The sequence below is a fragment of the Burkholderiales bacterium genome, assembly GCA_015075645.1.
Classification (GTDB): domain Bacteria; phylum Pseudomonadota; class Gammaproteobacteria; order Burkholderiales; family Casimicrobiaceae; genus VBCG01.
In genome coordinates this window covers 224,419-280,854 of the sequence record JABTUF010000007.1, presented here as the reverse complement: position 1 = coordinate 280,854, position 56,436 = coordinate 224,419, and the positions used below count along the sequence as shown (strand labels likewise).

Annotated in this window: 54 protein-coding genes and 7 pseudogenes (2 of these 61 cut by a window edge); 24 read left to right on the top strand and 37 right to left on the bottom strand. The window is 66.3% G+C overall.

Annotated elements, in window-relative coordinates:
• From HS109_19175 to HS109_19105, 15 genes and pseudogenes are all read right to left on the bottom strand, one after another.
• Window positions 1–483: the 5' portion of a hypothetical protein gene (locus HS109_19175; protein MBE7524482.1), read on the bottom strand. 48 nt of this gene lie to the left of the window's left edge; only the first 483 of its 531 coding nucleotides appear in the window; the start codon lies at window positions 481–483; the stop codon falls past the left edge of the window.
• Window positions 393–1,334 (bottom strand): hypothetical protein, encoded by a 942-nt coding sequence (locus tag HS109_19170; GenBank protein MBE7524481.1) that lies wholly within the window; start codon window positions 1,332–1,334, stop codon window positions 393–395. Before HS109_19170 ends, HS109_19175 begins: the two co-directional genes overlap by 91 nt.
• A gap of 299 nt (window positions 1,335–1,633) precedes the next feature.
• Window positions 1,634–2,543 (bottom strand): annotated as a pseudogene (locus HS109_19165) (TraU family protein).
• 118 nt (window positions 2,544–2,661) lie between these two features.
• Window positions 2,662–3,276: a type-F conjugative transfer system protein TraW gene (gene traW / locus HS109_19160; protein MBE7524480.1), complete on the bottom strand. Its 615-nt coding sequence runs from the start codon at window positions 3,274–3,276 to the stop codon at window positions 2,662–2,664.
• Window positions 3,277–3,313: 37 nt separating this feature from the next.
• Entirely contained in the window at window positions 3,314–3,868 is a 555-nt protein-coding gene (locus tag HS109_19155; protein ID MBE7524479.1) for a S26 family signal peptidase, read from the bottom strand.
• 17 nt (window positions 3,869–3,885) lie between these two features.
• Window positions 3,886–4,251, bottom strand: a complete 366-nt coding sequence (locus tag HS109_19150) for a hypothetical protein (GenBank protein MBE7524478.1) — start codon at window positions 4,249–4,251, stop codon at window positions 3,886–3,888.
• A complete protein-coding gene (traC, locus tag HS109_19145) occupies window positions 4,248–6,821 on the bottom strand; it encodes a type IV secretion system protein TraC (GenBank protein MBE7524477.1) in 2,574 nt (857 codons plus the stop codon). The genes HS109_19150 and traC overlap by 4 nt, the downstream gene beginning before the upstream one ends.
• 3 nt (window positions 6,822–6,824) lie before the next feature.
• Entirely contained in the window at window positions 6,825–7,415 is a 591-nt protein-coding gene (gene traV, locus HS109_19140; GenBank protein ID MBE7524476.1) for a type IV conjugative transfer system lipoprotein TraV, read from the bottom strand.
• The gene (locus tag HS109_19135) at window positions 7,412–8,242 is read right to left on the bottom strand and encodes a DsbC family protein (protein MBE7524475.1); all 831 of its coding nucleotides are present in this window, start codon (window positions 8,240–8,242) and stop codon (window positions 7,412–7,414) included. The genes traV and HS109_19135 overlap by 4 nt, the downstream gene beginning before the upstream one ends.
• Entirely contained in the window at window positions 8,229–9,605 is a 1,377-nt protein-coding gene (locus HS109_19130) for a conjugal transfer protein TraB (protein MBE7524474.1), read from the bottom strand. The genes HS109_19135 and HS109_19130 overlap by 14 nt, the downstream gene beginning before the upstream one ends.
• A gap of 19 nt (window positions 9,606–9,624) precedes the next feature.
• On the bottom strand, window positions 9,625–10,353 hold the full coding sequence (locus tag HS109_19125) for a type-F conjugative transfer system secretin TraK (GenBank protein MBE7524473.1): 729 nt from the start codon (window positions 10,351–10,353) through the stop codon (window positions 9,625–9,627).
• A complete protein-coding gene (gene traE / locus HS109_19120; protein MBE7524472.1) occupies window positions 10,286–10,909 on the bottom strand; it encodes a type IV conjugative transfer system protein TraE in 624 nt (207 codons plus the stop codon). Before traE ends, HS109_19125 begins: the two co-directional genes overlap by 68 nt.
• Window positions 10,906–11,145, bottom strand: coding sequence for a type IV conjugative transfer system protein TraL (gene traL / locus HS109_19115; protein ID MBE7524471.1), 240 nt, complete (start codon window positions 11,143–11,145; stop codon window positions 10,906–10,908). The genes traE and traL overlap by 4 nt, the downstream gene beginning before the upstream one ends.
• A gap of 63 nt (window positions 11,146–11,208) precedes the next feature.
• Window positions 11,209–11,505 carry a hypothetical protein gene (locus tag HS109_19110; protein ID MBE7524470.1) on the bottom strand — a complete coding sequence of 99 codons (297 nt, stop codon included), beginning with the start codon at window positions 11,503–11,505 and terminating at the stop codon, window positions 11,209–11,211.
• Between the two features lie 48 nt (window positions 11,506–11,553).
• Complete coding sequence (locus HS109_19105; GenBank protein MBE7524469.1) at window positions 11,554–12,057, bottom strand: lytic transglycosylase domain-containing protein; 504 nt, start codon at window positions 12,055–12,057, stop codon at window positions 11,554–11,556.
• A 322-nt stretch (window positions 12,058–12,379) separates the two neighbouring features.
• Here HS109_19105 and HS109_19100 point away from each other — a divergent pair, with 322 nt between their 5' ends.
• The 3 genes from HS109_19100 to HS109_19090 are packed head-to-tail and all read left to right on the top strand — an operon-like array spanning window position 12,380 to window position 16,204.
• The gene (locus HS109_19100) at window positions 12,380–13,504 is read left to right on the top strand and encodes a TraI domain-containing protein (protein ID MBE7524468.1); all 1,125 of its coding nucleotides are present in this window, start codon (window positions 12,380–12,382) and stop codon (window positions 13,502–13,504) included.
• Window positions 13,504–15,501, top strand: a complete 1,998-nt coding sequence (gene traD, locus HS109_19095; GenBank protein MBE7524467.1) for a type IV conjugative transfer system coupling protein TraD — start codon at window positions 13,504–13,506, stop codon at window positions 15,499–15,501. Before HS109_19100 ends, traD begins: the two co-directional genes overlap by 1 nt.
• On the top strand, window positions 15,491–16,204 hold the full coding sequence (locus HS109_19090) for a DUF4400 domain-containing protein (GenBank protein ID MBE7524466.1): 714 nt from the start codon (window positions 15,491–15,493) through the stop codon (window positions 16,202–16,204). Before traD ends, HS109_19090 begins: the two co-directional genes overlap by 11 nt.
• Window positions 16,205–16,323: 119 nt before the next feature.
• Here HS109_19090 and HS109_19085 read toward each other — a convergent pair whose 3' ends face one another.
• The 5 genes from HS109_19085 to HS109_19065 form a co-directional block, all read right to left on the bottom strand.
• Window positions 16,324–16,800 (bottom strand): hypothetical protein, encoded by a 477-nt coding sequence (locus tag HS109_19085; protein ID MBE7524465.1) that lies wholly within the window; start codon window positions 16,798–16,800, stop codon window positions 16,324–16,326.
• Window positions 16,797–17,978, bottom strand: a complete 1,182-nt coding sequence (locus HS109_19080) for a ThiF family adenylyltransferase (GenBank protein MBE7524464.1) — start codon at window positions 17,976–17,978, stop codon at window positions 16,797–16,799. Before HS109_19080 ends, HS109_19085 begins: the two co-directional genes overlap by 4 nt.
• Complete coding sequence (locus HS109_19075; protein MBE7524463.1) at window positions 17,953–18,234, bottom strand: multiubiquitin domain-containing protein; 282 nt, start codon at window positions 18,232–18,234, stop codon at window positions 17,953–17,955. Before HS109_19075 ends, HS109_19080 begins: the two co-directional genes overlap by 26 nt.
• A 286-nt stretch (window positions 18,235–18,520) precedes the next feature.
• The gene (locus tag HS109_19070; protein MBE7524462.1) at window positions 18,521–19,240 is read right to left on the bottom strand and encodes an ImmA/IrrE family metallo-endopeptidase; all 720 of its coding nucleotides are present in this window, start codon (window positions 19,238–19,240) and stop codon (window positions 18,521–18,523) included.
• Window positions 19,241–19,243: 3 nt separating this feature from the next.
• Window positions 19,244–19,573, bottom strand: coding sequence for a helix-turn-helix transcriptional regulator (locus tag HS109_19065; GenBank protein ID MBE7524461.1), 330 nt, complete (start codon window positions 19,571–19,573; stop codon window positions 19,244–19,246).
• A gap of 237 nt (window positions 19,574–19,810) precedes the next feature.
• On the opposite strand from HS109_19065, the gene HS109_19060 reads away from it, so the two are divergent.
• Both HS109_19060 and HS109_19055 read left to right on the top strand, forming a co-directional pair.
• The gene (locus HS109_19060) at window positions 19,811–20,815 is read left to right on the top strand and encodes a hypothetical protein (GenBank protein ID MBE7524460.1); all 1,005 of its coding nucleotides are present in this window, start codon (window positions 19,811–19,813) and stop codon (window positions 20,813–20,815) included.
• A complete protein-coding gene (locus HS109_19055) occupies window positions 20,809–21,585 on the top strand; it encodes a hypothetical protein (protein MBE7524459.1) in 777 nt (258 codons plus the stop codon). Before HS109_19060 ends, HS109_19055 begins: the two co-directional genes overlap by 7 nt.
• A gap of 25 nt (window positions 21,586–21,610) precedes the next feature.
• Here HS109_19055 and HS109_19050 read toward each other — a convergent pair whose 3' ends face one another.
• Window positions 21,611–22,432 (bottom strand): WYL domain-containing protein, encoded by an 822-nt coding sequence (locus tag HS109_19050; protein MBE7524458.1) that lies wholly within the window; start codon window positions 22,430–22,432, stop codon window positions 21,611–21,613.
• Window positions 22,433–22,509: 77 nt separating this feature from the next.
• Between HS109_19050 and HS109_19045 the strand changes: the two genes are divergently transcribed.
• The 4 genes from HS109_19045 to HS109_19030 are packed head-to-tail and all read left to right on the top strand — an operon-like array spanning window position 22,510 to window position 29,194.
• Complete coding sequence (locus HS109_19045) at window positions 22,510–23,946, top strand: hypothetical protein (GenBank protein ID MBE7524457.1); 1,437 nt, start codon at window positions 22,510–22,512, stop codon at window positions 23,944–23,946.
• Window positions 23,936–24,595, top strand: a complete 660-nt coding sequence (locus HS109_19040) for a DUF4194 domain-containing protein (protein ID MBE7524456.1) — start codon at window positions 23,936–23,938, stop codon at window positions 24,593–24,595. Before HS109_19045 ends, HS109_19040 begins: the two co-directional genes overlap by 11 nt.
• A complete protein-coding gene (locus tag HS109_19035) occupies window positions 24,582–27,995 on the top strand; it encodes an AAA family ATPase (protein ID MBE7524455.1) in 3,414 nt (1,137 codons plus the stop codon). Before HS109_19040 ends, HS109_19035 begins: the two co-directional genes overlap by 14 nt.
• A complete protein-coding gene (locus tag HS109_19030; protein MBE7524454.1) occupies window positions 27,992–29,194 on the top strand; it encodes a hypothetical protein in 1,203 nt (400 codons plus the stop codon). Before HS109_19035 ends, HS109_19030 begins: the two co-directional genes overlap by 4 nt.
• Before the next feature lie 43 nt (window positions 29,195–29,237).
• Here the strand turns inward: HS109_19030 and HS109_19025 are convergent, their stop codons facing one another.
• Window positions 29,238–30,407: a hypothetical protein gene (locus HS109_19025; GenBank protein MBE7524453.1), complete on the bottom strand. Its 1,170-nt coding sequence runs from the start codon at window positions 30,405–30,407 to the stop codon at window positions 29,238–29,240.
• 242 nt (window positions 30,408–30,649) lie between these two features.
• Here HS109_19025 and HS109_19020 point away from each other — a divergent pair, with 242 nt between their 5' ends.
• Complete coding sequence (locus HS109_19020) at window positions 30,650–32,956, top strand: hypothetical protein (protein MBE7524452.1); 2,307 nt, start codon at window positions 30,650–30,652, stop codon at window positions 32,954–32,956.
• Between the two features lie 300 nt (window positions 32,957–33,256).
• Here the strand turns inward: HS109_19020 and HS109_19015 are convergent, their stop codons facing one another.
• From HS109_19015 to HS109_18975, 9 genes and pseudogenes are all read right to left on the bottom strand, one after another.
• Entirely contained in the window at window positions 33,257–33,580 is a 324-nt protein-coding gene (locus HS109_19015) for a DUF2255 family protein (protein ID MBE7524451.1), read from the bottom strand.
• Between the two features lie 27 nt (window positions 33,581–33,607).
• Window positions 33,608–34,743, bottom strand: a protein-coding gene (locus HS109_19010) for an IS3 family transposase (GenBank protein ID MBE7524450.1) whose coding sequence is annotated in 2 segments (ribosomal slippage) — window positions 33,608–34,488 and window positions 34,488–34,743 — 1,137 coding nt in all. Because the reading frame shifts where the segments join, the coding sequence is not laid out codon by codon here.
• A 68-nt stretch (window positions 34,744–34,811) separates the two neighbouring features.
• Window positions 34,812–34,898, bottom strand: a pseudogene (locus HS109_19005) (DUF2255 domain-containing protein).
• A 10-nt stretch (window positions 34,899–34,908) separates the two neighbouring features.
• Window positions 34,909–35,262, bottom strand: a complete 354-nt coding sequence (locus tag HS109_19000) for a hypothetical protein (protein ID MBE7524449.1) — start codon at window positions 35,260–35,262, stop codon at window positions 34,909–34,911.
• A gap of 148 nt (window positions 35,263–35,410) precedes the next feature.
• Window positions 35,411–36,565 carry an MBL fold metallo-hydrolase gene (locus HS109_18995; GenBank protein MBE7524448.1) on the bottom strand — a complete coding sequence of 385 codons (1,155 nt, stop codon included), beginning with the start codon at window positions 36,563–36,565 and terminating at the stop codon, window positions 35,411–35,413.
• Between the two features lie 5 nt (window positions 36,566–36,570).
• Window positions 36,571–37,572, bottom strand: coding sequence for an alpha/beta hydrolase (locus HS109_18990; protein ID MBE7524447.1), 1,002 nt, complete (start codon window positions 37,570–37,572; stop codon window positions 36,571–36,573).
• A gap of 5 nt (window positions 37,573–37,577) precedes the next feature.
• Window positions 37,578–38,216, bottom strand: coding sequence for an NADPH-dependent F420 reductase (locus HS109_18985; GenBank protein MBE7524446.1), 639 nt, complete (start codon window positions 38,214–38,216; stop codon window positions 37,578–37,580).
• Between the two features lie 44 nt (window positions 38,217–38,260).
• Complete coding sequence (locus HS109_18980) at window positions 38,261–39,247, bottom strand: aldo/keto reductase (protein MBE7524445.1); 987 nt, start codon at window positions 39,245–39,247, stop codon at window positions 38,261–38,263.
• 15 nt (window positions 39,248–39,262) lie between these two features.
• Window positions 39,263–40,297, bottom strand: coding sequence for an alcohol dehydrogenase catalytic domain-containing protein (locus tag HS109_18975; protein ID MBE7524444.1), 1,035 nt, complete (start codon window positions 40,295–40,297; stop codon window positions 39,263–39,265).
• A 134-nt stretch (window positions 40,298–40,431) separates the two neighbouring features.
• Between HS109_18975 and HS109_18970 the strand changes: the two genes are divergently transcribed.
• The 11 genes and pseudogenes from HS109_18970 to HS109_18920 all read left to right on the top strand — a co-directional run bounded on the left by HS109_18970 (window position 40,432) and on the right by HS109_18920 (window position 50,051).
• On the top strand, window positions 40,432–41,385 hold the full coding sequence (locus HS109_18970) for a LysR family transcriptional regulator (GenBank protein MBE7524443.1): 954 nt from the start codon (window positions 40,432–40,434) through the stop codon (window positions 41,383–41,385).
• Between the two features lie 150 nt (window positions 41,386–41,535).
• Window positions 41,536–41,853, top strand: coding sequence for a type II toxin-antitoxin system RelE/ParE family toxin (locus HS109_18965; GenBank protein ID MBE7524442.1), 318 nt, complete (start codon window positions 41,536–41,538; stop codon window positions 41,851–41,853).
• An 11-nt stretch (window positions 41,854–41,864) separates the two neighbouring features.
• Window positions 41,865–42,185, top strand: coding sequence for a HigA family addiction module antidote protein (locus HS109_18960; protein ID MBE7524441.1), 321 nt, complete (start codon window positions 41,865–41,867; stop codon window positions 42,183–42,185).
• 668 nt (window positions 42,186–42,853) lie between these two features.
• On the top strand, window positions 42,854–43,429 hold the full coding sequence (locus HS109_18955; protein MBE7524440.1) for a hypothetical protein: 576 nt from the start codon (window positions 42,854–42,856) through the stop codon (window positions 43,427–43,429).
• 69 nt (window positions 43,430–43,498) lie between these two features.
• Entirely contained in the window at window positions 43,499–43,921 is a 423-nt protein-coding gene (locus HS109_18950) for a transposase (protein MBE7524439.1), read from the top strand.
• Window positions 43,918–44,265: an IS66 family insertion sequence element accessory protein TnpB gene (gene tnpB / locus HS109_18945; protein MBE7524438.1), complete on the top strand. Its 348-nt coding sequence runs from the start codon at window positions 43,918–43,920 to the stop codon at window positions 44,263–44,265. Before HS109_18950 ends, tnpB begins: the two co-directional genes overlap by 4 nt.
• Before the next feature lie 78 nt (window positions 44,266–44,343).
• Window positions 44,344–45,922, top strand: a pseudogene (locus tag HS109_18940) (IS66 family transposase).
• Window positions 45,903–46,304: a hypothetical protein gene (locus tag HS109_18935; protein ID MBE7524437.1), complete on the top strand. Its 402-nt coding sequence runs from the start codon at window positions 45,903–45,905 to the stop codon at window positions 46,302–46,304. Before HS109_18940 ends, HS109_18935 begins: the two are co-directional and overlap by 20 nt.
• Window positions 46,289–46,878: pseudogene (locus HS109_18930) on the top strand (TraM recognition domain-containing protein). Before HS109_18935 ends, HS109_18930 begins: the two are co-directional and overlap by 16 nt.
• 4 nt (window positions 46,879–46,882) lie before the next feature.
• Window positions 46,883–47,596 carry a DUF4400 domain-containing protein gene (locus HS109_18925; GenBank protein ID MBE7524436.1) on the top strand — a complete coding sequence of 238 codons (714 nt, stop codon included), beginning with the start codon at window positions 46,883–46,885 and terminating at the stop codon, window positions 47,594–47,596.
• 191 nt (window positions 47,597–47,787) lie between these two features.
• Window positions 47,788–50,051: pseudogene (locus tag HS109_18920) on the top strand (hypothetical protein).
• A gap of 283 nt (window positions 50,052–50,334) precedes the next feature.
• Here HS109_18920 and HS109_18915 read toward each other — a convergent pair.
• The 4 genes and pseudogenes from HS109_18915 to HS109_18900 form a co-directional block, all read right to left on the bottom strand.
• Window positions 50,335–50,580 carry a transposase gene (locus HS109_18915; GenBank protein MBE7524435.1) on the bottom strand — a complete coding sequence of 82 codons (246 nt, stop codon included), beginning with the start codon at window positions 50,578–50,580 and terminating at the stop codon, window positions 50,335–50,337.
• Window positions 50,581–50,867: 287 nt separating this feature from the next.
• Window positions 50,868–51,071 carry a hypothetical protein gene (locus HS109_18910; protein ID MBE7524434.1) on the bottom strand — a complete coding sequence of 68 codons (204 nt, stop codon included), beginning with the start codon at window positions 51,069–51,071 and terminating at the stop codon, window positions 50,868–50,870.
• Window positions 51,072–51,111: 40 nt separating this feature from the next.
• Window positions 51,112–51,849, bottom strand: a pseudogene (locus tag HS109_18905) (ATP-binding protein).
• A pseudogene (locus HS109_18900) lies at window positions 51,818–53,328 on the bottom strand (IS21 family transposase). The pseudogenes HS109_18905 and HS109_18900 overlap by 32 nt, the downstream one beginning before the upstream one ends.
• Before the next feature lie 731 nt (window positions 53,329–54,059).
• Between HS109_18900 and HS109_18895 the strand changes: the two are divergent.
• On the top strand, window positions 54,060–54,233 hold the full coding sequence (locus HS109_18895; protein MBE7524433.1) for a hypothetical protein: 174 nt from the start codon (window positions 54,060–54,062) through the stop codon (window positions 54,231–54,233).
• Between the two features lie 88 nt (window positions 54,234–54,321).
• On the opposite strand, the gene HS109_18890 is transcribed toward HS109_18895, so the two are convergent.
• The gene (locus tag HS109_18890; protein ID MBE7524432.1) at window positions 54,322–54,972 is read right to left on the bottom strand and encodes an IS630 family transposase; all 651 of its coding nucleotides are present in this window, start codon (window positions 54,970–54,972) and stop codon (window positions 54,322–54,324) included.
• 58 nt (window positions 54,973–55,030) lie between these two features.
• A complete protein-coding gene (locus HS109_18885) occupies window positions 55,031–55,408 on the bottom strand; it encodes an MFS transporter (GenBank protein MBE7524431.1) in 378 nt (125 codons plus the stop codon).
• A 499-nt stretch (window positions 55,409–55,907) separates the two neighbouring features.
• Here HS109_18885 and HS109_18880 point away from each other — a divergent pair, with 499 nt between their 5' ends.
• Complete coding sequence (locus HS109_18880) at window positions 55,908–56,273, top strand: hypothetical protein (protein MBE7524430.1); 366 nt, start codon at window positions 55,908–55,910, stop codon at window positions 56,271–56,273.
• On the top strand, window positions 56,270–56,436 hold the 5' end (the start) of the coding sequence (locus HS109_18875) for a transcriptional regulator (protein ID MBE7524429.1). The gene runs 187 nt beyond the window's last position; only the first 167 of its 354 coding nucleotides appear in the window; it begins with the start codon at window positions 56,270–56,272; the stop codon falls past the right edge of the window. The genes HS109_18880 and HS109_18875 overlap by 4 nt, the downstream gene beginning before the upstream one ends.

Here is a 56,436-nt window from a genome sequence, read left to right as displayed (position 1 = left end):
GCTGAAGCTGACCGTGGTCGGCATCGCGAAGGTGTTGGCGCCGTAGTAGCTCGTGCCCTGGCAGGGGTTGTAGAACCACGCGCCGATCGTGCAGTTGGGCCCGCTGCAGCTCTGGCTGTAGTAGGTCTGGTAGCAGAAGAAGCCGTCGATCCGCGTGGGTCCCGGGGTCTGCGGGATCTGCGTGTTCAGGCTGCCGGGGACGTTCTGCGAGCCGAGGTCCATGTAGATCGCGCCGGTGCCCTTGTCGATCGTGAAGACGTGCATCAGGTAGCTGTTGGCCGCGCAGCTGAAGTCGAAGGCCAGGTAGTCGATGCAGGCGGGGCAGGGGTCGGCGGTGACGCGCGTGAGGAACTGACCTTCAGTGCAACCGGGCGTCTGGATCGGGGTGACGATCAGCACCTTGTCGCAGGTGGCGGTCTCCAGCGTGCGGTACTGGTGGCAGATCGCGGTCTCGAAGCGGTCGGCAGTGGTGACCGTCTGCACGCTGCAGCCGCTATAGGTGCCGGCGATGTTGCCGGCGATCGCCTGGGGATCGGCCGTGATCGCCCGGCCGCGGGTGAGCAGCGGGTCGTTCGTGCCGATGCTGAAGTCGGGTCGCCGCGTGGGGTTGGTCTGCGAGAACTGCACCGCCATGCAGGACGGGTCGGTGGCCGCAGGGCCGCTCGCGCAGGCGCTCGTTCCGAGCTCGACGCCTGGGTGCCGAGCCCCGGGCTGCCGAAGTAGCTGGCCTCGGGTGGGCTGGTGGTGTAGCCGGGAACGGTCGATTGCGCGGTGCCGCCGTTGATGTTGCTGCGGGCGGCGGCATTGCCGCTGCGGCCCAGCGCCTTGCCCTGCTCGAAGGCCTCGCCGAGCGAGGGCGGCGACTGGGCGAAGGCGGCCGGCAGCGTTGCGAACAGCATCGCCGCGAATGCGGCGCGCTTGGCGGTGCGGCGGGGTGCGCTGCGCATGCTCAGAGACCCCGCAGCCGCTTGAGCAGGGGCGCGACCCGCGGCCCCGCGTCGGGACGCTGGCGGGCGAGCGTGTCCAGCGCGTGGTCGAGGCTCACGTCGCCCGACACGCTGACGAAGGCCGCGGGCGTGCGGCAGTCGCTGCCGCAGCTCGTCGCCGGGTTCGGCGCGATCGTCGAGACTCAGCACGAAGGTCGGCGCGCGCTCGATGCGGTAGCGCGCAAAGGCTTCGGGGTCGATCACCCACGCCACCTGGCGCTCGCCGATCAGGCTGGAGACCGCCGCGAGCGTCTCGCGCATCGAGTTGGCCTTCAGGCCGCGCAGCACCAGGACCGCGCCGCTGCGCGCCGCCTGATCGGTGAGCAGCTGCAGGCTCGCGCGGGGCATCTCCAGCGTGATGAAGATGCGCAGCGGAGCCGGTGCGTTGCCGGCCGCCGCGGGCTGCCGAGGCGCGCGCCGGCGCGGGCGAGTGCTTCGATGTCGGTCGGTGCCGGCGCGGCGGGCAGCTTCACGCTCGGCGGCGCGGGTGCGGGCTGGGCGCCGAGACGATCGGCTTCCGGGAAGGGGTGGGCTTTGAGCGCCCGCTCGATGTCGTCGGCGTCGGGCCATCGCGGCGTCTGGGCGTGTGCGATGCCCGGCAACCAGCAGCCCGAGCCACGCAGGCGGCCGCGGCGAGCGCGCGCGGTTCAGTACGCGCCGGCACAGCAGTTCCTCTTGCGGAAGATCTGGTACGCGAAGTCCTCGCCCGAGACCGGGTAGGACTTGCCCGCGCCCCAGATCATCGTGGTGCGCCCGTAGGGCTGGCAGCACTGACCGGCGTCCTTGGCGGTGGCCGGCACCGGATAGACCATCTGCAGCTTGTAGTGGGTCTTGTCCATGATCGGCAGCGGGTAGTAGCCGCACAGCCCGGCCGACCCGGCGCCGGTGAACGTCACCAGCTGCCGGTGCATCTTCGCGGTCATGCGCTGCGTGATCAGCGTCGAGGCCTGCACGCCGCCGATGTGGGTGGCGACGTGCCCGTTCATCGGGTAGATCGAGCCCTGGCAGCCGGCGCACCAGAACAGGCTCGCGATCGGCATGCCGGCGGTTGCGGCCACGCAGTCGGCGGCGCACGCTGCCTTCGCGGGCGCGTTGGCGAACAGCACCGCCTCCGGGTTCAGGATCGCGGTGAGCTCGTCGTCGGCCCACAGCGGATCGACCTCGGTGAGATAGGCGAGGTCGAGCGAGCCCTTCTCCAGGCAGGGAAGTCGAGCAGCACCTCGAGCCAGGTGAGGATCGGGTTGGCGTACCAGTGCGCGTGATAGAAGCTGTTGCGCGTCTGGCTGTCGTGACCGACCTGCGCGCCGCGCGGCACGTCGATGCCGGGGTCCAGCGAGATGCCGCCCAGGCCCACCATGCAGAAGGGCGTGCGCGTCACGTCGACCATGCGCACCGGCTCCCAGAAGCCGATCGACACGCCGATGCGGGGCGGGTTGCTGCAAAGCAGACGGGCGAGGACGGGTTGCCGATGTCGGGCTGGCCGTCGGAGAGGATCGACGCCGAGCCGATGGTCAGCGGGAACAGGCAGCTCCAGCAGATGTCGGTGATCGGGTTCATGAAGCGGCCGTGGCAGGTGGGGCCGGCCGCGGCGGGGCCGGGCAGCAGCGCGAGCAGCCACAGGGCGAGCGCGAGCCACAGCGCCGCGCGCGGGCGATCGTGGAGCTTGCGGACGGCGCTACGGCAGCTCGTCGATGCGCAGCCGCCGTCCGTCCTGCGTGACGAGCGCGGGGACCTGGCGGATGCCGAGCTTCGTCGTGAGAACGCCCTGCTGGTCGTAGAACACGGGCCGCTGCCACCGGCGCATCAGGTCCAGGTAGGAACCGCCGGTGAGGATCGCCCTGACCTGGCCGTGGCGCGCGTCGATGAGCTTGCGTGCCTCGGCGACCTGGTCGCGATCGCGGGCGTCGAAGAAGAGCAGGGCCTGGCTGAGCGGCACAGTGTCGAGCGGGTTCACCACCGTGCCGGGCGGCACGACGACGCGCCCCTCGGCGTCGCGAATGGCCTCCTCCACGACGATGCTCGGGTCGTGGTGGAAGTGACGCGGATGACGGGTGCGGACCAGCCCCGCCACCGGTGCGGGGTCGTCGATTCCTTGTCGGATCCGGGCCAGGGCTTCGCGCTGGAGGCGGGCGAGCGTGCCGTCGTCGCTGGCCGCGCGCAGCTTCGCGAGGATCACGTCCAGCAGGCTCGGTTCGGCGATCGGGTAGACCGGGCCGATCACGCCGAGGTCCTGGGCTTGCACGGACGTCGTCGCGACCGTCGCCGCGAGCGCGGCTGCGGCGAATCGCAGGTGCCAGCGCGAGGCCGAGCGGCCCGCGACCGCTCGATCAGAAGAGCGCACGGGCCCTCCCGATGATCTGCGACGCGTGGATCCAGCCGGTGAGCCGATACCGCGAGTCCAGGCTATCCGGGTGCCCGGCCTGCACGTAGTAGCGGCCCTCCGGAATGCGGCCGGTGGGGCCGGGTTCGAGCGCCTGGCCTTGCCGGCTCACCGGCTTGGGCACACCGACCGCGACGCCGTTGACGTGAAAGCCCTGCGCGTCGCGCGTGACCTCGTCGCCGGGGATGCCGGCGAGCACCTTGATGAAGGTGACGCCGGCCGGGTACGGCCCGCCACCGGCCCAGCGGAAGGCGACGAAGTCGCCGCGGCCGGGCATCTCGCCCTTGTGGATGAGGAAGAGCCGGTGCGGCAGGCTGGGCGAGGCGTTCAGCCCGAAGGCGTAGTGGGCGTGAAACCAGAGCGCCAGCGCTGCGAGGGCGACGTAGACGAGGGCCCAGCGCTTCAGGTGGGCGGCCGAGCGTTCGGCAAAGAGGCGCAGCTTGAGGCGCGCGCTCGGAGCCAGGGCGTCGTGCCGGTGTCGATGCAGGAAGAGGGTGCGCATGCGGTCTCCCGATGTCGCTAGAGGCCGAGCCGGCGACGCACGTCCGGCGTGAGGTCGCGCAGCAGCGGCGCGGCGCCCACTACCGCGCCGCGGGCCAGCACAACGCAGCGGCATTCGTCGGGCAGCTTTTCCAGCAGCGTGCTCACCTCCGCGCCGAAGCCGGCGGCGCCGCGCAGCGCGCCGGTGCGCTCCTCGTCGCTGGCGTCGCGCTTGACGAGCACCGCGGCGACCTGCAGCTCCTTCAGGCGATAGAGCTCGGCCACGTCCAGCACGGCCAGGGCCGGCGCGCGGGGCGGAGCGAGCCACAGGTGGGCGAGTGCGATGAGCACCGCGCTCACCAGCGCATTGAGGCCCACGAGCAGGACGGTGGCCCTGGCGTTCACGCGAGCCCCCGGTCGCGCAGCACCGCGTCGATCGCCTCGGAGACGTCCATGCCCGCGGCACGCTTGGCGTTGATGGCGTTGAAGTCCTCGGCGCGGCTGCTGAAGAGCAGCAGGCTGTACGGATCGACGATCAGCCGTCCGATGCCGTTGCCCGCCGGCGAGTGGATGAAGACCTCGGAGTACGCGCCGTGCTCGGTGCGCAGCGACAGCAGCAGCCGCTTCATCGCGTCGTCCATCGTGAGCTGACCGAGCTTGTCCATCATCTCGATCGACTCGGGCTTCTGGCGCAGCAGGAACATCCAGTCGGAGTTGTCCAGCGCCGCCTTGGCCGCCGGGTTGCGGTAGTAGTCGTCCACGCCCTGCGTGGCCGACATGAAGGCGCCGCGGTACTTGCGCGCGCGCCGGTAGCCGGCTTCGATGAACTCGGCGGTGGCGCCGCCGGAGAGCAGGTCCCAGGCCTCGTCGATGATCACGATCTTCTTGCGGTCGCGCGAGAAGTACATCTCGCGCGTGATGCGGTACATGACGATCAGCAGCACCACCGTCTGCAGGTCCTTCTTGGACTTGAGCTCCTCGAGCTCGAGCACGATGAGGTCGGCGCTGAAGTCGATCGTGGACTCGGCGTGGAAGTACTTGCCGTAGGCACCGTCGCGCGTGTACGGATGCAGCATCGCGGCGAGGTCCTTCAGGCGGCGGTCGCCTTCGCCGGTGGGCGGGACGCCGGCCTCGTCCTCGTCGAGTCGTCCGGTCGCGAGCAGGTCGTGGATGTCGGTGACGGTCATCGCGCGCCCGAGCGCCTTCCAGACCTTCTTGATCGCCGCACCCAGCGTCGAGTAGCGGAAGCCGTCGAGCGTCTCGCGCGGGGACACCATCTGCGCGAGCAGCGGCTGCAATAGCTCCATGTCCTCGTCGATGTCCTCGACCAGGGTGAACGGGTTGAGCGACAGCGCGGCGTTCTCGGTGAACTCGATGAAGCTGCCGCCGAAGTTGCGGCACGCCTTCTCGTACGAGCGGCCGACGTCGATGATCCAGACGCGCGCGCCGGTGCCGAGATAGGCGGCGGCGATCTCGTTGAGCAACAGCGACTTGCCCGAGCCCGAGGTGCCGGCGATCGCGACGTTGTAGTTGCCGGCCGGGTTGTCGTACACGTCGATCTGCATGATCTGGCCCCGCCGCCCACCGAACAGGAGCACCGGCGTGCCCGTGCCCTGCCACTCGGCGACGAGCGGCGCCAGGTGCACCGCGTTCGCCGAGGTCTTGGTGGTGACGCGCTTCATGCGCTGCAGATCGGCGTGGAACGGCGCCGAGAGCGTCATCGGCAGCGAGCCGATGAGGGCCTGCGTCATCATCATCGTGTCGCTGGAGAGTTCAAAGCCGCGCGCACGGAAGATGGCGCGCGCCGCCTGTTCGGCCCGAGTCACCGCGTTCGGCTCGGCGAAGAGCGCGAGCTGCAGGTTGAGGTCGACGAGCTGCTGGCCGTCGTCCATCGCCTTCAGCACGATGTCCCAGTCGGCCTTGCGCTCCTGCAGATCGGGCAGGAAGCGCGCCATGTAGCTGGTGGCGTTCGTGGTGGCGCGGGCGGCCTTGAGGAAGGCCCAGTTGCGGGTCGCCTCGGCGTCGAGCGCGTGCACGCCCAGCGTGAGCAGGAACGGGCAGGGGTACTGCAGCGTGCCCTGGTAGAGGTCGCCGATCAGGCTGCCGGCGTTCCACAGCGCGAAGCGCGGCGGGAAGGCGCGCACCGACATCAGGCGAAGCTCGGTTTGCAGGTCGGCGGCGGGATTGGCCAGGCCGATGCCCTGGCGGTTGATGCGCAGGCGCGTGGCCCGGTCGATCACCTGGTCGCGCAGCTCGCGCCCGTCGTCGTAGGTGAGCGGGATGGCGTCGCCGGATTGGCGGTGCGGGTCGAGCAGCGCGGAGACCCAGTTGATCAGGTCCTCCGCCGTCCACGAACGGGACGGGAAGCCTGCGGCGTGCAGCGTGGCCCGGATCCCGTCGCGCAGCAGCAGCAACTCCTCCAGGCGCGAGAGATTCTCCGGGCTACCGGGAAGCGAGATGCTGACGACCAGCCGGTAGTCGCGGAACAGGTAGCTCTGCGCGGTCAGCAGCGACGTCCGACTGCCCTGCAGGTAGTGCCCGGCACGGCGTCGGGCCATGGTGCGGTGGATGTTGGTGTGCCTGCCGGCGCGACCGAGAGTGTCGAGTTCCGGGACGACGGGGTCGGCGACGCGCAGATTCGCGTAGCGCGCAAGCGGTGCGCGAATCGCGGGGCTCGCGTACAGATGGAACTGGATGCCCGTGCCGGGCGGAGAGGCCGCATAGAGCGCGGTCAGCACGCGCGCCATCTCCTCGTCGGCGCCGGATTGCGGGCGCACTTCCAGGCAGAAGCCCAGTGCGTCGAGATTGACGAAGACCTGGCGGTCCGCGATCCATGCGCGGTACGGCAGCCACTCGGAGAATGCAGCGGCGTCCTCGCCGCGCGACGCGGGGCGGGCCTTGGGCACGCGGATTAGGTCCGCGGGCTTCGCGCTCTTCAGCACGGACTCCAGATCGGTCAGCAGGCTGCGCCACATCGCTCAGGGCTCCTGGGTCGTGCCATTGCCGGGCAGCAGTCCCGTGCGCGGGGCAAAGCGATCGGGAGCTGTCTCGGTGGACGACGCGGGCTCGCTCGCCGATGGCGCGCCGGATGCAGGTGCCGTGGACGGGATCGGAGGCCGCACGGCATCGACGCGCTGTCGATTCGCGGGGAGGACGCGTTCGATCAGCCAGCGGCCCGTGTCCACCAGCACGTGCACCACCGAGGCCTCGTGCAGGTCGCCGTCGGCGTCCTCCCAAGGCGCGATCCACAGGCGCAGCACCCGTGGCTGTGAGCGCAGAGCCGTTTGCGGTGCGCCAAGCGTGGGAGCAGCGATCGATGCCGACGCGGTCGTCGCGACGGGCGCCGTGCTGGCGGGTCCCTTGGCGGGCTTCGGCAGCGCGGAGGCGGGCGGCTGGCCATGGATCGAGTTCGCGTACACGCCCGAGACCGAGGTGCACTGCGAACCGACCGGGGCCTTGCAGGCGTAGCTGCCCTCGCCGCCGAGGCCGCTCATGGTGGACGCACAGCCGCCCAACAGCGTGGCCGTCGCGCCGACGAGGAGGGCGACGGTCCGTCGCAGGTCCGTCATGGCGCCTTGCCCGTCGCCTGAGCCGCGGGGTTGCCCGGCGCGGGGCCCTCGGCGCTCGTGGTCGAGCGCGACAGCCAGGCGTTGATCTGGTCGGCGCTCGCGGCGCCAGGCAGCACGCGACCGTCGGCGGCGACCAGCGTCGGCGTGCCGGTCACGCCGAGGCGCTCGGCCAGCGCGACGTTGCGATCGACCGGGTGCGCGCAGTCCGCGCTGGGCGGCACCTGGTCGCGAGTCATCAGCGCCTGCCAGGCGCCGAGGCGATCCTTCGCGCACCAGACGGCGATCGCCTTCGCGCGCGCCTGCGGGTGCAACGAGGCGATCGGCATCAGGAAGGTGTGGATCGTCACGTCGGACAGGCCCTTCAGCTCGGCTTCCAGCCGGCGGCAGTGCGGGCAGTCCGGATCGCTGAAGATGGCGAGCGCACGGGAACCGCGGCCGCGCACGTCCTTGATCGCATCGGCCAGCGGCAGCGCGTTGAAGTCGATGCGCGCCAGCGTGTCCTTTCGCTCGGCGGTGAGGTCGCGCTGCGCTTTCATGTCGTACAGGTGGCCGAAGAGGAAGTACTGGCCGCTCGCGTCCACGTAGGCGAGGTTGGCGCCCATCGCCACTTCGAAGACGCCCGGCCACGGCGTCGGACGGATCTCGCCGAAGCGGGTCGAGGGGTAGAGCGCCTGCAGGCGCCCGACGAGGCTGGTCAGCTCGGGCGTGGTTGGCGGTTGGCTGGGCTGCGCAAGTGCCGTGACGCTCAGGCAGGTGGTCAGCGCCGCGGCCAACGTGGCCTTGGCAGCGAGAGCGCGCAGGGCGAGGCGCGCGTCAGTCGTCTTCATCGTCGTTCCTCCGGAGGGTGCGGGCGCGCTCGGCGAGTTGCGCGAGGTTGTCGGGATCGGTGCCGGCGGCGTCCAGCGTCCCGGGCAGGGCCACGCCCTGCGTGAGGACCACGTCGACGCTGCGGCCCGCGTCGACTTCGATCACCGGGAAGACCTTCTCGGCGAGGCTGATGTAGTACTGGGCGAGACGGTCCAGGGCCTTGCCGACGCCGGTGCCCAGACCGGCTTCGAGTTGCTTGCCGGGGTCGACGGTGCTGGTGGTGCCCAGCGGTGAGACAGACAGCGTGGTGGAGCTCTGCGTGAAGGCGTGACCGATGCCGCTGGCCACGCCGGCGAGCAGGGCGTTGGCGAGGATCTGTCCCTGCTTGGAGACCAGGCGTCCGCGCATGCCGGCCTTGCCGTCCTCGCCGGCCACGTAGCCCTTCACCGGCACGTCGATAGCCGTGCCGTCGCGGGTGACGCAGGACAGCGACTCGGTGCGGATGTAGGCGCGCTCCGAACTCACGTCGCCGTAGCCGGCGCCGACGATGAAGCACTCCTTCACGCGGGCGCGGAACTGGTTGGGCAGGATCGCGTTGTCGGCGAGGCGCAGCAGCACCGGTTGGGGATTGCGCTGCGCCTGGCCGCCGGTGGGGGCGTCCAGGCCGCCGAGAAGCACCGCCCGGGTGAAGGCGCCGCTGGGCAGATAGCGGCGCGTGTCGCGAGCGGTGGAGCTGGCCGCTGCCGCGTCCGCGGCCGGTTTGGCGCTCTTGCCCGGTGCGACGTCCCCCAGCACGATGCTCACGATGCCCGTGGGCGCCTGCATCGTCTGGACGCCGCCGGGCGGCGGGGGCAGGCCAGCACTTGGCGCGGTGCCTTGCGGCATCGGTGGTTGCGGCGGTGGGAAGCGCTGCGGACCAGAGTCCGGCAGCGCGCTCCCCGGACGATCCGGCCCGAAGCTCGGCCGCGCCGCGGGGGCGGTGACGGGCGGAGGCGGCAGCGGTGTGAGTCCGCTGCCTTCAAGCTTCTTGAGGCGCTCGAGCATTTCCTTGCCCTGGCCTTCGAGCTCGGCGTTGCGCTGCGCGAGGTCGCGCGAGCGCTGCTCGATCGACTTCAGCTGCGCATCGGCCTGGCCACGCCACGCGTCGCGCGGATCAACTTGCGCACCCGGCGCGAGGATGTTCGTCGACTGCGGCTTCGCGGGCTGCGCGTCGTTACCCTTCGTGCCGGTCAGCGAGACCGACAGCAGTGTGCCGGCCACGATCGTGCCGGCGATGCCGGCGAGCAGCAGGACCTGACGGCGCTTGATGGCCGCAGCCGTTGGCTCCGCCGGGGCCGACGGGGACCCTTGCCCCGATGGATGAGAGGTGCCGGTCGGCGACATGCCGGGCGGCAGAACGGGATCAGTCATCGGCGCGGCGCTCCCGGATCACGAACAGCTGGGTAGTCTCGCCTGGGCGCAGGGCCGCCTGCTCGACGCTCACGGCCATCACGCCGCGCTTGAAGAGATCGCGCTCGGCGAGTTCGAGCGCGGCCCCGCCGGTGTTGATGAGCTGGTACTTCTCGCCGACCACGCCGCTGCCGAGCCACTGGCGTTGCAGGGTGAGCCTTGCGCCGGGCCACAGGGTCAGCTCGCGCCCAGGCTCGCGCACCTCCATGTCGTCGGGCAGCGCGTCCTCGGCCATCGCGAGCAGCAGGTTCTTCATCGTGCGCACGTGACGGCCGCTGCGCTCGATGCGTGCGGGTCCGGTCACGGCGTCGCGGCCCTCGCGGATGACGATGGCGTCGCTCGGGGTGTCCACCGGCTGCAGCAGCAGCCCGATCGTCGAGCGCTCTGTGCTGACGAACAGATTGATGGGCTTGCTGCTGTCCGGGGAGATCGGCCGAATGAAGACCTGGCCCTTCTCGTCGTCCTTCTCCAGCACGAATTCGCCGGCGTTGCCCGTCACCTTGCGGATGCGGCCCCGCTCAATGGAGATGCGCGTCACCTCCTTGCGCGAGACCTTGGCGAGCACGGTCTCGCCGTCGCGCGCATCGACGATCTGCAGCGCCAGCGCGGGCTGGCTAGCGGCCAGTGCCAGCAGCAGGAGCCAGGCGAAGCTGGGACTGAGCTTGGATTTCGAGCGGGTCATTGGGACTGGTCTCCCGGAACGCCTTCAGAAAGATCCGGCCGCCGGCGTACTGCAGCTCGATGGCGTAGCCCTTCGAGACTTCGGACACGCGGCGGTCGCTGATGAATGTGGTGAGCAGGCCGCGCACGCCCACACGCTGCGTGCGCTCGTCGACGGCGAGGTCCTGCGCGCTGAACACGGTGGAGGCGCCGTCGCGCTTGACGCGCTCGGCGGCGGTGGCCAGCACGCTGCGCAGCTCCCCGTAGGAAGCCGGCGCGGCGTACTGGAGAAGCACCCGGGACTGGTGGTCGATGCTCTGCGGCGTGACGTTGAGCGTGAGCTGCAGGAGGAAATAGGCCATCTGTTCGAGGTACTCGGCGCTGACGCGCTCTGACTCGACCCAGAAGGTCTTGTTGATGCTGGGCGGCACCACCACCACGCGCTCGCGGCCGGCCATGTGCATCGCGAAGGCCGCCAGCGTCACGTTGGCGAGCATCGAGCAGGCAAGCAGCAGCACGAGCAGCGCGCTCGCGCGGCGCGCGCTGGCGATGTCGGCGCGCAGCCAGTCGAGCTTCATCCGGCCAGCTCGCGCAGGTAGGAAGGCGGCGTGCGCTTCAGGCCCGTCATGAAGGCCGGCAGGTGCCAGTACAGCAGGTGCAGCGCGAAGGCGGGGTGCTTGCCCGCCTTCGCGCGACCGTAGGCCGAGGCGAGCAGCAGGCCGACGGCGCAGCCGCTCACGAAGAAGCCGGCGACCATCCCCGCCAGCGCGGCCCCCAGCACCAGCAGGGCCACGTCGATGTCCCACCAGAACATGCGTGGCGGGTCGTTGAGCCGACGGGGGATGTCGAGCGAAGCGTCGATCACGCGGTCGCCCCGTCAGATCACGGCGGTCATGATCGAGTCGATGATGGTCGGCACGTAGACCATGAAGAGCGCGAAGACGACGCCGGCGAGCGCCGGGATCGGCGAGGAGCGCGCGATGCCGATGCCCGCGCCGAGGATGAAGGCGGCGATCGCGATCGACTTGCCCAGGAAACCGGTCGCCCAGTTGAGCAGGGTCGTGTACATCGTCTGGAACTCGGTGCCGGTGGTGCCGGCCAGGGCCGAACCGGCGGCGAGCGTCAGGACGAGGGCGATCGGGACGGCGGTGCTTGTACGGCGGATCAAGGTCATGGTCTGGTCTCTCGGAGTGGGGTGGCGGGGAAGTGCTCGGGCGAGCGGTCAGGGCAGGGTCGCGACCACCGGAGGCCGGTGATCGCCGCGGACAAGAGCGGGTGAGGTGTGGCTCTGCCGCGCGGAGGGCGCGGCGGCACCGGTGCCACGCAGGTGGCGGCGGACCTTCTCGACGTAGGCGCGGCGCAGCTCGGGATTGGCGGCGTTGTAGGCACCGACGGCTTCCCACGTGTAGCCGAGGCGCTGGACGTTCCCGGCGAGGATCCAGGCGCCGACGTGGATGCTCGTGCAGGGATCGAAGAGATCGCGCTCGCCGATGCCGTGAGCCGCCAGCGTGGGCAGCCACGCCGAGTTGATCTGCATGAGCCCGATGTCTCGGGTGCCGTTGCGATTACGTCCGACGGCCTGCGGGTCGAGTGCGGATTCGGTGCGGGCGATGGCGTAGAGCAACTCGCTGCTGACGCCGTAGCGCACCGCCGCCGCCTCCCAGCATGCGTGGGCGGGCAGGGCCGCGAGCAGGGCGATCGCGGTGACGACACTCGCTGCCGGCATCCGGCTCGTTCTCGTGCGCAATCGGAATCCCCCTCGGTTGGCCGCTGAAGCGCGGCCTTCGGAGCGGGCCGCATTGCGTTTTCATCGTAGGGAGCGAGCGCGTGCGAATCAGGCTCAATCGGGGCCTCGATGAAGCCTCGATGAGGCTGGCGTCGTGACCGCGCTTGTGAGTCGAATGCAGGGCACGCCGTCGGCTACGAGGCGTCGACGCGGCGGCGCCGGTTGGGACGAGACCTGGCGGCCGCCGTCAAGCGGGAATCAGGTCTTTGCCGAGGCTTCGATCGGTGCTGAGCGTCTTCGAGGCGCCCGGAATACTGGTCGAATGACCTTCAACGACACGCAGAGCTCAGACGTGACAACGCGCGCGATCGACGCGCTCGTCTCGCGCGAATCGCCGGCGCTATCGGCGCAGGAGATCCTGGAGCGCAGCGGCGTGGCGAACCTGGTCGTGCTCGTCCGCGTCCGCATGGGCTTTCCGCCGGAGACCTTTGCGCTGGCGGCGCAGCCGCTGATCGAGCGTTATGCGGAGTACGTGCAGCTGCAGTCGGTATCGGGTTCGCTTCGCTACGGCGGACCAGGCGGACGGCTGCATCGCGCGCTGGCGATCGTCCTGCGCGCACTCGATCACCGACGCGGCCAGATCCTGCCGCGCAATGCGCCGCCGGAGACGCTGGGGGCACTCGCGCATCGATGGACCTACGCGGTGTTCGCGGCGGCGCTGCTGCGCGATGTCGGCAGCGAGCCGTCCGCGGATGCGGCGCGACGGTTCGAGGGCTGGGTGCCTGGGTTGATCCAGAGATGGCTGGGCGAGGATGTGGCACTGCTCGCCGAGCTGCGCGCCGTGCTGACCGGCGCCGCCGATCCGTCCAGCGCCATCGCGGAGCTGGTGGAGCGCGCGGCGACCGGGGTGCGCCCGGCGATCGCGGTGTCGGTGCCGTCCGATGTGCCGGAGCCTCTATCCAGTGCGGCGGAGGCGACCGCGGAACCGACGCTGGCCACGCCTGCAGCCCATGGACCCGAATTTCTCGACGGTGTCGACGACACGGGTTCGGAGCGTGCTCGGCGCTTCATGGCGTGGGTGAAGCAGGGCGTTGCCGATGGAACGCTGCCGGTCAACGCGCGAGGGGCGCTCGTGCACCGGGTCGAGGACGGTCTGCTGCTCGCATCGCCGGGGATCTTCCGGGCGTTCGTGCGTCAGGAGGGCATCGGCCGCGACGAGCCCCGCGACGTCGCCAAGCGACTACAGCGCGAGGTCCTGCGGGCCGGCTGGCACCTGCGGTCCGACGGCGGCGTGAACCTGCACGGCTATGCCTGGCGGCACGACGGGGGACAGGACGTCCGCATCCACGGCGTCGTGATCCTCGCGCCGGCTCGCTTCGTCGATCCGCTGCCACCGGTCAACCCGGCGCTCGTTCGCGTGGCCGACTCCACGGCGGCCGGGGAGTGATGGCCTATCCGCTGGAGGCCCGGCTGCGGCCGGCGCACGAACTCGGCGCGGCCTGCGTGTCGGCGCTGGGCGCGGCGATGGTGTTGAGCAGCCCGGGACTGTTCCTGGTCACACCGCCTTGGCACCTGGCGCTGACCGCAGCGCTGCTCGGCCACGCGTTGTGGCGCGGTGCAGCCGCGCTGCGGACCTTGCGCTATCGCGTGAACCTGCAGCGGCGTCGACGCTACGAGCTGAGCTCGGCGGAGATTCCTTGGTCCACCGAGCGACTCTTCCTCGGGCGTGGGTTTCGCTGGGATCAGCGTCACACGCAGCGCTTGCACGAAGCACGGCTGCCGGCGAACCAGCCGCTCCTTCGAGGCGGCCCGCTCGCGGGTGTATTGACCGGCTTCGTGCCGGCGGCAGATTCAAGCAGCGTCGGCGGGGATCCCGCCATCCACGGGGTCGAACCCGACGAGAGCGAGATCTGGATGGATCTGGAAGACCGCGTCGGTCACACGCTGGTGCTGGGAACCACGCGTGTCGGCAAGACGCGCCTGGCCGAGTTGCTGATCGCCCAGGACATCCGCCGCGGCGAGGTCGTGGTCGTGTTCGACCCCAAGGGCGATGTCGACCTGCTGCGCCGCGTGTTCGCGGAAGCGGAGCGGGCCGGGCGCGCCGGGGAGTTCTTCATGTTCCACCTCGGCCATCCGGAGATCTCGGCGCGCTACAACCCGGTGGGCAGCTTCTCGAGGATCACCGAGGTCGCCACCCGCATCGCCGGCCAGTTGCCCTCGGAGGGACAGTCGGCGGCGTTCAAGGAGTTCGTCTGGCGCTTCGTGAACGTGATGGCCCGCGCGCTCGTGGCGCTCGGTCGCAAGCCCGACTACCAGGAGATCAACCGCTACGCCTCCGACGTCGAGCCGCTGCTGATCGACTACTTCGAGTACTGGCTCGACCGCGAGCCCGCCGCTGCCGGCTGGCGCGAGGAGTTGCGGTCGCTCGCCATCGACAAGAAGAACCTCGACAAGGGTCTGCAGTCGCGCGGCGCGCGGGCGGTCAGCCTGGTGGAGTACGCGCGGCGCAAGAAGCTCTACGACCCGATCGCCCACGCGCTCGCCTCGACGCTCAACTACGAGAAGAGCCACTTCGACAAGCTGGTGGCGTCGCTGCTGCCGCTGATGGAGAAGCTCACCACCGGTCGCACGGCCTCGCTGCTCTCGCCCGAGCTCGACGATCCGACTGACTGGCGCCCGGTGTTCGACTGGACCTCGGTGATCCACCTGGGCGGCATCGTCTACGTCGGGCTCGACGCGCTGTCCGACTACGAAGTGGCCGCGGCCGTGGGCAACTCGATGTTCGCCGACCTCACGAGCGTGGCCGGCAGCCTCTACAAGTTCGGCACCGGTCGCGGACTGCCGGGCGAGGTGAAGCCGCGGCGGATCGCGATCCACGCCGACGAGTTCAACGAGCTGATCGGTGACGAGTTCATCCCCCTGCTCAACAAAGCGGGCGGGGCAGGGTTTCAGGTGACCGCCTACACGCAGACCTGGTCGGACGTGGAGGCGCGCATCGGCTCGCCGGCCAAGGCCGGGCAGATCGCGGGCAACTTCAACACGCTGATCATGCTGCGGGTGAAGGAGGTGGCCACGGCCGAACTGCTGACCAGCCAGCTACCCGAAGTGCACGTCGTCTCGACCGTCGTGTCGTCGTCGGTCTCCGACACCAACGATCCGATCGACTTTGCGGACTTCGCCAGCCGCAACGAGGACCGCATTGCGCCGGAGACGGTTCGGATGCTGGAGCCGACCGATCTCGTGCAGCTGCCCAAGGGCGAGGCCTTCGCGCTGATTCACGGCGGCCAGCTGCACAAGATCCGCATGCCGCTGCCCTCGGCTGCGAGCGATCCGCTGATGCCTGCGAGCCTGGCGGCGATCGGGACAACGCTGAGAGTGCGGCTCGACGAACCGTGGAATCGCCTGGACGAAGGCGCCGAGGCGGAGGACCGGCGTGTCCTCTAGGAACGCGGCGTTTCACGACGGGGCGCTGGCGGGCGTGCTGCTGAGTCCGCTGAAGCTGGCCTTCTCGCTGGCGCTGGGGTTGGCCGCGCTCCTGCTGTGCGCCTGGATCCTCGACTGGACGTTCGTGTCCAAGGTCTGGCCGCAGGGGATCGAGCGCCTGCGCGAACTGCTCGCGCACGACCTCGAGCACGGCGTCGCGCTTGCCGCCCTGCAGGGTGCCGGCGCCGGCGCCATCACCTGGCCCGCCAACGCGCTGTACTCGATCGTGTTCGACGCCACCGGCATCCACGACATGGGCGTGCAGTTCGCCAACGGGGCGGCCCTGTCGATCCCGGACACGGTCATGCGGCGCAGCTACGTGTCGCACCGGGAGAGCATCGAAGCGGCGATGGTCGGCACCCAACTGCTCGGCGTGCGCGCGGCGACCTTGGCGCGGTTCGCGCCCCTGCTCCTGCTCCTCTACGCCGTCGGCGCCGCCGACGGCTTCACCCAGCGGGCGATCCGTCGGGCCTGCGGCGGACGCGAGTCGGCCGGCCTGTACCACCGGGCCAAGTACCTGCAGGTGGCCGTGCTGGGGCTGGGCGGCGTCTGCCTGCTGCTCTGGCCCGGGCCGGTGCGGTGGGAGCTGTGCATGCCGCTCGGCGCGGTCCTCTTGGGCGGGCTGGCCAGCGTGCAGTGGGCGTACTACAAGAAGCACATGTAGGCATGGAGACGCCCGAGCACTGAGCGCTGCCGAATCCCGTGCATCGACCTCATTACGTTGGTCTCCCCGAAACTGAGAGTCGAAGCTGCGTCCGCCAGGACGCATGGAACGCGCGCGGTTCAGCTGGGACCGTTCAGCCAGGCCACGAGCTTCGCCCATAGTCCGTGCCCGTCGCGCTTGGGGCCATTGGCTCCGGGTGGTCGAAACCTGTCGGAAGGACGCGCAGGATCGGATCTGGGCGCCGACCGCGTCTCGTCGCCGTAGTACCGGGCCTTTGCTGCTCGATCATGGGCGCGGCCAGCCTCGATCCGCTCGCGGGACATCTGCGCGGCCCAGTGAACTCTGTTTCGTCGGATCCAGTAGTGCGATCGACACGCAAAGCTCCAGTTGCCGATAGACGGCTCGAGAGATACGGTCTCGCCATCGCAGACCAGCTTCCAGTCGGTGGGGGAGAGCGGCGTCACCACTTCCTTGCCGCATCCGCAACAACAGAGGTGCGAAGCTGTCGAATAGGCCAAGGAGACGTAGAGCACGCCCTCTTGGAGCGTCGACGGTATGAACTCGACGAACTCTGGCGTCAGTGCGTTGCGCTTCACAGCAGATCGTCACTGGTCAGGAGGTTGCAGCTCGTCGTGTACGTCGTGTTGTGCTCCTTCTCCAGGTCCAGGTAGAAGCCGCATAGCTTCTTCCACTTGATCACCGCCAAAGCTGCGTTGAGCGCGTTCAGATCGGCAACCTGGATGTTCTTGTCGTACGGGTTGTCGCTGTCATTGTCCGAGAAAGACACCCGCTGAGAGATGTGCTCTCGCTGGTCGCGTGTGCTCGTCGTCACTCGGCAAATCGCCCAGAGCGCGAGCGACTCTGGGGTCATCTCGACGCCGATGCCGACGTCGATGAACGGCATCGCACCGACGCTGAGCCGGTCCACGATCAGCTTCTTCGCCGGACCGCGATCGAGGCAGAGGAAGACGAAGTCAAAGCCGAGAAGCGAGTCGACGTTCATCTCGGAGATGTACTCCTCGTGCGCGACGATGCCGCGATGCATCCTGGAGTAGAGCGACCGGACGTAGGCCACCTTCGTCGGCCGCTCCTTCAGTTCGTCCAGCGATGCGGCCGACGGGGCACGAAATGCGTTGTGCTGGAGGAACGAATCGGCATCGTAGAGGTGGATCTCGCGCACCGGCGTCTTGGCGATCAGATCCAGCACGTACGAGCCAGTGCCACCCAGACCGACGATCGCGACCCGACTCGACTTCAGCTTGTCCGACAGCGCGGAGATGCCGGCGCGGCTCGATGCCGTGTCGAGGTATTGGAAGACACTGTGATCAGGCGACGCGGCAACCGGTTTGTAGGTGCGCGCGGTCGCGGCTGGATCGGCCGACTGCGCAGGCGCACTGATGATGGTGATGTAGCGCGTCATCTTCTCGTGGTAGTTCGCATAGCCCTGCGGCGGCTTGTTCGAGAACGAGTGGTTGACCACGATGTCTTGCGCGAGCTGCGTCGTTTGGCTGGCGTGCTTGATCTGCGGTATCTCCCTCCCGTCCTTCTGGTGCGGATGCTCACCCATGAACCAGGCAATGTGATTACCCGGCGGCATGGTCACGTCGCCGGCCAGCGTCAGGTCGGAAACGAGCGTCCCGCGCTGGACAACTCCTCCCGAGTTCAGGTAGGGAACCGAGTGGATCAGGAGGTGGTTCGAGCGAATTTCAATCTCGTACCCTTCATCCCGCAGCTGCCGTAGGTCCGAGCTACGACTTATCAGTTCGTGCGACATTGAAGATCATTCCGTCCTTGACCTTGACCGTGTCACCCTCGACGAGCGTCCCCTCGGGCTTGTTGCCGTGCCCGCGCTTGTAGGTGACCGTGTAGACGGTCGTGTCGTTGAACACGGCGTCCTCGAAGGCGAGGCGCACGACGTCCGCAAAGGAGAGCTCCGGGGCGGTGACCTCCTTCTGGCGCCCGTTGACGACGATGGTCGCGGGCTTCTGGCGGCTGGTGGACTGATGCTCGAGATCGGGGGTGGTGCTCATGGGATTCCTCACTTTCCTTGCGTCTTGCGCTTCAAGGTTTCGACCGTGGTGGTGCTCGGCCGACGCTGGGCCTCGCGGACCGGGATGAATTGACCTGACTTGGCGTCCCGGCCGATCTTCTGGCCCGGGTGATGCCGGCTTGTGTTTTGGCGCATAAGAATCTCCTTGCGTCGTTCGCCCGGCCGGCAGGTCGCGCCAATCGCAACCCGCAAATCCGCCGATACGCGGATTAGCGTATCACAAGGCGCGCAGCAGGTGCAAGTGCGCGTGCTCGGCGGCCGCGCTCTCAGGAGAAGAGTGACTGGTTTGGCGCTGCGGCAGTGACGAGGTTCAGCTTCAGCAGCCGAACCCGGGCGGCGTCGGACGACACCTTGAAGGTGCTTACGACCTGCGAGATCAAGTCGGAGCCGTGGGCTGACTGCAGCGACACCGCGCCGTAGATGCCATGGTTCTCGGAAAAAGTTCGACAGAGGCCATTCACGGCCGTCTTCGGCATCAGGATCGCGCCGCAGACATACCCCGCCTGCCACTCCATCCAGTCGGTTTGCGCCGCATCGATCATCGAATCGCGTTTGCAGATGATCTTGTCGCGATCTGGTTGCTGACGGAGAAGGTCGGGCGGCGGTGGTTCCACTTCCCAGAGGTAAGCGTGAAAGTGGACATGCCCCCACTCGTGCGTCAGGGTCGTCCGCAGGCGGCTATCGCGGCGGTCGTCTTCCGTCAGGATCGAGGCGATCTTCACCACCGGCTTGCGGCCTGGCTTGAACTCAGTTACGCCCTCAACGTCGGGCCCGTAGATCGAGAGGTCCGCGTAGACGTCAAGGTCCTCCGCGTCGCGCTCGATGAGCTTCTTCAAGTCCTCGGTGTCGACCGGATAGCGGACTTCGCCGTACAAGTCCTTGAGGAAGCCGGTGATGACAGACTCGCATTCGCGATCCAGTTCCTCCGGCTTGTAGTGCGGGCGTTGCAGAAATCGACCCGTCAGATCGCGAACGTATGTCACCATCGGTCACTTCTTCTGCGGCTTGCGGAACGCGAGGAACGCCGCTTTCACCGCGTCCTCCGAGAGGTTCTTTCGGCGGATCTCCTCGGGGAGCTTGCCGGCAAGGTAGCTAAGGTAGTCGGCGTCGATCTTCAGCACCTTCGCGAACTGCTGGATCAGGTGGTCCGACGACGGATTGCGGCGGTCCCGTTCGATGTCATTGAGGTACTGGGGTGAGATCGGTTCGTCGTCCTCCTCGCGGAGAATCTGCGACGCAAGCTCCTTCTGGCTCATCTGCAGCTTCTTGCGGGCATCTGCGATGTACCTGCCAAACGTGACGGGGTCGGGTTGACTCATGGGCAATCAGCTTGTCCGCTAATCAGCGTAGTTCTCTAGAATATGCGAGAGGCGTGCAGGGCACAAGGTGGGTGGCCCTTCCTCGCTCGCTTCCGACCCGCTCCGTCATCACGCCGGAGGGGGCGCGTCTGGGCGTCGGGTCACATTCGCGCGGGCCTGAGGCTCTGCGGGGCACCGAGATAACAATATCTTGCACGATAACATGCATCATGTTATCGTGCGATCACTATGTTAGACATGGCCCCCACCCAGCGTGCCGACGACGCTGCCGTCCACGCGTATCTGCATGAAACCTTGGGAATCGCGCCCAAGGTTCGTGCCTGGGCGGGCGCCGGCAAGCTGCCCTACTTCCTGCAGGAAGCGTTCGAGGTCCGGGAACTGAAGCTCCTGGATCGCCAGATTCTCCTGGCGATCGATCAGCGGGCCAACCGGCCGACGCTGGCCACCGTTCGAGGTCAGATCGACAAGCTGCGACAGCTGGCCGGGATGCCGGTCGTCTACGTCACCCGCACGCTCGCATCGTACGAGCGCAAGCGCCTCATCGAGCAGAAGGTGCCGTTCCTGGTGCCGGGCAACCAACTCTACCTGCCGGATCTCGGGATCGACCTGCGCGAGTACTTTCGCAAGCCGACGGTGGCTGCACAGACCGCGCTCAGCCCGGCGACGCAGGCGATGCTGATCGCGGTCCTGCTGCGCAGGCCGTGGCGCGCCGAGTGGCGGCCCGCCGAGGTGGTCGGCGAGCTGGGCTACACCCCGATGACCCTGTCGCGAGCAGTCAAGGAGCTCACGGCCGCAGGCATCGCGACGTTGCGCACTGAGGGGAGGGCACGATGGCTCCATGCGGATCGCACCGCCGCGCAGACCTGGGAGCACGCGAGACCCCTGCTGCGCAGCCCGGTCAAGCGCCGGGTCTGGGTCCGTCCCCCTCCGAAGTCGAGGCCGCGCCCGTTGAGGCTCGCGGGTCTGAGCGCGCTCGCGCGATTTTCGATGCTCACCGAGCCTCAGTGGCCGACCTACGCCGTCGGCAAGGCGGAGTGGAAGGCGGCGACACACGTGGGCTTCGAGACGCTGCCCGAACCGATACCGGGTGCCTGCGAATGGGAGATCTGGCACTACAGCCCGGCACTCGTGCGAGACGGCGACACCGTCGATCCGCTTTCCTTGACACTCAGCCTGCAAGGCAACCAGGACGAGCGTGTTCAACTCGCGCTGGATGAACTCAAGGGGCACCTTCCGTGGTGAGGGGACTGGACGTCTTTCGCGAGCACTTCGCCGGCCTCGCCGATCAATTCGTACTGATCGGTGGCACGGCCGCGACCCTTGCGATGGAAGAGGCGGGGCTCGAGTTCCGGGCCACGAAAGACCTGGACATCGTCCTTCACATCGAAGCGCTCAGCCCGTCATTCGGCGAAGTGTTCTGGCGCTTCATCGAGGCGGGCCGCTACGAAATCCGGCAGGCCAGTGACACCGGGAAGCCGGTCTTCTATCGATTCCAGAAGCCGGCCGATGAGCGCTTTCCCGCCATGCTCGAGCTGTTCTGCCGGGCCCCCGAGGGGATCAGGTTGGCCGAAGGAAGTCACCTCACGCCGATTCCCATCGACGAGGCGGTGGCGAGCTTGTCCGCAATCTTGCTCGACGATGCGTACTACGAGTTCATCCTGGCCGGGCGCAGGGAAGTCGATGGCCTGCCCTGGGTGGGCGAGGACAGGCTGATCCCGCTCAAGGCCAGCGCCTGGTTGGACCTCGGCGAACGTCAAGCCAAGGGTGAGCCGATCGACACGAAGAACATCCGGAAGCACGCGAACGACGTACTCCGCCTGTCGCAGTTGCTGGCCCCGGACACCCGAATACCAGTCGCCGAGCGAATCGCGCAGGACTTGAACCGATTTCTCGACGCGATCGAGACAGATCGCTCGATCGATCCGAAGTCGCTCAAGATCAACAGCAGCGTCGGAGAGATTGCCGAACGGATCGCGCAGGCCTACGGCTTGAATCGACCGCGCGAGACGTGATCGTCATCTGGCGACCGGGCAGCGGCTATTCGGCCCAGATCGCGTCCCCGAGCCTCTCTGCATTGCTGACGAGCAACTGGAACTCGGGCGGCTTGTGCTTGGCCGGGTTGGTCGCCAGCCGCAGGTCTTGAACGATGTACCCGACGAGGCAGCGGCGCACGCTCAGCTGACGTGCACTGGCCCCGGGGAAGTACTCGGCCGCGATCATGCTCTGCTGCTCGGCCGTGAGATCGGGATGCGCCACGATCGTTACGGTGGTGATCTCGTTCCAGTCCTTGTCGTCCGATCGCCGCGCTGGCGCTGGCGATTCCACGAGACTGGCGTTCGCCACCCGGCCCAGCGTGAAGTCGCGGAAGTCCCGACGCTCGGTACACCAGGCGCGCATGTGCCACCGGCGTGGCACCCGGACGAGCGCGTGCGGGAACACAAGGCGGTCGGTCCCGGTCGGGTGGTTCATCGATCGGTAGACGAGCTGCAGGCCGATTCCCTTTCGTATCGCCTGCACGACCGCCGCAAAGGTCTCCGGCGCCACGACCGAGAGATCGCGCCTTGCGTCCTCGATCAGCGGGTCGCGGGAAGCCACGGGCTCTGAGCCCGCCACGATGCGCAGATAGTCGTCGGGCGACTGACGCTTCTCCCGGTCCTGCTGACCGGGGGTCAATCGCAGCGGCGCGTGAGCGGTCGAACGCGCTGCCCGATCGCCCACGCGCTTCCGGAGGGCGCCCATCAGGCGGCTCGCCCAGACGGCTTGGACGCCGAGCAGTTCCCGGATTCGGTGGTTGTCGATCTCGCCCTCCCAGAGGAGGACGGTCTCGAGATCGGCTACTCGATCTGCCGCAGAGTCCATGCCGAAATTATCCTACAGGCTAACTTGACTTGCAAGCCAATTTAGCTCGTAGTATAACTTAGCGTCAAGGATAAGACATGAACCTCTTCGATCGGATCCCTCACGGGCTCTTCGCGGCGCTGACCGGACGCAACAATCGTCGCGCCTGGGATCTGTTGGTGCGTCTGTCGGATCGCTACTTCGGCCCGGATGCCGTGCCCCCGTACGCTGACGGGTACCTGCACGACCAGATCGTGAAGGAAATCGAGCGCTTCCTGCTTGACGCGGGTTGGGAGCACGAAGGCGACGATCCCGTGCCCGAGGTGGCCACACCGCTGTCGATCCAGGCCAATCAGCTGCTGGCACGTCTCGTCGAGACTGGCTGGCTGACCGAGGAGCGGGTTGGGTTGCGTCGCTTCGTGAGCATGCGACCCGTGGTCGCCCGGTTCTTCGACACCATCCAGCAGTTCGTGACGGAAGGGCCTCAGCTCTTCGGCGGCAACGTCCTCCTGGTCTACAACCAGCTCAAGAGCGTTTCGCAGGATCCCCGAGGTCAGGCGGGAGGCTTCGTGAGTGCGGCGCAGCTCTGCGTGCGGCTCATCAACTCGCTGAATGCGACCACCCTGCGCGTCCGGGACCTGATGAAGGAGCTCACACAAGAGGCCGAGACGCCAGTCTTCGTCCGGCGATTCTTCAGCGAGCACATCAGCGAGCTCTACGTTCGCGACTTCAAGCAGCTTCGCACCGAGAACCACCCGCTGCGACTGCGCTACGAAATCATCGAGCTCGTCAACGCGGTCGCCTTGGAGGGTCCGGCGCGCGCTGCCTTGCTGCAGGGCTATGCGGAGCTCCCCGGCAACCGGCCCGGTGAAGAGGAAGAGTTGCTGGAGCGCGATGTACAGCGTTTTCGGCGTCTCCTCGACGTCGAGAAGTTCCTCGATCGCATGGACCGGGTGATGGATGCCGCGACACAGCGCGCAGTCGCCTACCTCGGTTATCGATTGAAGGCCTCTGAGCGCATCGAGGAGGTGATCGCGGACACGGTACGGGCGATCGTCGCCGCCGATGATCGCGGCGTTGCGCTCGAGGGTCGACTTCTTTCGCCGTTACCCGTGGTCGGCGACAACCGTTTAAGGCTTCCGGTCGAGCCGCCGCCAGTTCCCAAACGCACGGCGTTGCGCAAGAGGGAGATGACCCCTCACGAGAAGGCCGTTCACTTCCTGCGCAAGGCGATGATCGCCCATCGCGACACGGCGCCGGCCGCCGTGCGCCGCTACATCGCCGAGCACCTCTCGCCAGGAGCGCGGGTCACTGCGCAAGACCTCCCGGTCGGCAGCGTCCCCGATGCCGTTTCCTATCTCGTACTCATGCGTCTCGCCGGCATCAGCTCCCGCAACCCCGCCGCGGTGCGGCGCAATCCGCTCCTGCGCAGCCTTGGTTTCGAGGTCTCGCTGATTGCAGGCAGCCGAGCGGACACGCAGTACTTCAACGTTCCGAACTTTCAGGTCACTTGGAGGGATCGCGATGCCACGTAACTGGCGATCGTTGGCGGAGGCATCCGACGGGATCTACACGGTCGACGATTTCAAACAGTCGCTGTATCAGCTGATCGCGCAACAGTGCCTGTATGCCCGCTTCAACCATCAGAGCACGGCCTTTCGGATCGTCTCGGCGCACCGTCGCGAGTTCGAGGAGGCTGTGGAGCTCATGGGTCTTCGCCTCGGCTTCAACGAGCGGCTAGCTTTCTGCTACGTCGTTCCGGAAACGGTCAAGCTCACGCCGCTCGACACCCAGGACACGCTGTTTCTTCTCGTCCTGCGACAGCTCTACCACCTGCGTGGCAGCGCCGGCGAACTCACGGATGAGGGTGACGCCGTCGTGGGGATCGAAGAACTGGTCGCCACGTACAGGTCGATCACCGGACGCACCTTGGATACGAAGAACCAGGGCGTGGTGAAGGGGTTGGTGAAGACCGCCGCACGATGTGGACTGGCCCGTCTGATCGATACGCCCGAGGGTGATCCCCAGCCGTTCGCGGTGGCGATTCTTCCGGCAATCGCCGAGGTGCTGAGCGAGCACGCCGTCAACCGCTTCGGCGCGCATCTGAAGTCGACCTTGGTCTCGAGCGACCCCTCGGTCGATGGCGTCGCGAGCGCACAGGAGGCTGCACGTGAAGACGCTTAGCACCCTGCATCTCGTGCAGTTCTCGTTCTGGGACTACGAAACCTTCAACCTCCGCCGCGGCGGAACGGCATTCCTGGGGCCTAACGGGGCGGGCAAGACAAGCCTCGCGGATGCGGTGCAGATTGCCCTCGTAGGCGCGCACGGCAATCACATGCACTTCAATGCTCAGTCGGTGCACAGAGACCATCGCTCGGTCCGAGACTATGCGCTCGGCACGATGCGCTCCGGCGAGGGGGATCAGGGCGTATTGGCCCGCAAGCGCGACGAGGCGCTGTCCTACATCACCTTGATCTTCGAAGGCGAGTCGGCCGCCGACGTCGTCAGCGCGGGCGTTTGCCTTCATTCCGTGGCGACCGACAAGAACCATCGAACCCTCGGCTTGTACATCCTGCCGGGCGTTCGACTCGCGTTGGAAGATCATCTTGGCGCGCTCGACGATGGGGGCAAGGCGCCTCTGGACTGGCCGACCTTCGAGGCCCTGGCGCGCAGGCTTGCCAGGCAGGCAGGACGGACTCCCACGCTGACGGCGAAGCCGGAGACGTACCTGAACGAACTGCTGCACGTGCTGCAGCACAAGGGGCGCGCGATCGACAAGGACAAGTTCCTTCGCGCGCTCGCCCAGAGTCTTCGGCTGAAAGGCATCCAGAGCGTCAACGACTACCTGCGCGGCTACCTCGTCGACGCACAGCCGATCGACAAGCAGGGAACCTTGAAGCACATCAAGACCGTGCGCTCGCTCGTTCTGCAGATCGAGGAGGTCAAGCAACAGATCGCGCGTCTGACGGACATCGACAAGCGATTCAACAGCGTCGCAGCCCAGTACCGGACTCGCGCCGTCGCGAACGCAGTGCGGCTTCTTCTGCAAGTAGAGTCGGCAGACCAGCGCGTCAGCAACCTCTTGTTGCGAGAGCGGGAACTGTCCGGCGAGATCGACACGCTTGCGATGTCGATCGACGAGGGCACGCGCCGGATGGAGGCGGCGCGAGAGGAACATCAGAGGCTCCTGGCGGCCTACAACGCGGATCCAGCCTCCCAGAACCCCGAGTACGCGCGTCAGCTCAGGGCTGCCCTGCAGACCAGCGTGACGACTTGCCGGCGGGCGGTGGAGCGGCTCGTTCTGGAAGTGCGGGATGCGCTCGACTCTGTGCAGAGCATCAGCCGCACGGCCGACGCCGCGTCGTTGTCGGAGATCGCCCGTCTCGTCCCGAAGTGGGAGGCGCTGGCGCGTGCTGGAACCCTGCCGGACTCCGACGCATATGGCGAAGCGCTCGCGGCGCTCAGCGCGGCGGCTGGAGACCTTGCGAGTCTTCGGCAACTGCTCGAGGAGCGCGCTGCACTCGCAGCCCAGCGCCTCGCCAGTGCGACGGAGCGGGCGAAGGCCGCCGAGAAGGGCATCCGCCTGACGGATTCGGGCGACGTCGCAGCGGCGATGGCGATGTTTCGCTCCGCCGGCATCGAAAGCGTCACGGTCGGCAGCGTCGTCACTGTGAAGGACTCGTCCTGGCAGTCCGCGATCGAGTCGTTCCTTGGCCGCAATCGGCATGCCCTCGTCGTTGCCTACGGCCGGGAACGGGAAGCGGTCCGCCTGCTTCGAACCGCACCTAGCCCGCTGTTCGAGGTCACGATCGTGCAGCCGTCGCACATCCGCGATGACCTGAAGCGCACATACGACGCAACGACCGTGGCGTCGCTCCTCGAAAGCTCGAACAGCATCGCGCTGACATACCTGCGTCGTCTCATGGGGCAGATGCGCCAGGTCGACACCGAGGAGGAACTTGAACGGCATGAGCGTGCCCTGACGCGCGACGGCATGCTGAGCGCCAACGGTGGAACGCGAAGAATCCGCCTGGTGCCTTCGTCGGAATGGGTGTTGGGTGCTCGCATTTCGAGCGAAGAGCGGGAGGTCCTGCGAGCGGAGGTCTTGGAAGCGACCCGGGCGGACGGCGAGGCCAGGAACGGGGTGCGGCTCGCCATTGAAGCGGCGAACCGCGTGACAAGCGTCCTGCGCGACGTCACGCCGGAGCGCATTCGCGTGTCGCTCGAGGAGCTGCAAGAAGCGAAGCGTTCGCTGGACGACACACCGGACCCGACCACGATCGACCTGCCAAGCCACCTCGTGGAGCTAAAGCGTCGAATCGACGACGCCAAGCGTGCGGCCGACGATGTCGAACGCGGCCTGCGCGAACTGAGCGAGGCGCGAGGCACGAAGCGGGGCGCGCTCGAAGAGACACGGACGAATCTGGGCAAGGCGCAGGGCGACCTCACTGATCTGCAGACGCGGTATGGCGCCGCCGCAGAGGATGTCGACTATGACGTTGAAGCGGCAACGACCACCTATGACAAAGCGCGCGAATTCGACTCAGCCGAGGGTCCTGTCGCGGCCCTGACGTACCTGGAGACTGAAGCAAGGCGGGCGAACGACCGGATCGTCAGGTCGGAGTCGGATGCCAAGGCCGAGTTCACGGCATTCATCAACGAGATGTCGATCAACCTCGTCGAAGAGCGAGGTGACTGGCGAAAGGCTGCGGCGTGGGTCCGGAACCACGTCCAGAAGCTCACCGCTTCGACCCTGGTGGAATACGAGCAAGAGGCCAAGGCGGCGCGCGAGGCAGCCAACCAATCGTTCCGTGCCGACGTTGCCTACCGCATGCGCGAGGCGATCAAGCGTGTAGAGCACGACATCGATGATCTGAACAGAATCCTCCGTGCGTGCCCGGAATTCACCGGCGGCGAGAAGTACCGATTCGTGGCCACACCCGCGCTCGCACACAAGGCGCTGTACGAGCTCATCCAGAGCAGCGCTTTTCTGGAGTCGGGGTCCTCGCCCTTGTTCGAGGCGGCCGACGACGTCCAGAAGAAGCTGGTTTCGTTCCTCGAGGCGTGTGAGACCGGCGCCGACAAAGCCAATAACCCGCTCGAAGACTATCGACTCCTGTTCAACTTCGACCTCGAGATACGCGTCGGCGACAAGAAAGTCGATTCGCTCAGCAAGCGGCTGGGCGTGGGGTCGAACGGCGAGCACCTCGTGCCCTTCTACGTCATCGCAGGCGCTTCGCTCGCCAATGCCTATCGCCTGAAGTCAGGGGAGACCCACGAGGGCGCTGCCGTGATGATCATCGACGAGGCGTTTCACGGCTTCGATGCCCAGAACGCGTATGTCACGGCACAGTTCCTGCGATCGCTCGGGCTGCAACTCGTCATGGCAGCGCCGGACGCGGACGTCGGGAAGCTGGTCCCGATCCTCGACTCTTACTACGATCTGGATCGCTTCGGATCGGATGTCTTTACGAGCGAGGTGATCGTCAAGGACGACGCCCGACGGCTCCTCGAGACCGACATGCCGAGCCGTAATCCGCAACTCGTTGAACAGATGGCGGCGAAGTTCGGTAGCCCGGCATGAACCCGGTAGCCAGCCAGGCGCTGCTGAAACTCCTTCGTAGGGCGGAGAGCGCGTCGGGGAAGAGCGAGGATGGCCGAAACATCGGTCTGCGCTTCTCCAGCGAGTCCTTGCCCGCCTATTCGGCCATCGGCACGCACGCTGAGAAGGAGGCATGCCATGGTGACCTCCTGCTCGCCGAACGCGACGGAGCGATCACCATCGAGTGGGACCGACGAGCGGGCGAACGAAATCAGATCCTCCGAATTCAGCTGTTGGATCGTGAAGCGCTGGCTCGGCACTTGGGAGTGGTACCGCGATGGGATGCAGTCGCCAAGGCCGCACAGGATCTTGGGCCCTTCCTGACGGAGCACCCGGTGCTGGAGGAGGTGCTGGCGTCTTGGCGGCGCGGCGCGAAGGTTCGCGGAACTGGCCCCGAGGATGTCGAGTCATGGAGGTATGCGATCGCCGTCGTGTCCCACTGCCGTGCGCAGGGCCCGACTGACGTGGCAGTGCGCAGATTGAGCGCGCAGCTGACAGGCGACAGCAAGCGCGTCGAACAGCTCGCTGCACCCATCGATGTCCTGATCCAGGGTGAGGTAGCCGCCCCAGTCCGCGATCCGGAAGACGTATTCAACGAGCTCGGGCTCGTCAAGTTTCCGCCGACAGTGCTGATCAGTGGCGCGCTTCAGGTAAGCGTCGGCGGCCAGCATGTCCCGATTGGCGCGCCGTATCTTGGCTTTCCGCCATCGGTGATCAAGGGCTTCGTATCCTGTGAGACCGTGACCCTTTTGTTGACGGTCGAGAACCTCACGACCTTTCATGAGTTGGTCGGACAGCGGCAGCACATGCCCGCCGCGGTTCTTCTCTACACGGGTGGCATGCCCAGTCCTTCGTGGAAGCGTGTGTACCGCTTGTTGCTGAAGTCGCTTCCAATCGAGGCCAGGGTGTTCCACTGGGGCGACATCGATGCGGGCGGATTCCGAATTGCCGATCACCTGGCCGCCTGCGGCGGAGAAGTGGGGCGACGCGTCGAACTGCACGCCATGAGCCCCGATGTCGCGCGTCTCGACTCTGTCTCGTCTCGACGTGCACTCGCGGACGCAGAAGTGTCGATGATCGAGAAGCTCTGCGCCCGGTGGAATTGGGACGCGCCGGCTCGATGGGTATCGGCGCACCGGATTGCGGTGGAGCAGGAATCACTTCCAGCGTCCTGGCCATAGCACCGGAAATCGCGCCGGTAGCAGATCGGAGATCCGACCGGGCTCAGTATTGCCAGTAACTCGGAGCCTCGGGCTCCGGCGCATCCAAGATCGGATCGCTTCGTCGAACGAGCGGATCGAGCCAGTCCGCCTTCGCTCTGGCCCACTCGATCCACTGCTTCCTCTCGGGGGAGAGCTCCCCATCGTTCCGTGCACGGTCCTCAACGGCGGCGATGAACTCGCGCAAGCGCATCGCGCGCTGCAGCCGGCTTGCGTCGCGGAACAGGGAGCGCAGCTGACGACGCTCTTCGTTGCGCGCGCGCACCTGCGCTTCGTATCGGGCGCGCGCTTCCTCGTAGGTTCGCCGGCGGCGTTCTTCTTCCTCCTCTTTCGCGCGCTTCGCTTCGGCCAGGCCGACGATGGCGGCAACGATTCCGCTCAAGCGTGAGTCGATGAAGCTGCGTTCCGTGTCGTTCCACTTCCGTGACGGCCACGATCCCACCGTGAGCGTCAGCCGTCCGGTGGGGTGCCAATCGAACTGCGGGATGGTCGGATACTCTCCCCGGTCACCCACGCGGAAGGAGTTGTAGTACCGGTCGCGTGCCCGCACCTCCGCGCGGGTTGGCGTGTGGCTGGTTCGCGTGACCTGTTCGATGATCGAGATCGTCAGGGTCGTGCCGCCGCCGACCAGCAGGGTCTGCCCCTTCTCCTCGTCAACTCGCGCCGTGAAGCCGCTGGGCTCGAGCGACTTCAGCAGCGTGTCCATCAGTCGCAGGGCGCGGTCGAGCGTATTCCTCGTGACCTGCAGGTCGAGCACTTCCTTCGGCGCGCTTCGCACGCCCGCCGGGTGATCCCAGCCGTCGCGCCGCTTCAGGCGTGCCGCCGCCGCCCGCACCAGCGGGTGCGGGTCGACGAGTTCGTCGGGCACGCTGACGCTCGGCTGGCTTTCCCGGGTCTGCTGGAGGGCGTCACGGACGCGCGCGTGCGTGGCCGCCTCCTGTTCGGTCAGCGGTATCGGCCCGGTGAGGCCGCGCGCGCCGGCGGGGAGGGCGGGCAACGGCACCTTTCGAGCGGGTCGGCCAGCCTTGACCTTCGCCCAGTAGCCCCGCGGCGGCACCGGAATGCCGAGCTTCTTGCAGATCTTGACCAGGCCCACGTCCGATAGGCCATAACGAGGTGCGACGACTGTCACCGCATCGGTCCAGACCTCTTCGTACAGCGCCTCCCGGCTCACAGGTGTGCCTCGACGTCGCATAGCATGTCTCCTGGCTCGGATCGGAGGCCGGTGACGGAGTCGGCCTCCGACTATTCGTAGATTTGCTGTTCAGCAAATATTGCCAATAGGCTGAAGATTCAGCAGAGTGCCAATGCTTTCTGCTCAGTGAGCCTTGGCGTTGACCATGCTTCCCGCGCAGGCGGCGGAACAGGTGCTGGTCGATCAGGTTGCAGCACTTTGATCTCTGGCTCCGCGGCTTCATGAATGCGCGCAACGGCATGGCGGTGACGAACTACTACGACGACCTCTTCTCTCGCTTGATCGGCGACGGCGTCCCGCTGCCGACCGTCATTGAGCGGGTGGCCGGCTCATACCTCGATGGAAAGCCGCTACCCATCGGCAAGAAGAAGCTCACGAAGAAGGAGCGCGACAGCCTCTTCTGGGCCAGCGAGGTTGTGAAGGGCTGCCCGCCCGACGCGTGGCCCCGCGAGGCGATGTCGCTCGCCCTGGCGCGGTACTTCGGTCAGGAGGCTGTAGCTGCCGATGGATTGGTGACGCGGGTCGCGCGCGAGGCGCCCGAGGCGTTGATCCGAGCGGTCAGGCGCTCCGGGCTCGTCCTGAGCCCGCATTCGCCACGACGAGTCGAGCTGGACCAGGCCGGGTCCGAAAGCGAAGCAGTCGCCGAGTTGTGCCGAGTGCTCGATGTGTTTACCGGGGCGCACGGCGAGCGGGTGGCGGCGCTGGAAGCACAGAAGGTGCAGCTGGCTGCCTTGTCGGTCGTCGATCTCTTGCTCTACGCGAGCCTCTACGCCTTCGAGGTTCTGGTTCCAAGGGACTTCAAGGTAAAGGCGCTTGCACCGCCTTCGAGAGTTGATCTCGAGCTCGCCTGGGATGCACTCAGCGATCTGCTCGCGTGGAAGCTCGCAGAGGCCAGCACCTCATCCCTGAAGCTGACGGACGACAGCATCGGGAGGTCGATCGCGCGGCATCTTCGACCGGTCCTCTTCGAGTCCGGCACGTCGAGCGCGGGCGAAGCCCTTCGGAATCTGCACGTCTTTCACGCGCTGATGGACATGCAGATCGAGTTGAACGAGTTCATCTCCAGGTCCGCCGACGCGTTCAGCTACGACGACAGCATTCGGTTCGAGCGGCGGGGCAATCGGCTCGAGATCGTCGAAGTGGATCCGGTGGCAAGGGCGGCATGGCAACGAGACGGGCTGAAGCTCGGTCGCCTACATGGATACTGGTTCCACCGTGCCCTTGAGACTTACGTCGAGCAGGTCGCCGCGGATCCGGCCCATTGGAGTATCGGTCGACCGGAAAACGCCGAGGCCAACCGACTGGCCTGGCTGCGGGCTCTCCAAGCGCAGCTTCGCTTGCGTGAGGCGTACGGTGTCGCAGACCAAGTCGCTTCCGAATCCGGAGACGCCGTCGATCTTTTCCGAGCGCTGCTGTCGCTCAACCTGATGTCGGTTTTCTTCCAGCAGGACTTCCTGGCTGCCTTTGCAGAGCGCGTTGATGCATCGGGGGACTGGGTCGCCGCGCTGCAGCGTCTGACCATGGACGGCCTGCGCGACGGGCTCCAGAACCGACTGCCGCTCACGTGGTCGAGCCGGGACTCGAAGGTGTCCAACATCACCGGGTGGACCGTCACGAAGTCGGAGCCCGCTGGCAATCCGAGGATGGCCTCCGCGATCCTGGATTTCTGGACCTACGACATGGTCGCGACGGCGGAGCGGCTGCAGCGCAAAGAGCCCGGCCTCCAACCCCAGCTGTTCGAGCGGCCGGTCCTCAAGTTCGGGCCGACGCTGCTGCAGCTGCCGTGGGTGGTCGGCGTGCAGAACAACAGCACGGCCGCGATCAACAACCTGAGGCGGCTCGGCGCTCGCCGCGGACAGGCTCGGGACGAGGCGCAACGGATCGAAGCAGGGCTCGCAGGGCTGCTCGAGAGGCGCGGATTCATGACGCTGCTGAACTGGGTTCCGCCGCGCGACGTGGAGGACGCCGGCGAGGTGGATCTGATCGCCGCCCTTGACGGGCATCTGTTCGTGATCGAGGTGAAGTCGACGTTCATGCGGCGATCTCAGCGGGAGGCGTGGCTGCACGCCACCACCACGCTTCGCAAGGCCGGTCAGCAGCTTCGGCGCAAGGCAGACGCGGTGTCGCTGGCCATCGCCTCCGATCCTGGGTTTCGCACGATGCTGGGTTGGGGCGAGGGCCTGATTCCGACTCAGCAACACGTGTGGATCGCCGACACATGCATCGAATGCGACCACCAGCGGTTTGGCGGCTTCCTAAAGGTCTCCGTCGAAGAGCTGATCATCGCGCTTCGCGATGATCGTCACCTGCTGAACGATCCAGGAGGACTGCTCGCCGGGAACTACGCCGTCGACGAGGCGCCTGAAGCAGATGCAAGCGAGTCCGGCTGGAGTCTGTACCCCGACGGCTTCAGTGCCGAGCGCTTCGTCGACGTGATCGAGACTGAGGCTGTTTGGGAATTGCAGGCCGCAACGCGTGGTCCCACTCTGCGGTCGACCGACCGCGCGGACGTTGCGTCCCGCAAGTAGCGTCTAGAGAGGAGAGACAATCGTGGCGGTGCTCCTACACGGGCGGACGTTGCATTGGCCTCGCGGTGCGTGGCAACCTGAACGCTGATCGTATGGACCAGCGGTGTTGCGTTAGAGCGGCAGCGCTGTGACGGTAAAACTATTGCCAAAAAGAATCGATGCGACAAAGAGTTGATTGAGTGGGAGCAGGGGTCCCGAAGCGGCCGGAAACGATGGACGGCCGCGACGCCGCTTATGACGGCAATCCGACAAGGTTTTCTTCGGCGTAGCCGCCGAGTCCGACGCGCAACGCCGACGTGTTCACTTCGATGCGTCCGTCACTACGACTTTGATTGTCGCCGAGCGCGCGGGCGCGCTGATCATCGGCCTGAGGTACGGACTAGCGCCGTACTTCGCTCTGTAGGCCTGATCGATCTGCTCGTTGATCGGTCCGTCCACCGGCTCGAAGGTCACATCCTTCGTCATCCCCGCCGCGATGATTCGGCCCGCGCGCTGCCGAACCGCCGCTTGATACCAACGTGACTTCGGCCCGTTGTAGGCGCGCACGTAAAGCTCTCCGTCCACGGCCACGCACCAGATCCACGTCGGGGTGCCGTAGTGACCTGCCCCCTTCCGCCATGCCAATGATTCGGAAGGAGTCCGGGTTGAAGGTTACGTGATCTCGTTGGCTGCTGGGGTTTGGTTGGCAGCACCGCCGGCATGCCGGCGGTGCTGCTCGGCGAAGCGAGCTGGCGGCATGCGCCCGATGCTGCTGTGCGGCCTGACCTCGTTGTAGTCGCGCCGCCAGTGGGCGATGGCGTCGCGGGCCTGCTGCAGCGTCTGGAACCAGTGCTCGTTGAGGCACTCGTCTCGGAACTTGCCATTGAAGCTCTCGATGTAGCCGTTCTGCATCGGCTTGCCCGGCTCGATGAGCAGGTGCCGGATGTGATGGCGCTGTGTCCATGCGATGAAGGCCCGGCTGGTGAACTCCGGCCCGTTGTCGGTTCTAACCGCCGCCGGGTAGCCGCGGAACACAGCCGCACGGTCGAGCAGCCTGGTGACGTACTCGCCCGAGATGCCGTAGTCGACCGTGATGTCGACGCACTCGTGGCTGAAGTCGTCAGCCACGGTCAAGCACTTCAGGCGCCGGCCGCTGGACAGGCTGTCGCTGACGAAATCCATGCTCCAGACGTCGTTGACGGTGCTGGCGACCTGCAGTGGCACGCGCTCGGCCGGCGGGCGGCGCATCTTCTTGCGCTTGCGCACGGCCAGGTTCGCGGCGCTGTACAGGCGCCACACGCGCTTGTGGTTGACGCCCGGGAACTGCGGGCGCAGCAGGTCATGGATGCGCCGGTAGCCGAAGCGCCGGCGCGCATGGGCGATCTCAACGATCCGACCGGCCAGCTCGCGCGTGGCGGCGTCGGCCTCGGGCGGGTGGCGATAGCTGTCGCGGGAGAGCCCCACAAGACGGCACGCTCGGCGCTCGGACAGGTGGTGCTCCTCGACCATCCTGGCGATCGCCTCGCGCTTAACCTGTGGGGCTAGCGCTTTACCCCGAGGACGCTCTTGAGCGCGTGCATGTCCAGGTGCGCCTCCGCCAGCAGCTTCTTGAGCTTGGCGTTCTCCGCCTCGAGCTCACGCAGGCGCCGCGCGTCCGACGCCTCCATGCCGCCGAACTTCGAGCGCCACTTGTAGAACGTCGCGTCGCTGAAGCCGCCCTTGCGGCAGATCTCGGCCACCGGCATACCGGCCTCGGCCTGCTTGAGAAACCCGATGATCTGTTCCTCGCTGAACTTGCTCTTCCTCATGTCCGCCATTCTCCTGATGAGCGGACTTCACTTCCTTTACCTTGGTACGGCCAGTGGGGAGCAGGTCAGTAGGTCACCCCATCGTCCCGGAAAGGAGCAATCTTCAGGTCGTCGGCCTCGACGATCCGGCGGAGCTCTTCGGCGGACCAGTTCACTGCGTGTCCCTCACTTCTCGATCGACTCGATCGTGACCTTGAGCGCGCCGCGCGCGGCAAGCGCCTCGATGCCGCTATCGAGGCGGCCCAGTTTCACGAGCCCGGTGGAGTAGCCGAAGTCGCGATGGAAGATCGCCAGGTTTCCCCAAGGCGCGTAGCAGGTGATGTCGCCCACGTCGGGATCGACGCCTGCGGGCGCGCCGGCGGTCGAGAGCTTTTTCGGCAGGTACGCGATCTTCTCGGTGGACGCGTAGTCCTCCAGCGTCAGCGTCAGCGGCAGCAGCGAGACGAAGTCGCGTGCAGTTGCGGTGTCGAGCAAGGTCGCCGTCATGACCTTGCCTTCGATCTTCAGGCGGATCTTCATGGTGCTTGCCTCGTTGCGTGACATAGCGGACGAACCTGCCACTGCTTTCTCTCCTTGGCCTCGATCTTCAGCAGCCTGCGCGAACAACGGCAGAGCGAACGCAAGCGAAACGGCGACGAGTACAGCGGACGTGCGCATGCGGGGTCTCCTACTGCGTTCCGTTCGATCGGGTCGAAGCGATCGGAACGTCGTCTCGCCACCAGTGGGCGAAGCGCTGCTGCGTGTCCGCGAGGTGAATAGGCTCGCCGATCATCGGGGTCAGCAGCCGGAAGCCCTTGCCGTCGCTCGCCGCCGCGATGCGCTCGAACGGCTCGTCCCACGCGTGCCGGGCGATACTGAACCTGCCGACATGCGCGGGAAGCAGAGCCCTGGCGCCCAGGTCCTCTGCAGCTTTCGCGGCCTCTTCCGGAGTCATATGGATGTACGGCCAGCGCGCGTCGTATTGGCCCATGTCCAGCGCGACGAGGTCGAATCCGGAGAACCGTCGGGCGATGGTGGCGAAGTGCGGCCCATAGCCAGTATCGCCACTGAACAGGATTCGCCGGCCGCCGTGCTCCAACACGAAGCCGATCCACAGGGTCCGGTTCCGGGTCAGCAGGCGTCCCGAGTAATGACGGGCCGGCAGCACATGAATGGCGAGGCCGTCGTCCACCTCCAGACTGGCGAACCAGTCGGCCTCGTCGATCTTCGCTCTCGTGTAGCCCCAGTGTTCGAAGTAGGCGCCGACGCCAAGCCCGGTGACGACCTTTCTCACCTTGGGTTCCAGGGCAGTCACTGTCGCATGATCCAGGTGGTCCCAGTGATCGTGGGTGATGAGCAGGTAGTCGATCTCCGGCATGTCGTTGGCCGTGTAAAGCGAGGTCCCGTCGAAGGCTTGCGTCGAGAACGAGACCGGTGCAGCCGAGCGACTGAAGACCGGATCGATCAGGATCTTCTTGCCGCCGATTTGCACGAAGTAGGTCGAGTGGCCGAGCCAGATCACCGTGTCGCTGCCGCCATCCAGCGCCATGAGGTCCGTCTTCACCGACGGCAGGGGCGCGTCTGGCTGCAGGCGCTCCGCTCGGCTCAGCAGATTGCTGACGAGGACCGAAGCAAAGCCGCGGTCGTCCGCGAACATGGGCGTGGCGACCAGGTTGCGGAACTCGCCATTCTCGAAGTTCGGCGACTGCTCGATCCTCGCCTGGCGCTCACCTTCAGGAAGCTTCCCGAACTTCGGGTGCTGCAGGTAGGCGCACGAACCCAGGGCCATGGCCGCGACGAGCATCGACAGACCGAGCGCCATCCTCCACCGCCATCTGCGCATCGCTTTCAAAGGTGCCTTCGAATGAAGTCATCGACCAGGTTCAGCATGTCCCTGCTCCAGAACGGTGTTCCACCATGGTCTGCGCCTTTCAGCTGAACCATCACGGCTTCCTTGTCGAGCTTCTTCAGAGCGTCGTACATCATGACGCTCTGACCGAAGGGGACGAGACGGTCCTTGCTGCCGTGAACGATGAGCATTGGCGGAAGACGGCGGTCCCTGGCGAGATATCCCATGGGTATCGTGGGTTTGACCTTTTCAGGGTTGTCCAGCACGTCGACACCGTCGATGAAGAGACCCTCCGGGCTCTTGGCCGACATGTGGTCCCAGGTCGAAGGCTCCTTGTTCATCTTGCTGATGTCGGTGGGCCCGTAGTAATCAACCACCGCCTTCAGCGCGATCGGGTCCTTGTCCTGTCCCTCGTCGTCGTACTGGTTCGCGTCGAGAGTCACCGCGATCATCAGCGCGGTATGGCCGCCCGATGAATCACCCCATAGGACGATCTTCGAGGCGTCGATGTTGTACTTGTCCGCATTCTTCTTCAGGAAGCGAATCGCCGATTTGGTATCTGTGATCTGCGCCGGAAAGGCGGCGACGGCAGACGGCCGGTACTCGACGATCGCGACGATGTATCCCCGCTTAACCATTTGCGCCAGCTGAGGCAGGTTGTACATCTCCTGCTTCAACCAGGCCGAGCCCTGAACGAACACGATCAAGGGCAACTTCCTGTCCGCCGCTCCGTCGTCGAACGGCCACGGCGTCAGGATGTGGACATGCAACGGCATGCCTGACTTCTTCGCGTATTCGACATTGAGAATCGACGCGACCGCCGGGTCGGAGAGATCCGCCTGGACGACTTTGATGCCGCTCGTGAACGACCGGCTTTCCGGAAACTCGGCAAATGTCGCTTGTTGCGGCGGGATGACCTTGGAGTGATCCAGCGTCGTTTCGGCGTTTGCGATCGAAGCGACCCCGATCACAGCGAGTGCCAAGAGCATCAGCATCTTCATGTCGGTCACCTTCTCAACAGCTTGAACGCCTGATTCCAATGACCGCCCGTGAAGGCAGTGATGATCCAGACCATGGCAGTCGCTTCGAGGTAGTGCGCGAGGGCGATGCCGCCGATGTCGATGGGATTCCAGCCGAAGTCCCTGCAGATGCGCGAGACCTGCTCCTTCGCTTCTTCATCGTCGCCGCAAACGAACATGTCCGGCGGGCCGCCCGCAAACTGCGGCTTGTAGAAGTGCGCGTTCCCCACGGTATTGAAGCCCTTGACGACAAACGCCCCGGGCAAAGCCTCTTGGATGATCTCGCCGCCGGAAGTGCCGAGCCCGCCAACGAGTCTGGGCGGAGCTCCCGCGGTGATGTCCAGGGGATTCGTGGCGTCGATGACGACCTTGCCTTTGAAACTGTCCACTCCCGCCGCCCTGATCGCCTCCACGGACTTGGTGCCCTGGACTGCGAGCACGACGAGTTCGCCAAACTTGGCCGTGTCGGCAAACGTTCCGCTGGATGCGCCTTTGCCTGTCTCGCGCACCCAGGGCGCCAGCTTTCCCGGCTCCCGCGAGCCCAACATGACCTCGTGACCTTCCTTCAGGAAGCCACGAGCGAGCGACTTGGCGACATCGCTTGATCCGAGAATTCCCACTTTCATTTCATCTCCTTCATCGCGACCTGCGCCGTCGTGGGTACGACGTCCTACCAGGCGTATGCCTGTGGCGCTTCCCCGCCGGGTCCAGGCCAGATTTCGTCAAGCCGCTGGAGCGTCTCGTCCGCGAGAGAGACCTCCAATGCATGCAGACTTCGGGTGAGCTGCTCCGCCGTGCGCGGCCCGACGATCGGAGCCGTGACAGCAGGGTTGTGCAGCAGCCAAGCCAGCGCGACGTCGGCAGGTTCCTCACCCAGCTGCAGGCAGAGCGCCTCGTACTTCTCGAGTTGTGCGCGATGCTGCTCGATCCGCATCTGCAGCAATGGCGTGGCCTTGCGCCCTTCGCTTGCCTTGCGAAGCACGCCGCTCAGGAGCCCCATGCCGATCGGGCTCCAGGGCAGGAGGCCGATACCGTAATACCGCAGCGCCGGGATGACCTCGAGCTCGATGGTGCGAGCGCTGAGGTTGTAGAGGCTCTGCTCCGACGCCAGGCCAAGGAAGTTGCGCGACCTGGCCACGCTCTGCGCAGTGGCGATGTCCCAACCGGCGAAGTTGCTGCTTCCGACATACGTCACCTTGCCCTCGCGAACCAGCTGCTCCATCGCCTGCCAGATCTCTTCCCACGGGGTTCGTCGATCGACGTGGTGCATCTGATAGAGATCGATGTGGTCGGTCTGCAGCCGCCGCAGGCTGGCCTCGCAAGCCCTTCGGATGTGATAGGCGGACAGGCGGCGATCGTTCGGACCGGTGCCCATCGGCTGGTACAGCTTGGTTGCCAGGACGATTCGGTCGCGACGGCCACCCTGGGCGAGCCACCGACCGATGATCTCCTCGGAGGTCCCGAAGCCTTTCTCCATGTCTGGAGACTGCGGTCCCCCATAGACATCCGCAGTATCGAAAAGGTTGATGCCGGCCTCGAGGGCCGTGTCCATGATCTCGTAGCTGGCGGCTTCCCCCGTCAGTTCCCCGAAATTCATGGTGCCGAGCGCCACACGACTGACTTGAAGTCCGGTGCGGCCGAGATGTGTGTACTTCATCGATCCACCTTTGGTTCAGAACTCGATCATCACCTTGATGGCACGGCGCTCGTCCATCAGGCGGTAGCCGTCGGGCACCTCGTCGATGCCGATCACGCGGTCGAACACGCGGCCGGGCTCGATACGGCCTTCGAGCACGTCGGGCAGCAGCTCGTCGATGTAGGCGCGCGCGGGCGCAGGCCCGCCGCCGACGATGACGTTCTTGAAGAATGCCGAGTTCGATGCCGGAATCGCCGCGTAGTGGGGAACACCCACCCGGCCCACGGCGCCCCCGGGCCGGGCCACCTCGATGCTGGTGAGCATCGCGTCGTCGGTGCCGACGCATTCGAGCACCGAGTGCACGCCGGTGCCGCCGGTCAGCGCCAGCACGCGCTCGATGGCCTCCTTGCCGCGCTCGGTCACCACGTCGGTGGCGCCGAATTCGCGTGCCAACGCGATTCGCTCCGGATGACGATCGAGCAGGATGATCTGCGCTGCACCGAGCCGCTTGGCCGCCAGGACGCCGCACAGGCCGACCGCGCCACCGCCGATGACGGCGACACGCTTGCCGGGGCCGACGCGCGCCACGCGGGCGGCATGGTGTCCGGTGCCCATGACGTCGGATAGGGTCAGCAGCGAGGCGAGCAGGGTTCTATCCGCGCCGCCCGGCAGCGGGTAGAGCGTGCCGTCCGCCAGCGGAACGCGTACGGCCTCCGCCTGGGCGCCGGCGACCTCGCCCACGCCGAAGAAGCCGCCGTGCCGGCAGGCCGTATGCAGCCCCTCGCCGCAGAACTCGCAGGTACCGTCGGAGTAGGCGAAGGGCATGATCACCAGGTCGCCCACCTTCACCTTGTGCACGTCGCGGCCGACGGCCTCGACGACACCGATCGCTTCGTGGCCGATGCGCTGCCCCGCCTCGTTTCGCTCGGGCTCGCGATAGGGCCATAAGTCGCTGCCGCAAATACAGGAACGGGTGACGCGCACCAGGGCATCGGTCGGTTGAACGAGCGTGGCGTCGGGAACGTTCTGAACCCGAACCTCCTTGGCGCCGAACATGATCGTTGCTTTCATTGCATCAATCTCCGTGTGATGACGGCATTCTGGGCAACGTGATTCGCAACGAGAAGTGGGTCAGTGGTTGATTGTTCTTGAACGTTGGGTTGAAAATCGGGGCGCTTGATTCCAACTGTCGAGGCCCCGCCACGATGGATTCTTCACAGCGAGTTCGCGGCATCCTGTCGTTCGTTCAGGCGGCCGACGCGGGCAGCTTCTCAGCAGCCGCGCGCGCCCTCGGCATTTCGGCGGCCGCCGTCAGCAAGAACGTCGCGGGGCTCGAGAAGTCTCTGGGAGTGCGCCTGATGAATCGCACCACGCGCACGTTGAACCTGACGGAAGAGGGCGCGGCCTTTCTGCGTCAGGCTCGTATCGCGCTGGAGGCGCTGGACCAAGCCGCCGATGCCGTGACGGCCCATCGGGCCGCTCCGGCCGGACGCGTGCGCATCTCGACGAGCGTGGGCTTCGGTCGCGAGCAGCTGACCCCTGCGCTGCCCGGGCTGCTGGCACGCTATCCCGGCTTGGTGGTCGAGGTGGACTTCGACGATCGCATGGTCGACCTCGTGCACGATCGGTACGATCTGGCGCTGCGCGGCGGGCGCATCATCGACTCATCCCTCGTATCGCGGCCGATCTGCCAGTTCCGTCTGGTGCTGGTCGCTTCGCCTGCTTATCTTGCCGACGCAGGCGTGCCACGCACTTCAGGGGACCTGGCCCGGCATCGGCTGCTCACACGGCGCTTCCTGGGTGGCCGTGTCTCACCTTGGAACTTTCGGGCTCAGGACGGCAGCATTTCCACGATGGACACGGAGGGTGCGGTGCTGACCCTGTCGTCCCCGGAAGCGCTCACGCAGGCAGCCGTGGAGGGTGCGGGCATCGCAGAGGTGGGCCTACACCACGCCTGGAAGCATCTGCGCACCGGTGGGCTGAAGGTGTTGCTGCTGGACGCGCACCATCCAGGCAGCTACGAGATGACCCTGCAGTATCCGCATCGAGCGCTGGTCGCGCCGAGAGTGCGCGTAACCGTCGAGTATCTGCTCGACACATTCTCGAAGTGTGCGGAGCTGCATGTACCGTTGAAGGCGCTTCGGGGCTACGCGGCATGAGGTTGCCGATCAGCCGACCTTCTGGATCTCGGCCGCAGCTTCCCAAACTCGCCGCACGGCGGGCTGCGAGCGCCAGCCGAAGGCATGTCGGCGAAAGCGCGGCGCGAACGTGCAGTTGTGTGCGACGGGTGCGGTCATCGATAATCACGCTTGACGTTAATCACGCGATGCAATACTATTTTCCCAGTGGCGATCAGGACGTTCAAGTGTGCCGACACCGAAGCGCTCTTTCAGTTGCGCCGGGTGGCGCGCTTCGCCAACATCGAGCGCCCGGCGCTGCGTAAGTTGAAGCAGCTCGACCTGGCGAAACGGATCGAGGACTTGCGCGCGCCGCCGGCGAACCGGTTGGAGCAGCTGAAGGGCGATCGCGAGGGCCAGTGGAGCCTGCGGGTGAACGATCAGTTCCGCATCTGCTTTCGCTGGACGGGCAGCGATGCCGAAGACGTCGAGATCGTGGACTATCACTGAGGCAAGACGAGATGGCCAGGAAACTCAAGCCGGTGTCGCCCGGCGAGATGCTTGCCGAGGAGTTTCTCAAGCCCTTGGGCATGAGCAACTACCGTCTGGCAAAGGAGATCGGCGTGCCCGCGCAACGTATCGGCGAGATCGTCGGAGGCAAGCGCGCCATCACGGCCGACACCGATCTGCGGCTGTGCCGCTTCTTCGGCCTCTCCGATGGCTGGTGGCTGCGCCTGCAGGCCGACTACGATACCGAGGTCGCGAAGGCGAGCCTCGCGAAGACGCTCGCGAAGATCAGACCATGGAAGGAAGCCGCGGAGCAGACGGCGGATGCGCACTGACCTTCCGCTTTCGAGCAGGAGCGTCGTGACGGTAAAAGAAATGTCCCAAAGACTCGATGCGACAACAACTTAAGGCCTTTGATGCCGGCATCCCCTCGATCACTTCGCGCCAAGCGAGGAGTCGCCTCACGCTAGAGGAATCGCGTGCGAAGACGCGATAGATCTCGATAGACCTCGACAGCTGAGTATTGTGGAAGCGCCGACTCTTCCCGATAGATGTCGATCGATGGTGAAAGCTGCGCGAGGGGATCCCACTCGAGGTGGCGGTACATCTGACGGTAAAGCCAGCGAGGTTCGACGCGTCGGCCAAGCGAATCAACGGTTTGCAGGAGCCGTTGATGATTGAGTGGGAGTAGGGGGCTCTTCCGGGCGATACGTGTCTGTCGAGATCGATCGGGAGAATCGGCTGCCACTCGGGTCTGTTTCGTGGGGTACGGAATTCCGTTGAAGAGTGTCGGGTCGCATGGAGGGCCAACCTTCAGATCGACCTGACCACTCAGCCGTGGCCGATCCTTCTTCTGACCACGCAACGACGAGAGGGCGCCGCAGAAGGGGCGTCTTCATGCCCAGCGGGCCAATGGCGTCTTGAGGAGGTCGCCACCGACATCGCCGGTCAGCTGCCCTCGGAAGGACAGTCGGCGGCGTTCAAGGAGTTCGTCTGGCGCTTCGTGAACGTGATGGCCCGTGCGCTCGTGGCGCTCGGGCGCAAGCCCGACTACCAGGAGATCAACCGCTACGCTTCCGACGTCGAGCCGCTGCTGATCGACTACTTCGAGTACTGGCTCGACCGCGAGCCCGCCGCTTCAGGCTGGCGCGAGGAGCTGCGGTCGCTCGCCATCGACAAGAAGAACCTCGACAAGGGTCTGCAGTCGCGCGGCGCGCGGGCGGTCAGCCTGGTGGAGTACGCGCGGCGCAAGAAGCTCTACGACCCGATCGCGCACGCGCTGGGCTCGACGCTCAACTACGAGAAGAGCCACTTCGACAAGCTGGTGGCGTCGCTGCTGCCGCTGATGGAGAAGCTCACGACCGGTCGCACGGCTTCACTGCTCTCGCCCGAGCTCGACGATCCGACCGACTGGCGCCCGGTGTTCGACTGGACCTCGGTGATCCACCTGGGCGGCATCGTCTACGTCGGGCTCGACGCGCTGTCCGACTACGAAGTGGCCGCGGCGGTGGGCAATTCGATGTTCGCCGACCTCACCAGCGTGGCCGGCAGCCTCTACAAGTTCGTAAGCGTCCGGTGAGTACCGTCTTCCGCTGGGAAGGGCGATGACGCCATAGTGGTGTCCGTCAGTTGAGTAGCGGGGACCAGAATGGCGACAGGGGGGTTGCAGCGGGTATCGCGGAAGGGACGGCCGAACCATCCGCTGGAGTTCAAGCGGCGGTTGGCGCAGGCGGCGTGCCTGCCAGGGATCTCGGTGGCGAAGCTGGCGCAGGAGCACCGGATTAACGTCAACATGCTGTTCAAATGGCGCCGCCAGTACCGAGCAGGGAAGTTCGGCGCGATCGATCAGGAAGTCGCGGTGGTGGTATCAACGCCACCGCCGGCGGCGCCGTTCCAGTTGCTCCCGGTGATCGAATCGGTGGCGCCGGTGCTCGCGAATGCCGGCGATCGGCATGCACGTCCGGAGGACGGCATCGAAGTGATGTTTCCGGTGGCAACGATACGCGTCGGCCGTGCCGCTGATCCGGCGCTGCTGCGGACGGTACTGGACTGCCTGGCGAGACGACGTTGATCGGACTGCCGTTGGGGACGCGGGTGTGGATCGGCGCCGGCGTCACCGACATGCGCAAGGGCATGGACGGGCTGGCGGCCTTGGTGCAGATGGCCCTCGGCGAGAAGCCGTTCTCGGGTGACGTGTTCGTGTTCCGTGGCAAGCGGGGCGATCTGATCAAGTTGCTGTGGTGGAGCGGCGACGGCATGAATTTGTACGCGAAGCGTCTGGAGCGTGGCCGGTTCGTGTGGCCGCAGGCGACCAGCGGTGTCGTGCATCTGTCTGCCGCGCAGCTGTCGATGCTGCTCGAAGGCATCGATTGGCGCCGTCCGGCACGCACCTGGCAACCGAACGTCGCGGCGTAACAACACTGCCATCGCGATTGGGTACGAGATGCGTTCGAGGCGTGCATCATGCGCGCACGCTGCGGTACAGTCGCGGCCATGGCGCTCGCAATCGATCAACTTCCCGATGACGTTGCGACGCTCAAGCGCCTGCTGGTCGAACGCGACGCCGAGGTCGCACGACGTTTGACCGAGCTGGAAGCGCAGCGCGCGGAGATGCTGACGGCGCGGCTGCTGATCGAGAAACTGAAGCTGCAGATTGCGCGCCTGCGTCGAATCCAGTTTGGCCGCCGCTCCGAGCAGCACGACGCGCGCGTTGAGCAACTGGAGTTGATCGTCGAGGGGTGGAAACTGGCTTGGCGGCCAGCTCGGCGGCAACCGAGCCCTCGACCCCGCCGTCGCCGCGCACGCAGCCCGTGCGCAAGCCGCTGCCGTCGACGTTGCCGCGCGAGACGGTGGTTCATGCGTCGGCCTGCACTTGCCCTGACTGCGGCGGCACGCTCAAGCAGATCGAGAGGATGTCGCCGAGCAGCTCGAGTTCATTCCCGAGCACTTCAAGGTCATCCGCCACGTCCGGCCGAAGTTTGCCTGCGGCAAGTGCTCGACCATCGTCCAGGCCGCGGCACCGTCGCGTCCCATCGACAAGGGGATCGCCGGTCCGGGGCTGCTGGCGCACGTCGCCATCTCGAAGTACCTCGATCACCTGCCGTTGTACCGACAGTCCGAGATCTACGCCCGGCAAGGCGTCGACCTGGAACGCTCCACGCTCGCCGACTGGATCGCCGGCATTACCCGCCTGGTGACGCCGCTGGCCGAACTGGTCGGTCGCCACGTGATCGCGGCGACGAAGATCCACGCCGACGACACGCCGGTGCCGGTGCTCGATCCCGGACGAGGCAAGACCAAGACCGGTCGACTATGGGTTTATGTGCGGACGATCGTCCTGCCGCGAGCACCGACCCGCCGGCCGCATACTATCGTTACACGCCGACCCGGGAGGGGCGCACCCGCGGGCGCACCTGGGGACTTCCGCGGCACGCTGCAGGCTGACGGCTACAGCGGCTTCGACGGGCTGTACGTCGAGGGCCGGGTGCGCGAAGCCGCGTGCTGGGCGCATGCGCGGCGCAAGTTCTACGACCTGCAGGTGGCGACCCGCTCGCCGCTGGCCGAGGAGGCGCTGACGCGCATCCAGAAGATCTACGCCATCGAAGAGCGAGTCCGAGGCAAGCCGCCCGAGGTGCGGCGGGAGGCCCGTCAGACGGACGCCGTGCCGTTGCTGAAGGACCTGCGGCAATGGCTGGTCGATACGCGGTCCAAGGTATCGGCGAAGTCGGAGTTCGCCGCGGCGATCAACTATGCCCTGAACCGGTGGGAGGCGCTGACCCGTTACTGTGGCGACGGCGCCATCGAGATCGACAACAACGCCGCGGAACGGGCGTTGCGTGGGCCGGTGCTATCGCGTAAGAACTTCCTGTTCGCGGGTTCCGACTCCGGTGGCGAGCGTGCCGCGGTGCTCTATACCCTGCTGCAGACGGCCAAGCTGAACGGGCTCGATCCAGAGGCGTACCTGCGCTTCGTGCTGGGGTGCATCGCTGAGCACCCGAGCAACCGGCTCGCCGAGTTGCTGCCGTGGAACTACGCCCAGACGCAGGCGGCCGATGAGCGGCTCGCGGCGTAAGCGTACGTCGCCACCGGCGGTATCGCCTGGCGCCTTCCCGAATATCGAACTCCTGATCGACGGCGACGGCGACATCACGATTGGGCGGTTCGGCCCGATCCGCTGTGCTGCCACGGCCGCCAACGAAGACCAGTGCCTGGCGATGCTGCAGCGGCGGCACGGCGAATCGCTGCTCGAACTACTCCAACGACTCGACGAGGCTATCGCCGTCGCCAGCGAAACCGGCGAGTGCATCGACGAGATCAACCCCCGTCGAATCAATGATCGGATGCCGGGAGCACCCGGCTATCCCTCTGCAACACCTCCGCGACTAGCCGGCGAGATGCCAGCACCGGACGCTTACACAAGTTCGGCACCGGTCGCGGACTGCCAGGCGAGGTGAAGCCGCGGCGGATCGCGATCCACGCCGACGAGTTCAACGAGCTGATCGGCGACGAGTTCATCCCGCTGCTCAACAAGGCGGGCGAGCGGGGTTTCAGGTGACGGCCTACACGCAGACCTGGTCGGACGTGGAAGCCCGCATTGGTTCGCCCGCCAAGGCCGGGCAGATCGCCGGCAACTTCAACACGCTGATCATGCTGCGGGTGAAGGAGGTGGCCACGGCCGAGCTGCTGACCAGCCAGCTGCCCGAGGTACACGTCGTCTCGACCGTCGTGTCGTCGTCGGTCTCCGACACCAACGATCCGATCGACTTCGCGGACTTCGCCAGCCGCAACGAGGACCGCATCGCGCCGGAGACGGTTCGGATGCTGGAGCCGACCGATCTCGTGCAGCTGCCCAAGGGCGAGGCCTTCGCGCTGATCCACGGGGGCCAGCTGCACAAGATCCGCATGCCGCTGCCCTCGGCAGCGAGCGATCCGCTGATGCCAATGAGCCTGGCGGCGATCGGGAAGACGCTGAGAGCGCGGATCGACGGACCGTGGAATCAGCCGGAAATTGGCTTCGAGGCGGAGTAGCGAAGTGTCGTCTAGGAACGCGGCGTTTCACGACGGGGCGCTGGCGGGCGTGCTGCTGAGTCCGCTGAAGCTGCTCTTCTCGCTGGCGCTGGGTTTGGCTGCGCTCCTGCTGTGCGCCTGGATTCTCGACTGGACGTTCGTGTTCAAGGTCTGGCCGCAGGGGATCGAGCGCCTGCGTGATCTGCTCGCGCACGACCTCGAGCACGGCGTTGCCCTTGCCGCCCGACAGGGTACCGGCGCCGGCGCCATCACCGCGCCGGCCAACGCGCTTTATTCGTTCGTGTTCGAAGCCACCGGCATCCACGACATGGGCACGCAGTTCGCCAACGGGGCGGCTCTGTCGATCCCGGACACGGTCATGCGGCGCAGCTACGTGTCGCACCGGGAGAGCATCGAGGCGGCGATGGTCGGAACCCAGCTGCTCGGGGTGCGCGCGGCGATCCTGGCGCGGTTCGCGCCGCTGCTCCTGCTCCTCTACGTCGTCGGCGCCGCCGACGGTTTCACCCAGCGAGCGATCCGCCGAGCTTGCGGGGGGCGCGAGTCGGCCGGCCTATACCACCGGGCCAAGTACCTGCAGGTGGCGGTGCTGGGACTGGGCGGCGTCGGCCTGCTGCTCTGGCCCGGGCCGGTGAATTGGGAGCTGTGCGTGCCGCTCGGCGCGGTCCTCTTGGGCGGGCTGGCCCGCGTGCAGTGGGCGTACTACAAGAAGCACATGTAGGCCGGGCTGGGGACTGCGGTTGGCCAGCAGCCTCGAGTCCGTGCGGCAGGGCAACTCGTTGCCAGCCGCATCAATCGCTCAGGAGGAATGCCGAAGCGCATCACGTTGTTCCGGCGTTGTTCAGATTTCGCTTGACAGGGCTGGCCACGCCCCATAGCATATCCGAACAACATCTGAACAACGGTGAGATCATGGAAAAACGCTTCACTGCAACGCTTAGCCGATCCCAGGGCCGGAGCGCTTGGGCGGTGATCTTCCGCCATCCGGCACGAATTGACCCGAACACCAACAGGCCGGGGCTGCGAGTGCGGATGGGGCTGGGAACGCCGGACGAGGCCGAGGCCAATGTCTTGAAGGAGCAGCTCAACCAGCTGCTTGCCGACGAGACCTTCTGGAACGCCTCGGCGAAGAGCGAGGCGGGGAAGCGGTTCCACAGCCGGGTCGTGGAGATCTTCTTCCACGGCATGGAGCCCGAGGCAAACGACTTCGGCGCCATCCGTGACGCGATCATCCCGTTGCCGACATCTCAGGAATCGGGTACCGGCGCGCTCTCCTGCTCGGCACCACCGGCGCAGGGAAGACCACGCTGCTCCGACAGCTGATCGGCACAGACCCCGTCACCGAGCGCTTCCCGTCGACGTCGACGGCCAAGACGACCGTTCATGAGACCGAAGTGGTCCTCGCGCCCGGGCCGTTCAAGGCCGTTGTCACCTTCTTCCCCATCGACGAGGTTCGCGAGCACTTGAACGAGTGCATTTCCGAAGCCGTGCTTGCCGCATATCGCGGTGACGACGACGGGGATGTGCTCCGCAAGCTGCTCATGCACGTGAATCAAAGGTTCCGCTTCAACTACGTCCTTGGCAATGGCCCGCAGGAGGCTGTGTCCGACGACGACGAGGACGAAGGTGAAGACGCGTTCGACCCAGCTGACGAGAGCCCGCCGACAAAGCCATCGATCTCGAAGCCACGAATGCTCTGCTCATCAAGAGCTTGGCTGCACTGCGCTCCGTCGCCGCGCGCCATGGGGATCAACTGAAGAGTGAGCTCGGCGCAATCGACGAAAAGGATCAGCGAGTTGTCGATGAGCTGTTCGAGGAGGAGCTCGATCGCCGCCTGCGGGAGGATGACGAGTTCCATCGCATCAGCGACGAGCTCATGGACGAGATCGAGCTCCGCTTTCGCTGCTGGAAGAGGGAACGCTTCGTCGCAGCAAGCAGGGATGGCCGCAATCATGGTCGGGAAACGGATGACAGAGCTGCCTTCATCAAGGCGGTGACTCGGTTCTCCAGCAACCACGCACCACGCTTTGGGCGACTGCTGACGCCGCTGGTCAACGGCGTTCGTGTATCGGGCGCCTTCGTGCCGGCGTGGAATGACGGCCAGCTGCCAAAGCTGGTTCTGCTCGATGGCGAGGGCCTTGGTCACACGCCAAAGTCGGTCGCAGCCATCTCCACTTCACTCACGCGGCTGATCGAGACGACGGACGCGATCGTGTTGGTAGACAACGCGACGATTCCGATGCAGGCCGCTCCGGTCGCGGCCATGAAGGAGATGATTACTTCCGGCAGTGCCAGCAAGCTCCTGCTCGTGTTCACGCATTTCGATGAAGTCAAGGGCGACAACCTGCCAAGTGCGGCCGCGAAGGAGCATCACGTGCTGGCCTCTGCCGAAAACGTTCTCGCATCGATCGGTGAGGAACTCGGACCCTTCGCCGAGAGGGCGCTTCGCTCGCGCCTGAAGGAGGCCTGTTTCTTCGTTGGTGGCATCGACGAGCCGCTCGATGCCGCGAAGAAGACGCACAGGCGGACGATCGGGCCAGTTGAAGTCGCTGCTTGGCGCCATCGACACGATTGTCGAGAAGCCAGCCCCTGTTGCGGTACAGCCGGTTTACGACCGCATGAACCTTGTTCTCGCGGTGAAGAACGCGGCCGAGAGCTTCCACGACGCCTGGTGGCCGCGCCTCGGCCTCGCCTACAAGCCGGGGGTCGGCAAGGAGCACTGGAAGCGTATCTGGGCTTTGAGTAGGCGCCTCAGCACGCCCGGGTTTGGCGATGAGTACGACAACCTGAAGCCCGTGGCCGATCTGCGCAAGCAGCTGCAGGATCGGCTGTATGTTCTCTTGCAGAACCCGCTGAAATGGGACCCGGTCGAGCCCACGGACGACGACACCAAGCAGCAAGTTTTCGACAGGATTGCCAATGCGCTGTCGGTCAAGACGCTTGACCTTGCGACGCGCCGTGTTCGAGCCGAGCGCATGCCCGAGTGGCAGTCCGCGTTCAATCAGTCAGGTCGAGGATCGAGTTACGCCCGCGCCGCGATCATCGGCGAGCAAATCTACGATCGAGCTGCGCCGGTGCCCGATGTAACGCCCTCACCCGACAGGAACTCCTTCTTGCATGAGGTCGCCACCGCGGTGGATGCCGTCTGCCGCGAGGCGGGCGCGCAGCTGACCTGACGCATATTGGCTTGCGGGCGCCATGCCGACCGAGAAATGGGCTGGAACGGCATCGTGAAGATCGTCCTCAGCCGAAACACACCCGCCGCTCTCCCGCCGACCACAACAAGATGCAGCGCGCCCGACGCACCACCGCCGCACTGCCGTGGCGCGAGCGCGTCAAAGATTGCAAATCCGCCCGATGTTCTTCGCTCAAAGTGATTCGTTCCATACCCCATCATGTGGGGACAATACATCCGATTTCAATGATTCAATGAACTAGTGTTGTGTCGCCGAAGTCATGTTAACGCCCACGACGTACGGCCTTGCGAATGATCGCCGCGGGGGACTTTGTCCACACGAATGGTGTCGGGTGCTCATTCCAATGCGCGATGTAGTTGCCGATATGCCGGACAAGGTCCTTGACGGAAGCGAAGGAGCCGCGGCGTACGGACTTGCGGGTCAGGATGCCGAACCATGCCTCGACCATGTTGAGCCAGGAGGCCCCGGTCGGGGTGAAGTGGAAGCAGACGTTAGGGTGCTTCTCCAGCCAATCGCGTACGTCAGGGGTCGAGTGGGTGGAGGAGGTTGTCCAGAATCACGTGCAGTTCACGTCCGCGATAGCGCCGGCTCACCCTTGAGGAAGCGCAGGAAATCAGCGCCGGTGTGGCGTTCGGAGCATTCGCCGAGGACCCGCCCCGACGCAACTTCGAGGGCAGCGTAGTGTTGGCGGGGTTTCAGAAGCGCGTCATTCTGGGGATGTGACGCGGTTTGGTCCAACGCGGCATGAATAGAGCGGCCGCCGCGCAGCGGCACCGGATGAGCTGATGCAGTCGATCAGAACGGGGAGGCGTTGGGCGCAGCTTGGCGACGCGCGCTGGCGATGTCGTCGTAATGGCGCTTGAGTTCAGCGGCGTAGTGGCGTTCGAGGGCCTCGGTGAGTTCGCGCAGGAAAGCGATCAGTTCAGCCGCCGCTTCGGGCGGCAGTTCGAGGGGCAGACAGACCAGCGGCAAGTCGTTGGGTTGCAGCATGGCGATCACGTCGATGGGCGGCGGTCGGTGGCGCGCGCCTTCGACTGCGCGCGGCACGCTCCTGTGCTTCCTTGAAGCGATAGCTCTTGCCGTCGAGGGCGATGATTTCGGCGCGATGCAGCAGCCGGTCGACCAGCGCTACGACGCAGGCGGCGTTGGGAAACACCTGGTTCCATTCGCCGAAGGCTTTGTTGGTGCTCAAGGCGATGGGGCGCTGCAGCTCGTAGCGGCGGGTGATGACCTCGAACAAGAGATCGGCATAGCGCGCGTCGTAGGAGAGGTAGCCGACCTCGTCGATGGCCAGCAGGGTGCAGCGGGTGTAGCGGCGCAGCCTGGCGGGCCAGGGCCACGGTGGAGTCCTGGGCGGCGAGATCGTGCAGCATGTCGGAGGCGAGCGTGAAGCGCGCGCTGTGGCCGTGCAGGATCGCCTGGTGGGCGAGGTTTTTGAGCAGCAGGGTCTTGCCCAAGCCGTTGGGGCCGATAAGCACGACATTGGCGGCCTCGGCGAGGAAGCCGAGCGCGAACAGCTCTTCGATGGCGCTGCGGTCGCATTTGCTGGGCCAGCTCCAGTCGAAGTCGGCGAGGGTTTGAAGGCGCCCAGGCGCGCGTTATCGAGGCGGCGCTTGAGCGAGCGGCAGGCGCGTTCGGTGTCTTCGATCTCGAGCACGCGGGCGAGCCATGGCTCGGCGAGCAGCGTGTCGGCCTGAGCGAGCAGGCCGTAGAAGCCGAGCCGGCGCAGGCGCGTACGCGCGCTGTCAAGACTGAGCGTCGCTGGGGTCGGACTCATCGGTGGTGGTGCTGGCCAGTTGGTGGTAATCGCTCAACGGCTGTGGCTGCACGGTCAGTGGCATGCGCGGGTCTTCGGGCAATGCCACGGCGATGGTGGCCGTTGGCCGCGGGCGTGGGCGTGGGCATCGATGAAGTGACGCACGGCCCCAGATGCGCGGCATCCTCGGCGAGCGCGGCGGCGATGGCCGCTTCGAGTGCCGCGGCGCCGTGAGTGGCGAGCAGTTGCAGCAGGCGCGCGTGAGCACGCCGAGGTGGGCGCCGCGTGCGGCGCGCGCACGAACAGCGTCTTGGCGCTCGGCGCGGCGTGCTGCAGCCGATCCTGCGCCCGATGCGCACGGGCCGCGCGTTTGTCGGCCACCAGGGCGGCGACGTGGGCCGCATCTTCGATCTGCGCGCCACGATCGAAACTACGGCCGTGGGTGGCGAGCACCTGCTGGCCGTCAACGACGCGCACGGTATCGAGGCTGGCGAGTACGGTCAGCGTGCGCTGGACGTGCGCGTGCGGAATGCTGTAGTCGTTGAGATCGAAGCGCACGTACGGTGTCTTGTGCGCATGCGCCGTCACCCGCTCCTCGCACGGGAAGGGCGTGCTCGGCAAGGCGAGCAGCTGCGGCTGTTCCTCGGCGAACGCCTCGCGCACGCGACGGCGGCGATCTTCCGGCCAGGGCCGGTCAGCGGCGGCCCCTGGCACCAGGCCAACGCCTGCTGGTTGAGATCAGCGATATCGCGGAAGTGGCGCGCCGCGAAGAAGGCATCGCGGACATAGCGAATCGCCCGCTCGACGCGACCCTTCTCGTTACCGCGCGCCACCGCCACCGGGCGTGGCTGAAACCGGTGATACGCCGCCAGTTCCAGCAACCGCGGATGGAAGCGGATGGCGTCGTCGTGCCGCTCGAGTACGGCACTGCGCAGATTGTCGTAAAGCACCATCCGGGTGACGCCCTGAAAGTGGTTGAAGGCTTCGACATGACCCCCGATGAAGTACGGCATCGTGGCGCCCAGATAGAAGCGCAGGAACAAGTAGCGCGAGTACGCGAGCACCATCACGAACGCCATCAGGGGCCTTACCGCGCGGCCGACACTGAGCTTGCCGAAGTGGGCCCAGTCGACCTGCGCCTGTTCGCCCGGCAAGGTGCGCAGGCGCAAGTACGCTTCGGCCGCGGGCCGCAGCCCGCAAGCGCGCCACGAGGGCCCGGAAGTGATCAGGGGCGCCAGGATAGCCGCGCTCGCGCACCATCGTGTACAAGCGCGAGGCGCGCAGCGTCGGGTACTTCGCCAGCGTCTCAGCGATGAACGCGAGGTACGGTTCCACCATCGACGCGCGCACCGGCTGGTGCGTCAGCACACCGGCCTGCGCCAGCACCCGCCGCACCGTGCTGTGGTGGACCCGCAGTTGCCTGGCGATGGTGCCCACCGGCCAGTGCTCGGTGGCGTGCAGGCGCAGGATCTCGGCTGCGAGCGCGCGCGCGATGGTCACCGGCGCGCTCCGTCATGGTCCGCCGCGCAACGGCCCCGTCCGCGCGAACCGCGATAGCGGCCGGCCACAGAAGCAGCAGCGTGGCAACGGTGCAGCAACGGGCGCATGGTCGGCATCGTTCCCCGCGGGCGTGATCGACAGTGCCGCCACTATCACCGCCATCACCGGCGGCAGGGAACCGTGATGCGTCACTTCCTGTGTTCGCCGTGCGCGCCACCGTCGCTGCCGCGCGGCGTGTCGGCTCGCGCCGCGGTAGCTCGTTTGGTAGCGCACCCGGCCCGGCGCAACGACCCCGCCGGCGAATGCGCGCGCAGTCAGCGGCGCAGTACTGATTGCCGTGGTCGCAGCGCCGGCAAATGCGCACCTGTTGCGCACCGCCGGCAGCTGTACAGCCGGTAGCTGTCTTCGCCCGCCCTCATGCACCCGCACGCAGCGCTGGACAACGCCGCGAAACGCGGGCATAAAGGCGCGCAAACGCGTCCTTGTGCCGCGCGAGCATGTAGAAGGCCCGGGGTTCTGCCAAGAATTCGCCCGGCCTTCGCTTATCCGGCGTTCGGTCACGAGCATAGCGCAGCCGCCAGCGCGCGGCCCTCGTATCATCGCCGGATGTACATCACCGATCTCACCCACTTCCTTGACGAGAAGGGCGCCATCGTTCGATGCCGGCGCCGGCGCGCCGCCTGGCTGAGTTTCTCGGACGCGTCGTGGCCGCGGCGAGCGCACCGGCTACCATGGACGAGGCTGGGGAATGCCACTGCAACAAGTGCAGGAAGGGCATCGTGGTCACGGAGATCGCGTCCGACGACGCCATCGAGTGGTTCTGCGAGCGCTGCGGCCACGAGGGCCGCATTTCCAATTGGCGACGATCGTTCTGGGATCTGTCGGCACTACCGAACAAGCGCTAACGCCAAATCCAAGGAGCACTACAGCGCGACGCGCGTTTCTGGGGATGTTTCGCGCCAACCCCCAAAATCGCGCGGATTCAGATCCCCGTCAACAAGCGTAGAGGCTGGTGAGGCCGTGGCGATGGTAATCGTGGGTCTGCCGGGCCGGCAGATTGGGCCGCAAGGGCAGCAATGGCTGAGTCCGCTCGAGCGCCTGGATCTGGGTCTTCTCATCGACGCTGAGCACCACGGCGTTGGTTGGCGGATTGAGGTAGAGGCCAACCACATCGCGGATCTTGGCTTCGGCCTGCGGATCGGTCGTGAACTTGAAGGTTTCGACCCGATGGGGCTGCAGCGCATGGGCTTGCCAGATTCGATGCACCGTGGCATGGGAAACGCCGACCCGTTCGGCGATCTCCCGGGTGCTCCAGTGCGTCAGACCCTTGGGTGGCGCCTTGAGCGTCAGCGCGACGATGCGCGCTCGCTTGGCCTCGGTGAGTTGCGGCGGGCGACCCGAACGCGGACGGTCAATCAATCCGGTCAGCCCGTCCTCGACGAAGCGGCGGCGAATCCGGCTGATCTGCACCGACGTGTAGCCGGTACGCCGCGCCACCTCGGCTCCCGTTGTTTCGTCGGCCAAGAGCAATACGGCTCGCGCCCGGCGACTCGGTCCGGCAGGGCCCGCCGACGATCGCTGCAGGCGCTCCAGTTCCGCTCTGTCAGATGCCGTCAATTCGATCCGCCGCGCATGATTGGCCATGGACCTTGCCTCCGCAAGTGCATATGACCAATAATAACATTATTTACGTGACGAAACACTAGCCCTCCTTGCGGGGGCCATCGGCTCTGCCGTCTCCCGCAATCCCGTTCCCCCCCAGGCCGGCGGTGGCCAGCAGCCACGCGCCGGCCGCCAGCGGCAGCAGGAGCAGGCAGAGCGCCCAGGTCTGGCTGCCGAACAGCGCCGCGGCGACGCCGAAGACAAGCGGTCCGAGCGCCGCCGACAGACGTCCGGCCACCGCGTTGAAGCCGAACATCTCCGCCGCCTGGCCGGGCGGCACGAGCGAGGCGTACAGCGAGCGGAACACGGCCTGGATCGATCCATAGACGAGGCCGAGCAGCACGATGGCGGCGACGGGCACCCAATCGGCATGGCCGAAGGCAAGCAAGAGGATCGCTGCCGACAGCGCTGCGCACATGGCCAGAAGTGCCTCCTTCGGTCCCCGGCGATCGGCGAGCGTGCCGAAGGCGACGGGGGGTCGCCGCGTTCAGCGGATCGCCGTTGGCGGCCCAAGCGAAGCTGGGCAGCGCCAGTTCCCCGGCGTCGAGCGCGCGGGGAGGGTGATGATGCAGGGCAGCGGGAGGCGAGGGTGCTGCGACAGCGACAAGCCAGCGACCTCATTGATCGACTTCTTTCAGGGATTGGGTAGCAGCCGATGCTGTTCAATCTGGAGTGGTCGCCTTCGGCCAACTCGCCCGTAACGCCACTGCCGATGCCTCACGCTTTGAAGGCGAGGTGTTACGACACGAGCAGGCGCTACGGCGACCACCTCGCGCTTCCGCGTGTGAGTGCGGATTTCGCTCCATCGTGGACGGCCATTTCGCCGGATCGTGGACGGCGTTTCAGGCGACATTCAGTTGGCGATGCGGAAGGCAAGGTATGTTCTTGTTATCATCAGATGATATAGTCAGCAGGCGATGAACGGTCCTGACGTCGGCCTCGACACGCTCCTTGATCTGGACGGCAGCATCCTGGAGCAAGAGGGCGGCTACTGGATCAAGATCGAGGTACGGCGAATCCCGCCGTCGGAGCATGCTCACCACGGGATCAGGTACAGCCTGACGCTGCACGACAAGTACGGCACCCGAGTCCTGGGCTACGACAACGCACATGCGGTGAAGCCGCCGAAGAAGTTCAAGTTCGCTGGGCGGCGCCTGCCCTACGATCATCGTCACCGGACCGCGAGCGACAAAGGCGTGCCCTACGTGTTCGAATCGGCGCACCGGCTGATGCAGGACTTCTTCGCAGAAGTGGATCGCGTCATCAAGGAAGCACAGCAATGAAGACCATCGTCATCGGCGTGATGCCCCAGGAGCAGATCCGGGCGAGGGCGATCGCCATCGCCAAAGGCGAGTACACGCCCAGGGCGGGCGAGCCTAAGATCTGGTTCACGTCCATGAAGTCGGTGGCCGAAGTGCTGAGCGATCAGAACCGCGCGCTGCTGAA

Excerpts from the sequence above, each read along its gene's own strand:
- HS109_19030 (MBE7524454.1), top strand. The coding sequence starts at position 27,992 with ATGAACCCGGTAGCCAGCCAGGCGCTGCTGAAACTCCTTCGTAGGGCG.
- HS109_19045 (MBE7524457.1), top strand. The coding sequence starts at position 22,510 with ATGAACCTCTTCGATCGGATCCCTCACGGGCTCTTCGCGGCGCTGACC.
- HS109_19000 (MBE7524449.1), bottom strand. The coding sequence starts at position 35,262 with ATGAAGATCCGCCTGAAGATCGAAGGCAAGGTCATGACGGCGACCTTG.
- HS109_19050 (MBE7524458.1), bottom strand. The coding sequence starts at position 22,432 with ATGGACTCTGCGGCAGATCGAGTAGCCGATCTCGAGACCGTCCTCCTC.
- HS109_18985 (MBE7524446.1), bottom strand. The coding sequence starts at position 38,216 with ATGAAAGTGGGAATTCTCGGATCAAGCGATGTCGCCAAGTCGCTCGCT.
- HS109_19170 (MBE7524481.1), bottom strand. The coding sequence starts at position 1,334 with ATGCCCCGCGCGAGCCTGCAGCTGCTCACCGATCAGGCGGCGCGCAGC.
- HS109_19075 (MBE7524463.1), bottom strand. The coding sequence starts at position 18,234 with ATGAGCACCACCCCCGATCTCGAGCATCAGTCCACCAGCCGCCAGAAG.
- HS109_18995 (MBE7524448.1), bottom strand. The coding sequence starts at position 36,565 with ATGCGCAGATGGCGGTGGAGGATGGCGCTCGGTCTGTCGATGCTCGTC.
- HS109_18885 (MBE7524431.1), bottom strand. The coding sequence starts at position 55,408 with ATGTGCGCAGCGCTGTCGGCAGCGATCCTCTTGCTTGCCTTCGGCCAT.
- HS109_19105 (MBE7524469.1), bottom strand. The coding sequence starts at position 12,057 with ATGCCGGCAGCGAGTGTCGTCACCGCGATCGCCCTGCTCGCGGCCCTG.
- HS109_19100 (MBE7524468.1), top strand. The coding sequence starts at position 12,380 with ATGACCTTCAACGACACGCAGAGCTCAGACGTGACAACGCGCGCGATC.
- HS109_18975 (MBE7524444.1), bottom strand. The coding sequence starts at position 40,297 with ATGAAAGCAACGATCATGTTCGGCGCCAAGGAGGTTCGGGTTCAGAAC.
- HS109_18935 (MBE7524437.1), top strand. The coding sequence starts at position 45,903 with ATGAGCGGCTCGCGGCGTAAGCGTACGTCGCCACCGGCGGTATCGCCT.
- HS109_18890 (MBE7524432.1), bottom strand. The coding sequence starts at position 54,972 with ATGGCCAATCATGCGCGGCGGATCGAATTGACGGCATCTGACAGAGCG.
- HS109_18880 (MBE7524430.1), top strand. The coding sequence starts at position 55,908 with ATGAACGGTCCTGACGTCGGCCTCGACACGCTCCTTGATCTGGACGGC.
- HS109_19040 (MBE7524456.1), top strand. The coding sequence starts at position 23,936 with ATGCCACGTAACTGGCGATCGTTGGCGGAGGCATCCGACGGGATCTAC.
- HS109_18950 (MBE7524439.1), top strand. The coding sequence starts at position 43,499 with ATGGCGACAGGGGGGTTGCAGCGGGTATCGCGGAAGGGACGGCCGAAC.
- HS109_19080 (MBE7524464.1), bottom strand. The coding sequence starts at position 17,978 with ATGTCGCACGAACTGATAAGTCGTAGCTCGGACCTACGGCAGCTGCGG.
- traV (MBE7524476.1), bottom strand. The coding sequence starts at position 7,415 with ATGACGGACCTGCGACGGACCGTCGCCCTCCTCGTCGGCGCGACGGCC.
- HS109_18990 (MBE7524447.1), bottom strand. The coding sequence starts at position 37,572 with ATGAAGATGCTGATGCTCTTGGCACTCGCTGTGATCGGGGTCGCTTCG.
- HS109_19070 (MBE7524462.1), bottom strand. The coding sequence starts at position 19,240 with ATGGTGACATACGTTCGCGATCTGACGGGTCGATTTCTGCAACGCCCG.
- HS109_19060 (MBE7524460.1), top strand. The coding sequence starts at position 19,811 with ATGGCCCCCACCCAGCGTGCCGACGACGCTGCCGTCCACGCGTATCTG.
- HS109_18980 (MBE7524445.1), bottom strand. The coding sequence starts at position 39,247 with ATGAAGTACACACATCTCGGCCGCACCGGACTTCAAGTCAGTCGTGTG.
- HS109_19130 (MBE7524474.1), bottom strand. The coding sequence starts at position 9,605 with ATGTCGCCGACCGGCACCTCTCATCCATCGGGGCAAGGGTCCCCGTCG.
- traE (MBE7524472.1), bottom strand. The coding sequence starts at position 10,909 with ATGAAGCTCGACTGGCTGCGCGCCGACATCGCCAGCGCGCGCCGCGCG.
- HS109_19155 (MBE7524479.1), bottom strand. The coding sequence starts at position 3,868 with ATGCGCACCCTCTTCCTGCATCGACACCGGCACGACGCCCTGGCTCCG.
- HS109_18960 (MBE7524441.1), top strand. The coding sequence starts at position 41,865 with ATGGCCAGGAAACTCAAGCCGGTGTCGCCCGGCGAGATGCTTGCCGAG.
- HS109_18970 (MBE7524443.1), top strand. The coding sequence starts at position 40,432 with ATGGATTCTTCACAGCGAGTTCGCGGCATCCTGTCGTTCGTTCAGGCG.
- HS109_19020 (MBE7524452.1), top strand. The coding sequence starts at position 30,650 with ATGAATGCGCGCAACGGCATGGCGGTGACGAACTACTACGACGACCTC.
- HS109_19135 (MBE7524475.1), bottom strand. The coding sequence starts at position 8,242 with ATGAAGACGACTGACGCGCGCCTCGCCCTGCGCGCTCTCGCTGCCAAG.
- traD (MBE7524467.1), top strand. The coding sequence starts at position 13,504 with ATGGCCTATCCGCTGGAGGCCCGGCTGCGGCCGGCGCACGAACTCGGC.
- HS109_19065 (MBE7524461.1), bottom strand. The coding sequence starts at position 19,573 with ATGAGTCAACCCGACCCCGTCACGTTTGGCAGGTACATCGCAGATGCC.
- HS109_19125 (MBE7524473.1), bottom strand. The coding sequence starts at position 10,353 with ATGACCCGCTCGAAATCCAAGCTCAGTCCCAGCTTCGCCTGGCTCCTG.
- traC (MBE7524477.1), bottom strand. The coding sequence starts at position 6,821 with ATGTGGCGCAGCCTGCTGACCGATCTGGAGTCCGTGCTGAAGAGCGCG.
- HS109_18895 (MBE7524433.1), top strand. The coding sequence starts at position 54,060 with ATGGACGAGGCTGGGGAATGCCACTGCAACAAGTGCAGGAAGGGCATC.
- HS109_19110 (MBE7524470.1), bottom strand. The coding sequence starts at position 11,505 with ATGACCTTGATCCGCCGTACAAGCACCGCCGTCCCGATCGCCCTCGTC.
- traL (MBE7524471.1), bottom strand. The coding sequence starts at position 11,145 with ATGTTCTGGTGGGACATCGACGTGGCCCTGCTGGTGCTGGGGGCCGCG.